Raw genomic sequence first — 57,671 nt, 5'->3', positions numbered from 1 at the left:
GCTTGTAAGTCCTTTCATGGAACAATCGTGTTCCGCAGTCGCCACAAAACAGGTTATTTACTTCACGTCCGCTATCATTTTTTCGAGTCCAAGTTTTCGGTTTTCCTTGAACAATTACAACAGCATCTCGTAATACTGTAAGAGACATACCAAAAGCACTAGAAGATTGTTTCTGACACTCCTTGCAATGGCATAGGTATAGAGTTAAAGGTTGAGCATGAATTTCATAACGAATATGTCCACATTGACAACCTCCAGTATATGGAAGATTCACAGCTTTTCTCTCCTGATAACTTGTAATACTTTCTTGTAACTAAAATTATTTCAATCTGAAAGCGAGTTTTGGTAAACACAAACAAAAAATACGGGGACATGAGAAAATTTTCATTATCTACACTTTTTTAATCTTCTTCATCCAATTCATCATCCTCACTCCAATACTGTTGAGGTGCATTTCCGTAAACTTCTAAAATCTTCGGTTTTTTGATTTTGTTATCAGGTGGATTAATTGCTTCTAATTGCACATCAAATTTCCAGTTGTCACCAAAATCATAAAGATAGGTCATTTTCCCACCTAGTTCTAGAGACAAATCACCAATCTGCACTTGGTCAGCAAATGGAGGTGTTTCCATGTAGGCATGACCGATTTTGATTATACGACCAAAATGGTCTTTATAACTAAACTCGTACAGGTGATCGTAATCAAAGTCAAAAGCATCGAGAATTATCTCTGCTAACCAGCTTAATGGTTTTTTTGCTGGTATAGCAATGCGTCGCCAAGCCTTAAAAAGGGAGACTTTGAAAATATAAATACCATCAGTGAAGCCTTGCTTGGGAACAAGTAAATTATGCTCCCATTCTGGAAAAAATGGTTGAAAATGTGACTGCAATTTTCCAAAACTTATATTTACATCATCCTGTAATTCTCCTCGTATACCTAATGGAAAAAGGAATTGCAACAGAGCATCTCCAAAGGGTAAGCGTTGTAAACTAGTAATGCGCCACCCCTTGCCTTCTTGTGGTTTACCATGTTTGATAGATAACAATCCAAATAACTCTAACAGGGCAACATTATGCAGACCGGGGTAGTAACTAATATTGTTTTGATCTTCATATTTAGGAAATTTTAAACCTTTATCTGGAACGCGAGGCCAAAGTTGAATACATCTAAATAAATTCCCTAATGAATCTTGATGTTCGCCCAAAACTTCGTTATTTCCCCAAATTAACCAGACTTCTAATAAGTTGAAATAGCGTTCTGTTGGATTGAGGCTTAACCATGATTGCAAAGTTGCGGCGTCTAAAACTAAAAACTGCTTCTTTCCTTCGGATTTAATTTGAGCTATCCCAGAACTGCGTAATAACAGATATAGTCCATTAATGTAAGGGTATGATTTTTGTACAGGGCGTTTGAGTTTAGTTTCAATTGGGTGACTTAACCGAGAATTAACTTCTGATAGTACTTTTAGTGGAAGAAGATTATTAACACTACTAACTTCTACTCCATTTGGTTGTAAGAAATCTATCAGAGTTTGAAAGTCATGCAAAATTGTACCGGGTTGATTTTGATCAATACTAAGTTCTTGTAGGAGTTTTTGTTGCGATTCTGTTAGGGAAGGTAGTTCAGGATTGAGTGTGCGTTCTAGTCGCGCAAATAAATCTTCCATAAATAAAAATTCTAAATTCTAAATTCATAATTTCACCTTCTGTGTAACCTGTTTTATTTATACTATTACTACAGAGTTTCTCCTGATAAACATTGAACTGCAAAGTGTCACAACAGGACTATCAACACCGTAAGTTTAATGAAATATAAATAATAATATTTTCACCTTCTACTTGACAATCCCAGGAATTTGATATGAATAGTAACATTCGCCTACAGATGATTTTAGCTGATACACGCATTAATACAGTATTAAGAGCGATCGCTCAACTAAATCTACCTAACTGGTGGTTAGCAGGGGGTGCAGTCCGAAACACTGTTTGGTCTTCAATTTTTGGCAATGACTGTGAGTTAGGTGTTAAAGATTTTGATATTGCATTCTTTGATATAGAGGGAAACCGTTCCCAAGAACTAGCAGCAAAGGCGACTCTCACAGAACAATTTCCTAATGATGAGTTTGATGTCAAAAATCAAGCCAGTTTTGCTCGTTGGCGGCTTGGTAGCAGACCTTACACTAGTACAGAGGATGGCATTACAGATTGGCTGCACACTGCTACCGCTGTGGGAGTTAGACTAGATGTCCAAGGACAATGGCAATTTTTTACACCTTACGGGTTGGATGACTTATTTAGTGGCATTATTCGACCTACGCCAACGCATACTCATAATTTAGATGCTCATAATAAGGCATCTGGATTTTTACAGAAGTGTCCTTATCTGCGCTTGGCATAAAAGTTACAATAAAATCGGTTTAGCCGTTAGTTTCCGCTACAAGGAAATAATCGCTTTTTAATTTACAAACCTTGCATACCGAAGCACAATGTTAATAATTTTCTACGTACTGATAATAAAACGAACAGACATAAACTGATATTCAGCAGGGAAGCTCTTTTATATATTTGGAGAGTATTTTAAAGCTGTAGAAAATGCTAGTTTGTACACAAGAACGCAAGAGAAATCTCAAGAATTAGAACAATCGATAAAAGATTTACAAAAAGCGCAACTACAACTTATCAATAGTGAAAAAATGTCTTATCTGGGTAATTTAGTTGCAGGTGTAGCAATCTATTAGTCGGCAAATTATAGTTAAAAATCATGGTGGAAATTTGATTTGTGAATCAGTATTGGGACAAGGGACACAATTTATAATTTCTATTCCAATTTTGGGAGAACAAGGAATTTTTGATAGTTTTAGCAGCAGATTCATGACTTCTCAAAGAAGCTTATACCAATTTAAAAAAAGAATGCGACAGATACATACACCCAAAACTTTGTGATGTCTGGCTTTCTTAATTTTGAATTTTGTTAGCGAGTCCGCGTTCGCGCAGCGTCTCGTAGAGAGCGTCATTTTGAATTTTGAATTGGTATTACTTACCCTTTACAGTATTCTTGTACTATATTTTCTCCTTGACTGTGCCAGCTGTGTAAGTCCTGATTGCCTAAATACAAGAAGAATATGAATAATATACAAAGCTTAGTACTTGTGTATACATTTCTCAGCCAATAATGTGAAGATTATGCAAAGATGAGTATTTAAGCATAGACATATAAGTAAAATATTGACTATGTAGTTATTTTGAGGATCTTGAGATATTCTGTTTTCAAGTTAGACACCCACAGATAACAGCCAACTATGAGGGCATCAAAATCTTTTTCTCCATCAAAAGTCAACTTTTGACTATTTTCTCTTCTAGTAGGATTTAGGCACTGGCAAAAAAATAAATATATGAAGGATGAATTTTAGTCATTGAAACCGAACTTTTCGATACTGCAAAGAGTGATTTCGACTGAATAAGGATGATTAAAAAAACCTGAAATGATCAATTTTAAAAAATTCACACGCTAATTAATTTGTACATTTCTTAAGACTTAGATAGTTTGAAACTCTTAAAAAGAGTATAGGTAAAACCTTGGAAGAGTGTGAATCTTTGAGAAATATTACTGTTGAGCAAGGATGACGTATAAAGGATGCCGAGAATATCAAATTTCGGTGATTTTTTTGTGCTTGAAAACGGCACAAATATCAACTTAAAAGTTGAAGTGAAGTTACTGAAAAAATCGATTTATGTAGGTAAAAATTATGGCAAATATCATTGGAACCAACGGTAATGATACTCTAATGGGCAGCGACAGCGCGGATACGATTAATGGTAAAACAGGTAACGACCTTTTGAAAAGTGGTGCAGGAAATGATACTCTCATTGGTGGTGCTGGTGACGATACCTTGAGTGCTGGCGATTCATCAGGCGATAAGCTACTGAATGGGGGCGATGGCAATGATTCTCTTTCCGTCTCTGACACCTTTGGTAATAATACCCTCAACGGTGGTAATGGCGATGATATCTTCATAGATGGCAGTGGCAAAAATGTCTTCACAGGTGGCGGTGGCAAGGATAAATTTGTTTACAACTCTTTCCTCTACAACAATAGTAAGATTGCTGATTTCGGTGCCGTAGGTAAAGGGACAAACCCGACAGCAGCAGCCATTGGGGAAGTGGACACCCTAACATTTCAAGGTGCAGGCTTGACGGCCAAAAATCTGCTGTTGACTCAGAATGGTAACAATCTGGAAATCACCTTTTCTGGAGTGTTCGGTGGTCGCAAACTCATCCTGGAAAACTTAGCCCTGGAAAATTTGGAAAACTTGAGCAAATCTACAGGAGCCACTGTAGACTTGGGCAATATTCTCTTTTATGGGCAAACTACCATCACAGACAGCTTCGATGTCTTCAATGCCAACTCCACCCAAAACACTATCTTTAACAAAAACACAGTCACCTTTCTTAATGACCTCTCCAATAATGTTAACGGCTTTGACAACTCAGATGATGTGATTAATGGTCAAGGGGGTGATGACATCATTGACGGCAAGAGTGGTAACGACCTTTTGAGGGGTGGTGCGGGCAATAATACTCTCAACGGCGGTGCTGGTAATGATACCTTGAATGTTGACTATTTACTAGGCGATAATTTGCTCTTTGGGGGCGATGGCAATGATTTTCTCTTTGCCTCTGGCTACCAATACAACTCTGGCCCCTTGTACACATACAACCTTCTCTTGTTAGGTAATAATACTCTCAACGGTGGTGCAGGTAACGATACCTTGAGTGCTAGGGGTTCAAAGGGCGATAACCTGCTTTTTGGGGGCAATGGTAATGATTTTCTTGACATCTCTGGCTATGAGTCTGGAGATGTTGGTGAGTACTACTACACCTCCACTAACTCTGTCGCGTCTGGCAATAACACCCTCAACGGTGGCGCTGGTGATGATACTTTAGGTGCTAGCGGTTCAAGAGGCGATAATCTGCTTTCTGGGGGCGATGGCAATGATTTTCTTAACATCTCTGGCAACCAGAATCGAGGTGGCGGCTACTACAACGACGATAGCTCGTCTGGCAATAACACCCTTAACGGTGGTGCTGGAGATGATACCTTAGATGCTAGCGGTTCGACAGGCGATAATCTGCTCTTTGGGGGCGATGGTGATGATTCCTTCTATCTAAGATTCGCATCCAAAGATTATATCCCCTCTAATTCTGATTTAGTGACACAAACGGTAGATGGGGGTAAGGGTGACGATGAGTTGTCAGTCAATTTTGGCGATCCTACCAGAGGAATCACAACAACATTCAATGCCACTACTAACATTATATCAATTACGGCAGGCAGGTATAGCGTTAGCTACAAGAATATCGAACGATTAAATATCTCAGGTACAGAGTTTGATGACAACATTGTGGGGAACGATAGCAACGATACGCTCTCTACAGGTTATGGTGGCAAAGATACGATAGATGGCGGTAAGGGTGACGATTTGTTGTCCGTCGATTACACCTATTATTCTGCTACAGGGGGGATTACAACGACATTTAATGCCAGTACTAACGTTGGCTCAATTACGACGGGCACGAATAGCGTTAGCTACAAAAATATCGAACGATTAAATATCTTAGGTTCACAGTACGATGATAACATTGTGGGGAACGATGGCGACGATACGCTCTCCACAGGTTCTGGTGGCAATGATACGATAGATGGGGGTAAGGGTGACGATGTGTTGTCCGGTTATTACAGGTTTGCTAGCAGAGGAATCACAACCACATTTAATGCCAGTACTAACACTGGCTTAATTACGGCGGGCACGGATGGGGTTAGCTACAAGAATATCGAACGATTAAATATCTCAGGTTCACAATACGATGATTTTATTATAGGGAACGATGGCAACGATACGCTCTCTGGGAGCAATGATGATTACAATGGTGGTCCCAGTGGCAATGATACGATAGATGGGGGTAAGGGTGACGATTTGTACTCCGTCAATCTTAACTTTGCTACCGGAGGAATCACAACGACATACAATGCTAATACTAACATTGGCTCAATTACGGCGGGCACGGATGGGGTTAGCTACAAGAATATTGAACGATTAAATATCTCAGGTACAGAGTACGATGACAACATTGTGGGGAGCAATGGCAACGATACCCTCTATGGCTACTATTATGGCAATGATACGATTATTGGCGGTGCAGGTAATGATAGCTTGAGTGCTGGTGTCTATTCAGCCAATAACCTACTCTCTGGGGATGATGGTAATGATATTCTCACAGGTGGCCCCGGTAATGATAGTCTCTATGGAGGAACTGGTACTGATACTTTTGTTTTCAATAGTTACAATAAAGGTGTTGATACTATTTATGACTTCAACGCTGCCGATGACTTAATTCAGGTATCCGCTGCTGGTTTTAATAACGATGACTCGTCATCATTTTATAGTAAGTTTATAATCGGAACATCTGCAAGGTTATCAACAGGTTCACTTTTCGCTAATCAGTTTACAATCGGAACATCTGCAACAACAAGTAATCAACGATTTATTTATGACAATATTACAGGTGCATTGTACTTTGATGCCGATGGCAGTGCGGGTGAATTTACTCAGGTAAAATTTGCACAACTTTTTGGTAGTGTGACACTAACCGAAAATAACTTTGTGGTCGTTTAATCGTGATTAGCACTCTGCTATCACTCTAAGTGTAGGTTGTGAGGTACTCTTTTGGGCACCTCATATTTGATTTATCAATGTAATTGGTGTTAACAGAGAATATGTGTTGGGTTTAGTTCCTCAACTTTCGGCATGAGTGCAGACGGTTTGCGGTATTCTTGGTTAAATTGGTTTATATCTGCATTGGCAATTTTGATAAAGTGAATTTTCGATAAATTTACTGTTCCTCAAGGGTGACAGTTGCGTAACTACTGTATATAAGTGGTGACTTGATTACTTAATCAAATCAACATAAACTTAGTCATAATTAGCACTTATAACTTATCAATTAACTGTTATAGGACTCCGATTTGATTTTTGAAAACATACTGAGACTGAAAAGCCTGTTTTATCAGGGCTTTATCTGAAATCTTGTTCAGAAATCAGATATGAGTCCTATATAACTAATTGTATACATCAACTCTTGTATGTATTAGCTTTATCATTTACTATAAAAGAGCTTTTCTAGCAAATATAAAACATAATTACTAGCAAAATCTGCAAACTTATTGCCAGTTTTCATAATCTTAAAATTATTAACCAAAACTTTAGTTTGTGGTAAAGTACAAGATGCAAAAATTCTAAACAATTAAGGGAGTCATCTTGTGGAAAAAAGAAGAAAAAATGGGAGAATGGTTCCAAAGGCTATTTCGTTCCTGTTAAATCGTATAACTTTGATTGTGCTTGCAGTCACTCTTGTGCTGTTTCTTGGAGGTAAGTTTGAACTAGCAAGCGCAACTCAACCTAACGCGGAACTAGAAATTCAAAAATTAACATCCTGTTACGCTCTGGGAACTGATGCTATTGGTAGAGGAAATCTACTAGAGGGAAAGAATATTTATCGAGATTGTTTTACTCAAGATTCAGTTCTCACTGCTATTTTTCCTAATGGGACAAGTGAAACACGTTATGGCACAGATTCTTGGGCAGATTTTGTCTATTCAGTATTCCAAGGAAATGGATATACAGCTACTCAACATTTGATGGGTACGATAAACATTTCAGTTCAAAATAATCAAGCAACGATGACTTCTTACCTCCATGCAACTCACAAACGCTCGGAAACCAGTATTGATGTCGCTAATGGCACTTATGAAGATAAAGTGGTTAACAGAAATGGACGCTGGAAAATTCGTAATCGTACCCTTAAACTCATCGATTTCTTGAATCTCAGTTCGCCAACTACTTCTTCAAGCACTAATGCCCGAAGCACTAATCCTTAGCTACTTTTGTCAGACAAAATATACCTCATTTAAAAGAATAATTCTTTAGATTGGAATAATACTAATACAGGTTTGATAAGTATTCTTTACCTCCTGATGACTGAAAAAAGGAGTGAATTAAAATATTCATTCCCTTTTTTATTTGCCACTTGAGCAAAACATAGCACAAAATAAAATACAGTTCTGAATTTTATAATTTTAAACTTTAGCAAACCTTTGCAGTCAGCCTTGATTTTGTTTGATGTATGAATAGAGAAGTTCGCGATCGCTTTGAGGATTTACAATTAAGCATGGACTATTACCGTGATTTCCATTACTGACAATAACAACAGTAATACCCATTCGTGGACAAACTCCTAAACAACTGGTGCTAACGACCCGAAATTCACCCCATAATCCCTCAAATTTTAAACGAGATTTCAACCAATTCTCTAAATCTTCGGAAGCGGTTGAGCCTGACTGCTCGTTTGCACATTGTGAACATACAAGCACCAAACCAGACTCCCATCGGGGAGAAACAGTTGGAATAGAAGTTTCTAATCGAGTATTTATTAGAGGCGATGGTTGCTGAGAATTAGATGTAAACCTCTTGAAGATACGTTTTAGCAATCTCTTAATACGCTGTAAGAATTTTTTCATAGACTACCCCACCTATTTATTAGACAGGATAGTGTAAATTTCCTGTTTAGTCTGTTCTAGTAGATCGCCCAAGAAATGCTAGCCTATGCCAAGTCGTTTGTAGACGATGTAGAATTTTCACCAATAGACGTTAAGGGGACATGATATTACTATCTTTAATTACAACTCAGTATTACAATCTAGGAGTTCCCACTCGCTGGGGAAACTATATGGAATTAAAACATGACTAAGCTGATCGAATACGAAGAAGCCAACGACGAAGTACGTGCAGTGTATGACGACATCCGCGTTACACGTCAGAATGACTACATCAATAATTTCTGGAAAGCCATAGCTAATCATCCCCCCACCCTGCAACGAACGTGGCAAGCGGTAAAGGAAGTGATGACCAGCCCTGGTGAGATCGATCCACTGATGCGCGAACTGATTTATATTGCCGTGAGTGTGACGAATGGCTGTGAGTATTGCATTGCTTCGCACACAGCGGCAGCGCGTGCCAAGGGTATGAATGATACTATGTTCGGGGAACTAATGGCGATCGCAGCCACTGCTAATATGACCAATCGCCTCGCCAACGGCTATCAAATTCCGGTGGATGAGAAATTCAAGACGTAGGAGTTTAGCCTTGTCTATTCCTACTTAAAAATCAGGTTTAGCAGAATTATTGACTATGCCTAAGGTTCAGATTAACGGAATTGATTTGTTCTACGACATTAAAGGAACAGGTGAGCCTTTGCTATTAATAGCTGGCTATCTTTGCGATCATGCCTATTGGTCGCTGATTATGCCATCACTGGTTTTGCAGTATCAAGTCATTCGCTTGGATAACCGAGGTATGGGAAGAAGTTCTGCTCCCGAAAACCCCTATAGTCTCAAACAGATGGCTAGTGATGTTGCAACATTGCTCGATCATATTGGAATTAAGCAGGTGCATGTAGCAGGTCATTCAATGGGTGGTCAGATAGCCCAAGAATTAGTGTTAGCACACCCTGAAAAGGTAAAAAGTCTGATGCTACTTTCATCTTTGGCAAAAGGTGATGCATTATTCAACAGCATCATCGAGACTTGGGGCGAACTTCCTAGTAATGTGGACCTGAAACTTTATGAAAAAGTCGTATTGCCCTGGATATTTACAGATGCATTCTACTCAATTCCTGAAATGATTGAAGGTCTGATTGAATTTGCCATCAGATATCCTTTCCCACCTGCACCTTATTCACTTTATCATCACAGCCAAGCCATTCTTAACAGTGACACAACAGACCGCCTCCAACAAATTCATTGTCCTACCTTAGTTCTGGTTGGTAAACAAGACATTCTCACTCCACTAAAGTTTTCCCAGCAACTTACTCAAGGTATTCCTAATGCTGAACTTGTAGTCATCGACCGTGGTGGTCACGGCTTCTTGATTGAATCGCCGGATGCTGTGGTTTCAGCTATACTTAATTTTCTGCGAAAGTTGAAGCCAGCTTATAGCAATTTTGGGTTTTAGATTTTGGTGAAGTAGCGTGGTGAATCTATTGTTGCAAAAATTTTGGTAAATGATATTAAGATTTCCCAAAACCACCGCCGCCAGGAGTTTCTATCACAAAAACATCCCCAGGTTTCATCTCTACTGTTGCTGTGCTATCTAAATTTTCTTCAATTCCATTCTGACGTTGTATCCAGTTGCGTCCTACTTTTCCTGCTTCCCCACCATTTAATCCAAAGGGAGGGATAACCCGATGACCAGAGAGAATATTAGCTGTCATAGATTCTAGAAATCGAATGCGGCGGACAACTCCATTACCACCCGAATATTTTCCTTTGCCACCGCTATCAGCACGAAGACTAAAGCTTTCTAAAAGTACAGGATAACGAGTTTCTAAAACTTCTGGATCGGTCAAGCGAGAGTTAGTCATGTGAGAATGAACACCATCAGTACCATCAAAATCAATTCCGGCCCCAGAGCCGCCGCAAATAGTTTCATAATATTGATATTGCTCATTACCAAAAGTAAAATTATTCATTGTTCCTTGAGAAGCGGCCATGATACCTAAAGCACCATATAAAGCATCGACAATAGTTTGAGAAGTTTCTACATTACCCGCAACTACTGCGGCTGGATAGGTTGGGTTAAGCATACAGCCAACCGGGATAATAATTTCTAGAGGATTAAGACATCCGGCATTGAGAGGAATATTATCATCAACTAAAGTACGGAAGACATATAAGACTGCTGCTTGAGTTACAGCTTTAGGAGCGTTGAAATTACTATTTAGTTGTAGAGAAGTCCCAGTAAAATCGATGGTAGCACTGCGGTTTTCTAGGTGAATTGTTACTTTAACTTGAATTTGTGCATTATTATCCATTTTATAAGTAAATGAGCCATCCTTGAGAACTGTGATCGCTCGTCTAACAGAATCCTCAGCATTAGCTTGTACAAATGTCATATAAGCTTGAACAGTATCAAGTCCGTATTGTAAAACCATTTTACGAAGTTCTTGTACTCCCCGTGCATTGGCGGCAATTTGTGCTTTAAAATCAGCTATATTTTGATTAGGGTTACGAGCAGGATAGGTATGATTTGAAAGATGCTTTCTGACTGCGGATTCTCGAAAATTGCCCTCTTCAACCAAGAGAAAATTATCAAATAGAATTCCTTCTTCTTCTACTGTGGTACTATGGGGAGGCATAGAACCGGGAGTAATTCCACCAATATCTGCCTGGTGTCCACGAGAAGCAACAAAAAATAGGGGGGTAGGGAATAGAGTATTTTCACTACTTTCCAAAAAAACAGGGGTAATTGCAGTGACATCAGGAAGGTGTGTGCCGCCGTTATAGGGGTTATTAGATAGATAGACATTTCCCGATTTTAGAGTGTTGCCTTTATCGTTAATTAAACTGCGGACACTTTCACTCATTGAGCCTAAATGCACAGGAATATGGGGAGCATTTGCTACTAATAATCCCGATGAGTCAAAAATAGCGCAGGAGAAATCCAGCCTTTCTTTGATATTCACTGATGTGGCTGTATTTTGTAATACAATTCCCATTTGTTCAGCGATAAATTGATAGAGATTTTTGAATATTTCTAAGCGGACGGGATCGGGTTGAGTTGTTGTATACATTTTTAATTCCTTAAAAAATTGTGTAGTAATCGCTTAAGCGCTCTTTTAAATACTTCAGTGTTTACTACTAGCTATCACTGTCTACTTCGGTGGAAGCGAAATGTGCAAAATTTCGCCTATTGTAGAGAAACCGGCGCGAGTGTAAATTCGCACTTCTTCTTGATGTGCCGCCATGAGAAACGCCACCGTAACACCTGCCTCGAAAGCTTCTCGCACCAACCGGGTTGTTAAGGCTCCTGCTATGCCGCGTCGGCGAAAAGCAACACGTACACCGATACCAGCGATTTCTGTCATCTGATTTCCCGGCACGGAACACACTCCAGCCCCCACGGGTTCGCCCGTTGCGGCAATACGAGCAAGTATAGCGATTCCGCCTGCTGCTAGACTATTACCAAGACGTTCACCATCTTCGGGGCTTGGTGCAGACTCTCCGTAAGCCTCGTTTTGCACTGTGACTGTAGCAAGTATCTGGGCGTGTGAAACTGGCACGATTAATTCAATATCTGGGGGAGCAGGAAGCAATTGCTCTGAACCAGGAGTACAAATCATAAGTGGCAAGCGTCCCTCAACGGTGAAACCAGCAGCTACTAGGGCCTTCTCGACAGCAGGCGCAAGAGAAGCTACATACTCTAAACGCGGTTTTCGTTTGCGACTTTCATAGGCAGCGATTAGTGCCTTGACGTCGGTGAGTGAAGGTGTGGCTGCGTCCTTGGGGATGGCATAGTTAAGAAAAGGATTGGCGCTATGGCGGTTAAAGCTAGCCAAGAAAGGCCCTATTTGCTCCGTATGACGTTGCTGGCTTGCCGCGAAGCGCAAATATGACTGAATGCGAGAGTCCATGAATGAATAGCCTTTTGATTGTAAAACCGTGTTGAGGTTAGTGAGGGTGAGTATTTTTCAGCAATAGCTAGTTTATGGACGTTCTAAAATTAGATGGTTCTGTTCAGTTAATTTCGCTTGCCAATTAGGTTCAACTACAATTGTGCTAATTTTTTCCACAACGATCGCAGGGCCATTAATACTATCTTCTGGTTGTAAATCTTCCTGTCGATAAACAGGAGTATCGTGCCATCTATCAGCAGTAAACATCCTTACTGTCTCAACAGACACGGGAACTTCATTTAAAGAACGAGTACGAATAATTAAAGGTTCTTCGGGAGTATCCATTTTCTGAATTACTTCCACTGAAGCAGATTCAACAATTAAGCTTTTCTCTAATTGAATAAAACCGTAGCGAGATTGATGTTCACTCTCAAACTCTTGTTGCATCAATACCAAATCATCAGCAAAATTAACGGTCAAGGTAGAGTTAGTACCCTGATATTTTAGGTGAGCTTTTCGGATTACTTCTACTTGACTCAGTGCCTCATCTATTTCACTTCTAGCTTGAGCTTCTAAATATTCTATTAACTGCTGTAGTTGAGGAATTAATGCTTGAGTTAAAGGTTGCTCAACTCCTCCTTCTCTAATCGCCCGGACATCAGCCAATCCCATCCCATAAGCAGATAAAACTCCAGCATAAGGATGTAGAAATATTTTTTTCATTCCCAAGGTATCGGCAATTAAACAAGCAACTTGCCCACCTGCACCGCCAAAACAACAAAGCACATATTGGGTAACATCATAACCGCGTTGCAGACTGATTTTTTTAATTGCGTTCGCCATATTTTCCACTGCGATCGCCATAAATCCTGCGGCTACTTCTTCGGGAGTAGAATGATTTAACGTAGTGGCTTGAATGTCTTGGATTAATTGGGTAAATTTTTCAAGAACAATATCTTTATCTAAAGGTAAATTGCCATCAATGCCAAAAACTGAGGGAAAATATTGTGGGTGAATTTTACCTAATATCACATTGGCATCAGTAACCGCTAATGGTCCCCCGCGTCGGTAACAAGCAGGCCCAGGATTTGATCCAGCAGATTTAGGGCCAACACGATAACTAGAACCATCAAAAAAGAGAACAGAACCACCTCCAGCAGCAATGGTATTAATTGCTAATACAGGAACTCGCATCCGCGCCCCAGCAATTTCCGAATCTAGTTGTCGTTCATACTCTCCTTTAAAGTGGGCAACATCTGTACTTGTCCCTCCCATGTCAAAAGTAATAACTAACTCGAAACCTGCCCTTTTACTAGTTTGAACTGCGCCAACGATACCACCAGCCGGGCCACTTAAAATACTATCTTTTCCTTGAAATTGTTCGGCTGCAACTAAACCGCCATCAGATTTCATAAACATTAATTTGACGCTGGGTAACTGACTTGTTACTTGATTAACGTAGCGGCGCAGAATAGGAGTTAAATAAGCATCGACTACTGTTGTATCTCCTCGGCTAACCAACTTCATTAACGGACTAACTTGATGGGATACGGATATTTGAGTAAAACCGATTTCTTGGGCAAGTTTAGCTATTTTTTGTTCGTGAGCAGGATAGCGATCGCTGTGCATAAAAACAATAGCACAACTCCGAATTCCTGTATGGTAGACTGCTTGTAAGTCACTTTTGACTTGTTCAATATTTATAGATATTAATTCATTTCCGCTAGCATCATAGCGTTCATCTATCTCAATCACCTGTTCAAAAAGCATCGTTGGTAAAATTATCTGGCGGGCAAAGATATTAGGACGGTTTTGGTAGCCAATTCGCAGTGCATCTTTAAACCCTTTGGTGATCAGAAGAACAACCCTGTCTCCCTTTCTTTCTAACAGAGCATTTGTTGCTACTGTTGTCCCCATTTTTACTACTTCTATCGCCTTAGTAGGAATGGGTTCGTTGCTAGCAATACCCATGATATCTCGAATACCTTGGATGGCTGCATCTTCATATTGTTCGGGATTTTCTGAAAGTAGTTTGTAGATTATAATCGATTGCTGATTAGGCAGAGTCACAATTAAAAAACGTTCAGGATGTTTTGAAACTCCATCGATAATTGCTTGATTATTAGTAACAGCAACAACATCTGTGAATGTACCACCACGGTCTGCAAAAACCTTCAACATTACTCTGCTTCCTCAACACTATAGAGGTAGCATAACAATAGAATTTAGAGTATTTATAGTTCCTCAATTTGAAGTTTTGATTTTTCAACTAGTGAGGCGGGTTAGCATAGGCGTAGCTCGTCGTATACATCGCTACATCCAATCCAGGCATTGCGTCTGAGAAATTGTAGCTATCGCAACCAGTAAGTTGAAGCATTCTTAAATTCATAATCATGCTATTAAGCTTGATTTGAAAAGTGTAAATTGACGGCGATCGTCAGAATGTGCAGAACTCGCGCTATGTGCTGAGTCAACATTCTGCTCATTCTGCATATACTCATACAGAAAATTCAGCAAGTACATTAAAGACGCATTGCCTTCTAAATAATTGTTCGGAGCAATGTAATACCCCGCACCTCCAGCTAGAAAGACATCTGCTAGTGGCTGAACCCCACACATACACGAAGCATTAACTACAATATTCCAATCCAACTTAAGAAATTGGGCAAAATCTTCTGGACAGATGACATCGTTATATGGATAATTACTCCTGATTTCTTCCACCAACTCAGGTAACAGTAAACCTCGTTCATCGCCATGTCCAGAAATAATAATGACATCGTGATCGGGTTTGCTAGATAGAAAATCAACAATCTGAGCAGAATTACCAACCCACGTCATTGTTACAGATGCTCCCTAGTATTCTGCTGCATAGCGGACAGCATGAGCTTCTAAGCCTGTTTCAATTTCTATGATATGAACTTTAATCACCAGGTCACTTCGATAAAGCTGTCCAATTCTGAACTGTAACAGATCAATTTTCAAATACGCTTCAATTCAAGAAGTAAGCGGTACAACTATTTATTATACGGAAAGTTTCCGTATAATCTTTTTCACAATCCTAATATATCAAGCATGAAAGTCAGGTGACTATGTTACCTGTTTTTTATACTTTAATTTTTAACAGTAATAGAAGCCAAAGAAAAACTTCGGCCGCCGCAAGTGACTTCTTGATCTTAACAGCCATCTTGATACGGTCGGTATGCAAGCGGATTGTTAGCTGACGGACGTAAAGGCGAGAACTTCCGGATATCTTATATCATGTCCTGTTAAAGATTTATCATTTAGAGGGCAGGAGAGCAGGGAGCAGGAAGCAGGGGGAAAGAGGCTTTTGGGATTTTTGCACAGATACAGTAATCATACGTGATTAGCCGGACATGATATTACTTGCGATCGCCTGATCGCACCATCTGCGAATGATTATTACCATGACAGCGCAGACTGATGTCCTTCGTGAGCATTACAGGGATTATCCTTTAGTCTGATTGGCACAGGTTGATTTCTAGTTTCAAAATTAGGTGGAATGCTCATCTCAAGCGGATTAATTTTGATGTTCACAAACTGGCTGGCGCGATCGCAACAGTATTTCTAGTCTTCACATTTTTCACAGGATTTTGCTGGAGCTTCGGTGAGTTCATCAACCCGATGATTTATGCGGCTACATTTCAGCAAATAGCAAACTACTCCAGTTTACCACAATCTACACACAAGTAGTTTTGCTTACCCCTTTGTTTGCGATTTTTACGGATATGATTGGAGTTACAACGCGGACATTCCATGAAGATTCATCCTAATTCATATTCTCATTGTGCAACGCCAAATTTTTCAAGGATTTATCTAGGCTGTAACATTTTCAAGCAAGAGTTAGCACAAAATTGCGGTAAAATTATTAATAAAAAATATTATTAATTAATACCAACTGTGACCATTACCCCTACACCAGAGTGGCAAGAATGGTGGGCAGAAGCTGCCAAAAATAGCCCACAAAATCCATCACAACCATTTGAATTCTATTGTCAAGTACCTCAGCAACTGGGCAAAGGATATACGCGAGATATTGAGGTGTATCCCCAACTGTGGCTGGGGATTAGTAACTGCGAATACTATGATGAAATACAGAGCAAAAGAGATGAAGGTGTTCACCCTTTGGATTTTGCTGTTCTCCTTTCAGGAAAAATTAGAGATGAATTTGGTGGGCAAATAGGAGAAGGATACACACTTATTTCGGGTGGTGGCATTAAACAAAAGATGACTTGTTTGGATTCGCAATCACAAGTAGGTATTAGCTTGTGTATGCCTCCTGAGTTGTTGGCAACCTTTTTTCCAACAGTCGATGGAGAAATTCCACCGCAACTACGTTTTTTGGCAAAAGCTAACGAGTGGCAGACATTGCTTTACCCAAAAACCACAACGGCAATACAGACAGTGGCACAGCAAATCTTCGACTGTCCTTACCACGGGATGACAAGGCGTCTGTATTTACAGGGTAAGGTACTAGAGTTGATGGCGTTGCAACTTGACCCCTTTTTAGCTGAAGAAGCTGGAGTGCAACCATCACCAAGATTAAAAAATACAACGATCGCTTGCATTTATCACGCTAGGGAAATTTTGCTCTCTCGTCTGGAAAATCCGCCATCGATACTAGAATTAGCCCAACTTGTGCAGGTTAGCGAGCGCACTTTGCATTATGGGTTTCGAGAATTATTTGGTACAACAGTGTTTGGTTATCTCACACAGCAACGGATGAAACAAGCAGAGCAACTTTTGCGCTCTGGGAAGGTGAGTATTGCCGAAGTTGCCAATTTGATTGGTTATTCCCAGCCAGCAAGCTTTGCTGCTGTTTTCAAAAGAAAATTTGGGATTACACCCAGTGAATGTTTGTCAGGGAAAAAGAATATTTTCGGAGATTAATGCAGTTTTGCGATTTCTAATTGCAGTTTTGCAATAGACACGCTTGCCAGTGCCACTCTACACTAAGCTTCATTGCAATTAATAAATATCTGGAATAAATTCTTTAATTAAAATTGTGTGGGGAGTGGCATGAAAAGTCGGCAGTTGAATATCTATTTGCTGGCAGCAACTTTGGTAGGTATGATCGTTACTCTAGTAACTCAAAGAGTTGCCGCACAGGTAAAATTTGATAATAATACTCAACAAGCTTCTATTTTGAAGCAAGGTAGTGGTCATCGAAAAATCCGACAACCCAGCGAGTTAAAAATCCCTCTCACTAAGGCTGAATATTTGTTAGTGCAGTCGCCCACGCCGACTAACCCCCCTTCTGTCCCTGCTTCACTAGGGCAGAAACAGAGTTCTGTTGTACCAATTACAGGGGTGAAAGCTAATCCCACAGATAAAGGTATAGAGGTAATTTTAGAAACCCCCTTTGGGACTCAACTGCAAGTTACAAATCGCAGTGCTGGCAGCAATTTTACTGCAGATGTATCTGGTGGACAATTGCGCTTACCGTCGAGCAATGCTTTTACATTTCGTTCAGATAAGCCACTTGCGGGAATTACAGAAATAATAGTGACAAATATAAATGCAAATACTGTGCGAGTAACGGTGGTGGGTGAAAAGGCTTTACCAAAAGTTGAGTTATTTGATGATAATGCAGGTCTGGTTTTTGGTATAACTTCTGCTGCAATTGCGACTTCTCCACCACAACAGCCTCAACAACAGCAACCAGCGAGTCAAACACCATCGGCACAGGATGAGCCGATTGAATTAGTCGTGACGGGTGAGCAAGACGGGTATCGTGTACCAGATGCTAGTGTGGGTACACGAACCGACACACCCTTGCGTGATATTCCCCAATCGATTCAAGTTATACCCCAGCAAGTGCTACGGGATCAAAACGTCACTAACCTGGCTGAAGCACTCAGAAACGTTCCGGGTGCAGGGTTTGGAAATCCTGCCAGATCTCTGTTCGATTCATCTATTATCCTCCGAGGCTTTGATTCTGGTAACAATGTCTTGAGGAATGGGTTAAATGAAAGTCCGAATAATAATAACATTGGCTTTGAGACGGCAGGGATCGAACGGATTGAAGTGCTGAAAGGACCTGCCTCCGTTCTGTATGGTCAAGCTGCACCAGGAGGAACGGTTAACTATGTCACCAAGCAGCCTTTGAATCAACCCTACTACTCGGTGGAAGCGTCTGTGGGTAGTTTCGACTTTTATCGCGGTGCGCTCGACCTTTCAGGATCGCTCAATACCAGCAAAACCGTGCTGTACAGACTCAACCTGGCGGCTCAAACGACGGAAAGTTTCTTTGATTTCTTCGAGGGACAGCGATACTTTGTTGCACCAACTCTCAGTTGGCTCCTTAGTGATCGCACAAAATTGACTATAGACTTTGAATATTTTGCTAAACCCCAATCTGCCGATTCAACCTATGCTCTGCCGCTTGTGGGAACTGTGTTGCCAAATCCGAATGGGAAAATACCCCGCAATCGGAATGTGGGTGAGCCAGATGACACAGAAAGTTTGTATACGACACGAGTTGGCTATGATCTTGAACATCGGTTTAGCTCTAATTGGCAGATCCGAAATGCCTTTAGATTCCTACAAGCTGAAGCACCCAGGACATTTATGGCTGGCTATGACCTAGCGGATGATAATCGGACTCTGAGCCGATTCTTTGGATCTCAGAGCAACAACGGCAAATCGTTTAACTCTGACACCTACGTTGTGGGTAAGTTTTCTACAGGTAGTATTCGTCATCAATTGGTCACAGGTATTAGTCTCACTAGACAGGAAACCAATTTTACTGGGTTTGGTCGCGAAGCTGCTCCCATTGACCTATTCAATCCTGTGTATGGTCAACCGCTTGGTGATGTTGATTTTACGTTTGATATTTCTGGTAGCATAGACACACTAGGCATTTATGTGCAAGACCAAATCACCCTGGCTGAAAATTTGAAGCTGCTGCTGGGCGGACGCTTTGATACGTTTCGGCAAACTGACGAAGATCGGCTGGCGAATACAGAAACCAAGCAGTCTGGCAATGCCTTTAGCCCTCGTGTGGGCATTGTCTATCAGCCGATTGTGCCCATCTCACTCTATGCCAGCTACAGTCGCTCCTTTACCCCAACCCTTGGCACTGGCTTTGGTGGCAATGTCTTTCAACCGGAACGCGGCACCCAATATGAAGTTGGGGTCAAAGCAGACTTGAATAGCCGACTAGCGGCGACACTTGCTCTTTATGATCTGACTCGTTCCAATGTTTTAACAGACGATCCAGACAATCCTGGCTTTTCTATCCAAACAGGTGAACAGCGCAGCCGAGGTGTTGAACTCACCTTTCAAGGCGAAATTCTGCCAGGATGGAACATCATTGCGGGCTATGCCTACACCGATGCCAAAGTGACTGAGGACAACACGCTTCCCGTGGGTCTTCGTTTTCGCGCCGTTCCTGAAAATACCTTTAACCTGTGGACAAGCTATGAATTTCAACGGGGTAGTTTACAAGGGTTCGGCGCTGGCGTAGGATTATTCTTTGTCGGAGAACGGCAAGGGGACACATTAAATACTTTTCAACTACCCAGCTATTTCCGCACGGATGCGGCGATTTTTTATAAACGCAACAGGTTTCGTGCTGCTCTTAATTTTCAGAATCTATTTGATGTCGATTACTTTGAAACTTCTTTCAATAGGTATCGAGTTTTTTATGGCGATCCGTTGACGGTGCAGGGGACGATTTCATGGGAGCTTTAACTCCTCCCCAGCCCAACCCTTGCAAAGGGAACAGAGCCATTTATCAGCCAAGATTTTCCACAAGCTTACAACTTTGGGTCGTATTCATCTGGTTTAAGTTAGTGAGAATTATACCTGACGACCCCCTGACAATCCAAGGCACAATTTCCTAGCAGTTTTGAGTAAACCCTATAGGTATCCTACGCTTTTATCTTTCAGATGAAGCGTAGAGATTCACTTTTTCTATTATGTGAAGTAGGTATTAATCATTTTAAAGATATTGGCACTGTGTGACATAAGTATCTGCGATCGCAGATTGTACAAAATCTCATGCCTCAATTTTTTACAGGCCAACAGGTTTCGCGCTGCCCTTAATTTTCGCAATCTATTTGATGTGGATTATTTTGAAAATTCTGTCAATAGGTATCGAGTTTCTTATGGCGATCCGTTGACGGTGCAGGGGACAATTTCATGGGAGTTTTGACCCTCCCCTTGCAAAGGCCGGGATTCGCTGCACGCTGTTATTCCTGGTTATCGGGAAAGAATACCTCCTCAATCGGCATCTCGAAAAGGCGGGCAATTTTGAACGCTAGCAACAGACTCGGATCATATTTGCCTGTCTCAATGGCATTGATAGTTTGCCGCGACACCTCCACGCGCTCGGCTAAATCCGCTTGCGACCATTTGCGCTCAGCCCGCAGCACGCGCAGCTTATTATTCATCGATATCGCCATGCTGACCACACCCAAATCCAGCTTATCTGAGGAAACCCGACCAGTTGTAACCAGCCGTAGGTGAAGGTTAGCACTGCCGTATCGGCAAATCCGAAGCCGAGCGCCTCAAGGTGAAACTTCCGAAGGAAATGTAATTACGGCTGACTGGACGCAAGAAACCCTTCCTTCTTAGTTAGATCCCATCTGGCAAGGGGTGGTTCGACCACAGGGATTGGTGCGTTTTGGTCTATCGGGACTTAAACATTTTTGAGGAATAAATAAACCTCAAACCCTTGCGGGGTAAGGGAAATACACCAAATGTTCGAAAACGCCTGAAACCCAGATATATTAACAAACCAAGCAAAACAATGTCAAAACCCTTTGAGATATACGTTTGAGGTCATTTTATCGGTGTTTTTTGCCTAAGTCCCACTATCTGGTTTCATTAAATCTCTGCGCGAGATGCTGACGTTTTTGCTGATGCGTTTGGAGTTTGGTGCAGGGCTGTGCTGATTTGGAATGTTCCGCGCTGTGTGGGCGAACGGGAGTACAGAATTGATAAACACCAACTTTGCTAAGGGAACTCCTTCAAGCTTGGTTAGGTAGCGATTGAAATGAAATTCAACAGGGTTATTTGCATCTGTATTCAAGAGTTAGTCTGTCACGGTAAAATTGATGCTATTAGCATTAATTTGCAGATATCTAGCAGTTGCCAGCTATGACCATCATCCTTACGCTCAAAGAGTCACAAGAACTTTGGGATGAATCTATCCAAAACAGTCGCCATAATTTTCCGTCACAAGAACTTGATTTTTACTCTCAATTACCCAGGCAACTTGGTAAGGGACAGATACAAGGTATCGAATTACATCCTAATTTCAGGCTAGCAATTATTGACTATGAGTACGACGACCATATAGTAACTAAATTCCCTACTTGGGATCACCCATTGCAATTCGCGGTTTACCTTTCAGGAAAAGCAGTAGATGAAAACGGTGGAAAGGTTGGAGAAGGATATACACTCATTTCTGGTAGCGGTGTTCAACGAAAAATGACTATCCAGGAATCTGAACGACTTATAGGTGTGAACATCGAGATGGCTCCTGAATTATTAAGAAATTTTTTCCCTACTGAGGATGGGAATATGCCTCTGGAGTTGGATTTTTTAGTCAAGGGTGATGACTGGCAAACATTACTTTACCCAAGAACCACACCAGCAATACAGGGAGTAGCACAACAAATTATCAACTGTCCTTACCAAGGAATAATAAAGCGGATTTATTTGCAGGGAAAGGTAATGGAATTGATAGGTTTACAGCTGGCTCCCATTTTAATAGAGCAGAGCGGATTGCAACCATCGCCGCGACTTCAGGCAAACACCATTTCTCGGATTCATCACGCTAGAGAAATTTTACTTTTCTGTCTAGAAAATCCACCATCATTATTGAAATTAGCACAGCAAGTAGGAGTAAGCGATCGCACTCTCCGACGCGGATTTAAAGAGTTATTTGGCACAACAGTATTTGGTTATTTAACTGATAAACGCATGGAGAAAGCAGAACAATGGTTACGAGGCAACACCTACAACGGACAATGCCAATACACTGTCGCAGAAGTGGCAAATTTAGTCGGCTACTCAAACCCTGCACACTTTGCCGCTACTTTCAAACGGAAATTTGGGATTACACCCAGTCAATGTTTGTTGGGTAAGAAGTCCGTTTTGCGATGATCATGCCGTTTTGGGGTAGACTCGACCATTAACACTTCTCTATACTTAGCCTTACCGAACGAAATTAATAATTATATTCAATAAGTCAGGGCAAACATGACCTAACAGTGTTTGGTTAATGTTTAGATCCCCCAAATCTCCTTTTTTCAACAAAGGGATCGTTTCACCATCACAGAAAGTTGAGAAAACCAAAGTGTCTATCGTTTATTAGTGTGAGAGGAGTGACATGAAAGGTCGGATTTGTTTGCCCAAAATGCGCTTGTTGTTAGTTGCAAGCTTAATCGGATATATTTTCAGCTTTGTGGTGAGTGAGCCTGTTTTGGCACAGGTGAAAACAAAGGGTAAAGAATCAACAACAGATATTCAATTCCCAGTTAATAATAGTGGGTTGCTTTGGCAATCGTCAACACCGCAACCAACCCCATCTGTTGAGGTTGTGCAAATCACAGGAGTCAAAGCAAATCCTACTACTATTGGTTTAGAGTTGATTTTACAAACAACTGTTGGGGAACAATTACAAGTTACTAATCGCAGTGCTAGTAATAATTTTATTGCTGATATTCCCAATGCCCAACTGCGTTTACCTAGTGGCGAGGGTTTTACGTTTCGCTTAGAAAAACCCTTAACGGGTATTACTCAGATAAGTGTTATCAACTTTGACAATCAGACTATCCGGGTAACGGTGGTAGGTGAAGCGAGTTTACCGACTATTGAGTTGTATGATAGCGATGAAGGTTTGATTTTTGCTGTGGCATCTGCTACACAGCAGGGAGAACAACCACAAGCATCACCAACGCCATCAGCACAGAAACCAGAGAGTGAAACTCAAAGTCAGCCACCATCAACACAGGGTGATCAGCCGATTGAGTTGGTGGTGACAGGTGAGCAAGATAGCTATAGTGTGACAAATGCGACAACGGCAACAAGAACAGACACCCCCTTGCGTGACATCCCTCAATCAATTCAGGTGGTTTCCCAGCAGGTGATTAAAGACCAGCAGGTCACGCGACTGGAAGAAGCACTACAAAATGTCAGTAGTGTAACTTTCCGGGGAAATACTCAAGGTCGTGGCGAAGTGTTCTCAATTCGCGGATTTGGTAGTCCTTTCAGTCCTACTCCCGTTCTGCGGGATGGCTTTAGAACCTACAGCTTTTACCAAGGATTTTCAGAAGTTGGTAGTTTAGAGCGTGTTGAAGTGCTTAAGGGTCCAGCTTCTATTTTGTACGGAGACATTCAACCAGGTGGATTAATTAACCTAGTTTCCAAACAACCCCTCAGCCAGCCTTTTTATGAAACAGAACTGCAAATCGGTAGCCAGGAGCTTGTTCGCCCCCGCTTCGATATCTCTGGTCCACTCACAACTGATGGTAGTCTGCTCTATCGGCTCAACGGGTTGTACCAACACTCGACAAGCTTCCGGGACTTCACCACAGATCGCGATCGCTTCTTCATTGCACCCGCACTGAGTTGGAAGATTGATCAAAACACCGATCTCAGTGTTTCTCTAGACTATATCCATGACAAAGGTCCAGCAGATCAAGGTCTCCCTGCCCTGGGAAATAGAGTAGCACCCATTCCTTACAACCGCGTTATCAACGATCCAGACGATAACATTACCAATGAATACCTCACTACAGGTTACAGCTTCGAGCACCGATTTAGCGATAGTTGGAAGATCCGCAATACCTTTCGCTACATCTATAGCAGCTACAACTACAACGTGGCTGCGGTGCCTTTAAGCATAGATGACACAACAGGTATCGAGAATCGAGTCTTTGCTACTCAAGACTCAACAGAGCGCTCTTATTCTTTGCAAACGAATGTGCAGGGCAAGTTTAATACCGGAGCGGTCAAGCATACATTCCTATTCGGGGTCGATTTCAACCACAGTGACCAATCTCTTAATGGTTATGGGGACTTTTTTACGCTCGTTCCTCTCGACATTTTTAACCCAGTGTATACCCCCAAACCTAACGTCGAAACGTTTCCACTTGTAAGTGGTACACAAGAAAACGACAATCGCCTGGGGATTTATCTACAAGATCAGTTTTATTTACTAAAGAACCTAATTGTGTTGGCGGGTCTGCGCTACGACACTATTACTCAAAAAAGCACAACCGCAGCGGCACTTTTTTCTAGTGCTGGGGAATCGACTCAAGATAATGATGCCGTAACCCCCCGCGTTGGCATTGTTTATCAACCGATCAAAGAACTCTCTCTCTACGCTAGCTATTCCCAATCCTTTACGCCAAACTCAGCAACAACAGTGAGTGGCACTCCGTTGGAACCAGAGCGGGGAGAAGGTTACGAAGTGGGGGTGAAAACCGATCTGCTCAACAGCAAACTGTTTGCCACCCTAGCCTATTTCGATATCACCAAGCGCAACGTGGCAGCGACCGACCCGAATAATCCCTTGTTCTCCATTGCGACAGGAAAGCAGCAGAGCAATGGGGTTGAGCTAGACATTACTGGCGAAATCCTGCCGGGATGGAAGGCGATCGCCAACTACGCCTATATCAATGCCAGGGTGACAGACGATACGGACTCAGCTCTGGTTGGTAGCCAATTACCGGGTATTCCTTTCCATAGTGCGGGTTTGTGGACAACTTATCAACTCCAAAGTGGGAATCTCAAGGGCTTGGGTTTTGGCATTGGTTTTAACTACGTCGGTGAGCGCCAAGGCGGCTTGCCTAATAGCTTTCGAGTGGATAGCTATTTCGTGCCCAATGCTGCCATTTTTTACCAGCGAGACAACCTGCGATTCGCTGTGAATTTCAAAAACTTGTTTGATGTTGACTACATCAGAACAGCAAGCACTGGTCGAGCCAATGGAATCGAACCTGGTGAACCTTTTACGGTGATTGGCTCTGTTTCCGTACAGTTTTAACGATTGAAAGACTTATTTGAGCGTGGTGTGAGATGATGTCCAAACAAAAGCGTAGGCGTAGCCCATCAGAGATATCGCTAATTTTAATTGCTGGTTTATTAGGGGCGTTTTTTACACAATCAGCAAGGGCTGGAGAAATTAGAGTAAATGAAGAGAAAATATTACCTGCGGTGGCTCAATCACCAGCTTTTAATACTCAGTCGCCTATTCAAGTAACAGGTGTTCGCCTCAACAAAACAAAGGCGGGGATTGAGGTGATTTTGCAAACTAAAGAGCGCGAAAAGTTAAAAATAACTAATCGCACTGAGGGTAATTCTGTGATTGCAGAAATTCTTAATACTGTGTTGGTGCTACCAAATAAAAGTAGTTTTCAACAAGAACAGCCTTTTGCGGGAATTACTGCAATTATAGTAAATCAGGTTAATCCTAATACCATTCGTCTGACAGTGACAGGTGAAGCGGGTGTACCAAAAGTTGAGTTGTTTGATAGTGACGAAGGCTTGATTTTTGGGTTGACACCTGTTGCATCTGCGACACCAACACCAGAAGCCCAAACCAAGCCAGAACCATCAGCGCAGAGTGATGAGCCGATTGAGTTGGTAGTGACGGGTGAGCAAGATAGCTATAGTGTTCCTAATGCGACAACGGCGACAAGGACAGATACACCGTTGCGTGATATTCCCCAATCAATTCAGGTGGTTCCCCGACAAGTAATTGAAGACCAGCAAGTTATACGACTAGGAGAAGCACTACAAAATGTTAGTGGTGTGACACTTAACAGTAGTGGGGAAGGCTATGAACAAGTCGGCGTTCGCGGCTTTAACAACACTCCAGTTCTCCAGGATGGTTTTCGGCAAAATAGTTTTTTGGGCATTCAGGCTTTTCCAGAACCAGCAAACCTGGAACGTATCGAAGTTCTAAAAGGTCCAGCTTCCATTCTGTATGGTCAGATTCAACCAGGTGGTGTGATTAATACGGTGGCGAAAAAGCCATTGTCTACACCGTTTTACGCCGCAGAACTGCAAATTGGCAGTCGGGATTTGTTTCGTCCTCGGATTGATTTTTCTGGCCCTTTGACTGCTGATGGCAAACTGCTCTACCGCTTGAATGCTTTAGTCTCAAATGATCATGGATTTCGGAATTTTGACACTAATTTACACAGGGCGTTTGTTGCTCCCACGTTGACTTGGAAAATTAGCGATCGCACCGATTTAACCATTCAACTAGACTATTTGAATGATAAAAAACCAGCCGATCTTGGTCGTGTTGCTTCTGGAAATCGGGTGCTGCGTACTCCCCGCGATTTAATTACGGGTGAGCCAGGAGATTTGAACAAGAATACAATCTTTAACATTGGATATAATTTCGAGCATCGTTTTACTGACAACTGGAAATTGCAGAATGCCTTTCGATTTACATCTAGAAATCTCTTTCAAGAGTTTGCTTTTGGTCTTTCATCATTGAATGAAGCAACGAACATATTTGACCGCTTTTATGGTGGAGGTGATTATAATTTTCAAGACTACTCGCTACAAACTAATATCATCGGCAAGTTTGCTACAGGTTCAGTGAAGCATACGCTGTTGTTTGGCGTTGATTTGAGCCGCACTGATGAAAGATATATCCAACCACTCGATCTAAGTACACCATTGCCTTTGGATCTCTTTAACCCAGTTTATGGACTGGTTCCCAGACCTAATTTCAACGATCTACCAGTAATTTATGATTCCAAAATCAATACAGATCGATTGGGAATCTATCTGCAAGATCAAATTGCTTTGGTGGATAATTTAAAATTACTGGCAGGAATTCGCTATGAAACTATAAAGGCGCGAACCCAAGCAGCGGCGGGTTTCTTCGGTCCAGCTAGTGATACAACTCAAAATGATGATGCTTTTACCCCACGTTTGGGACTTGTGTATCAACCGATCCCAGAACTTTCTCTCTACGCTAGCTATTCGCGCTCCTTCGTTCCCAACACAGCCACGACAGTGAGTGGTGATGCTTTAAAGCCTGAAAAGGGCGAAGGCTATGAAATTGGTGCCAAAGCCGAATTACTTAAAGGTTCTCTGTTTGCAACATTGGCATACTTTGATATCACTAAACAAAATGTTGCTACAGCCGATCCGAACTTTCCATTTGCCTCCGTTGCTACAGGTGAGCAAAACAGTCGCGGTGTTGAATTCGATTTGACTGGGAAAATTCTTCCCGGATGGAATGTTTTTGCTTCTTATTCTTACATTGATGCTAAAATCACCCAAGACAATACTACTCCTATAGGTAACCTCTTGCCTAATACTCCTGAACATAGCGCCAGTCTCTGGACAACCTATGAAATCCCCAATGGTAATTTACGAGGCTTAGGTTTAGGAGTTGGATTTAACTACGTTGGCAAACGCCAAGGCGATATAGCAAACAGCTTTGAGTTAGACAGTTACTTCCTCACAAATGCTGCTATTTTTTACCGACGCGACAATTGGCGCTTGGCTGTTAACTTGAAAAATATTTTCAATACTGACTATGAACCTGGCGCTGTCGGTAGAACTAGAATTCAGGTTGGTGAACCATTTACAGTAATCGGCTCAATTTCGGTGAGTTTTTGATGAGCGGAAATTTGGGATTACACCCAGTCAATATTTGTTGGGTAAGAAGTCCGTTTTGCGATGATCATGCCGTTTTGGGGTAGACTCGACCATTAACACTTCTCTATACTTAGCCTTACCGAACGAAATTAATAATTATATTCAATAAGTCAGGGCAAACATGACCTAACAGTGTTTGGTTAATGTTTAGATCCCCCAAATCTCCTTTTTTCAACAAAGGGATCGTTTCACCATCACAGAAAGTTGAGAAAACCAAAGTGTCTATCGTTTATTAGTGTGAGAGGAGTGACATGAAAGGTCGGATTTGTTTGCCCAAAATGCGCTTGTTGTTAGTTGCAAGCTTAATCGGATATATTTTCAGCTTTGTGGTGAGTGAGCCTGTTTTGGCACAGGTGAAAACAAAGGGTAAAGAATCAACAACAGATATTCAATTCCCAGTTAATAATAGTGGGTTGCTTTGGCAATCGTCAACACCGCAACCAACCCCATCTGTTGAGGTTGTGCAAATCACAGGAGTCAAAGCAAATCCTACTACTATTGGTTTAGAGTTGATTTTACAAACAACTGTTGGGGAACAATTACAAGTTACTAATCGCAGTGCTGGTAATAATTTTATTGCTGATATTCCCAATGCCCAACTGCGTTTACCTAGTGGCGAGGGTTTTACGTTTCGCTCGGAAAAACCCTTGACGGGTATTACCCAAATAAGTGTAATTAATTTTGATAGCAATACTATCCGGGTAACGGTGGTAGGTGAAACGAGTTTACCAACTATTGAGTTGTATGATAGTGATCAAGGTTTGATTTTTGCTATGGCATCTGCTACGCAGCAGGGAGAAAAACCACAAGCATTACCAACACCATCAGCACAGAAACCAGAGAGTTCTACTCAAAGTCAGCCACCATCGGCACAGGGTGATCAGCCGATTGAGTTAGTAGTGACGGGTGAGCAAGATGGGTATAGTGTACCTAATGCGACAACTGCGACAAGGACAGATACGCCGTTGCGTGATATTCCCCAATCGATTCAGGTGGTTCCCCAACAAGTACTCAAAGACCAGCAAGTTATCCGGTTGGATGAAGCGCTCCGCAACGTCAGTGGTGTCCAGGGTGGTGAGACGGCCTTTGCAGCCCCTAGCTTCACCATTCGAGGATTCGCGAATGCTCCCGTCCTGCGAGATGGCTTCAAACAGTATCAGCAGTTCGATTCAGATATTCCGGACGTGAGTAATCTTGAACACATTGAAGTGCTCAAAGGTCCAACTTCCATCCTGTATGGGCAAATTGAACCGGGCGGTTTAATTAATTTGGTCACCAAACAGCCGTTATCTCAACCCTTTTATGAAGTTGGACTGCAAGCTGGCAACTATAACTTGGTGCGACCAACGATTGACTTCTCCGGTCCGCTCAATGCCGACAAAACCCTGCTGTATCGACTCAATGCCACCTATCAGAGAATCGATAGTTTTCTCAATTACGATACGAACTTTGAGCGTGTCTTCGTCGCGCCTACCTTAACCTGGGAAATTGATAAACAAACCGATCTAACGGTGAATGTAGAGTACCTGCATAACCAGCGACCGAGCAATGCTGGGTTGGTGGCGGCAGGCGATCGCATCCTCGATATTCCATTTAATCGCACCCTGAGCGAACCCGACGATCGCGAAACATCAGAACAATATCGAGTCGGCTACAACCTGGAGCATCGCTTCAGCGACAACTGGACGTTACGTAACTCGTTTCGTTACATTAACTTCGACTACACCCAGACTTTCTTTCCAATCCTTACGTTCGATGAAGCCACAGGGATTGCTGACCGAGCTTATATCAATTCCAAACAACGAGCGCAAGACTACTTACTTCAAACCAACGTAGTGGGTAAATTTGCTACTGGTTCAATTCAACACACATTGCTATTTGGCATAGACTTAAGCCACAACTACACTGAGCTTGACACTCGGGTCGATTTCGGACCGTTTCCGCTCAACGTTTTCGCTCCAGTCTACGGACAAGCGATCAGACAAAATCGCAATGATTTACTTCGCTTTAATGACACAAGCTACTATACCAATCAACTGGGAATTTATCTGCAAGATCAAATTGCAATTGCCAACAATCTCAAGCTACTGGCAGGTTTGCGCTACGACCTATTCGATCAATTAGGAATCTACAGACAGTACGGTTTCGACTCTAACCTCCCTGACCTTTCGCAAACTCCGAATGCCTGGACCCCTCGATTTGGCGTTGTCTATCAACCCATCCCAGAGCTATCTGTTTACGCCAGTTACTCGCGCTCATTCAAGCCTAACAATGCAGCAGATGGCAATACTGGTACTCTGCTCAAACCAGAGCAAGGTGAAGGATGGGAAGTGGGGACGAAAGCCGAATTGCTTGGAGGTAAGTTATTTGCGACTTTGGCGTACTTCAACATCACTAAACAGAATGTAGCAACGAGCGATCCAAACAACCCCTTTGGGTTTTCTATCGCCACGGGTGAGCAACAAAGCCAGGGGGTGGAATTAGACGTATCAGGTGAAATTTTACCGGGGTGGAATATCATCGCGAACTACGCCTACACTGATGCAGAAATTACGAAAGACAACACGTTTGCAGTCGGCAATCGTTTATTTAACACTCCGAAAAACAGTGCTAGTCTCTGGACAACTTATACCTTGCCAAAGGGAAGTTTGCAAGGTCTGGGATTTGGCGTTGGCTTCAATTATGTGGGAGAACGAGAAGGCGATCTAGCTAACAGCTTTGTGTTAGACAGCTACTTTCTTACCAATGCCGCAGTCTTCTATCGACGCAACAACTGGCAAGTTGGTCTCAACTTCAAAAATATCTTTGATATCGATTACATCGAAAGCTCCGATAACAGCCGAACCAGAAACTACCCTGGCGATCCGTTTGCTGTAATTGGTTCATTCTCCATTCAATTTTGACAACCTAAATGTGCGAATCACAATCCCAGTTGGCGAACCTTTAACGGTGATTGATTCTGTTTGTGTCTAGTTTTAACTTTTACTATTGTCTCAAATTTACAAGGATGCTAACCATGCTCAAATTTCGTAAAAAACTGTATTTCTGTGTAGCGGCTTTTGCCACTTGCATTCTACCGAGCGATCAATTTTGATGTAAACCATTAAGGAAAGTTGCATGAAACCGTTGCTATTTTGGATTTTATTAGTTGTAAGTGGCGCGATCGCCACCGCCTGTCAGCCTGCTTCCACACCGACCGCGAATAAATCAGCTCCAACCACCGAGCCATCGAATGTTTCAACCAATCAGCAAACACCTCCAACAACAAGTTTCAATTCAGAAATCTATCTTTTAGCCAATCCTGATGTTGCCAAGCAAATCAAAGCCGGAAAGTACAAATCGGCACTGGAACATTACGAAAAAGTGGGAAAGTCTGGCATATTCACCATGAAATAATCGGGGCTATTATGCGTAAATATTCTAGAGCAAGTGTTCTTAACGACCTAACGATTGAAGCGATATTAGATCGGCTGCATCACCAAGCCGACCGCCAGTTCGGTCAACTGCTGTTGCACTACCTGCCAAAACTACCGAGATTATTCACAAGTAAAGGCATCCGATGGGAAACAACAAAACTCGATTTTTACAACGACAAATACCTTTCGATTGAACGAAATCAAGGAAACTTTCTGTATTTGTTAGCCCGATCAATCAATGCCAAAGCGATCGTAGAATATGGCACCTCATTTGGTATTTCCACGTTGTATCTGGCAACTGCCATTAGAGATAACGGAGGTGGCATTGTGATTGGCACCGAGATTGTACCTGAGAAAGTAGTGGAAGCCCGAAAGAACATCGCTGATGCTGGGTTGGAAACTTTTGTTGAAATTTGTGAGGGAGATGCTTTGCAAACTCTCAAATGTTTAAATCAAACCATCGATATGGTGCTGATCGATGGTTGGGCACATCTAGCGCTCGATGTGCTGAAGCTAGTCGATCCGTTCGTGAGACCGGGGGGAATTGTCGTGTCTGATAACATTGGGACGTTCAAAGATGATATGAAGTCTTACGTTGAGTTTTTGCAAGACCCAGTTAATGGTTATAGATCAACAACGTTGCCTCTAAAAGACGGCACCGAGTTTTCAGTGAAGGTGAGATAAATTGCATCTGAGGCAATTAGAGCAATCTCATCTATTTCAGAGGGGCTTGTTGAATATCTCTCAATGTTATTTAACTGATAAACGCATCGAGAAAGCAGAACAATGATTACGACAAGGCGATACCCACAGGGGGCAATGCCAACACACTGTAGCAGAAGTTGATTTCTTTAGTCGGCTACTCAAACCCTGCACACTTTGCCGCTACCTTCAAGCGTAAATCTGGGATTACACCCAGAGAATGTTTGTCGGGTAAGAAGTCCGTTTGGCGATGATCGTGCCTTTTTGGGATGGACACAATTACTAAAGCCTCCATATAATACGCTCCATCTTTTCAAGAACAATTCTCATTAAAGCTGAGTTTTTTCTTGAGTGTGATGTATTTGAGTGTGGTGTGAGATCATGTCCAAGCAAAAGCTTAGGCGTAGCCCATCAGAGCGATCGCTAATTTTAATTGCTGGTTTATTAGGAGTGTTCTTGACACAATCAGCATGGGCTGGGGAAATTAGGGGAAATGAAGAGAAAATATTACCTGCTCTAGCTCAATCACCAGCCTCTAATACCCAGTCGCCTATTCAAGTAACGGGCGTGCGCCTCAACAAAACAGAGACGGAAATTGAAGTAATTCTGGAAACAAAAGAGGGCAAAAAGTTACAAGTCACTAATCGCACTCAAGGGAATTCTGTAATTGCAGTAATTCCCAATGCTGTGTTAGTGCTACCAAATAATACTTTCCCTCTTTTGTTACTCTGGGGAAATAAAAATCGAGGCGAAATGATGAAACTCAGATTTGGTCAGAAGATTAGCGATCGCAAACTAATAGAAACCTCCAAACAAGGCTCTATAGGTAAAATTTTCTCTGGGCAAGGGTTACAGATTATTTTCTGCCGAAAGTGACAAAAGAGAGATAAGATGATGTTCAAGCAACAGTAAAGGTGTAGCCTTTGGTCGATATCGCTAGTTTTAATTACTGATTTAATAGGGGCGTTCTTGACACAATCAGCATGGCTATAATACTGAATAAACTTTTGTCAAGAATGAAACTTGCACTCAAGAAAAAATGACGAATTCTGTATAGATTAACCATTTATTTTTAGGCAAATAAATCACAGTTGTGTTAATATGCAAAAGAATCTCGGTTCTAATGGGGAACAGCCATTAGAGGAAACGGGGAAAGTTCGGTGTGAATCCGGCGCTGTCCCGCAGCTGTAATCAAGGCTTGCCTTGTGAGTCAGAATGCCCGCCGAAGTTGACTTGTAACTTTTGTATATCTGCGAGACACAGATAAGTATTTTTATGAACATTTCTACAACTACTAAGCTTTACATTCTCATAGCTACACATATCAAGACGCTACAGATTATGGCTTTCTATGAGATGGTAGGTGATTCATTTTGAGTAAAAATTGCGTAGGCGTAGCCCGTCGTAGACATCGCTTATGCTAATTTTCTTTAGCGTGAGCGATCGCAAAAAAGATGGATACGCTTATTTGTTTGGTTAATGTTCACGCCCAATAAATTAAACGTTTCGTGTTTCATTACCTTTATTAATAGATGCGGTTGCCACACTCAAGGAAGTTTTTAAATGAACATTATCTGGCTGTTGTTGACGGTGGCGTTAGGGCTGGGGTCACGTCGCTTCTCTACGAGACGCTGCGCGTAGCTTGCTTCCCCAAAGGGGTACGCTCCGAATTCAAAATTCAAAATTCAAAATTAATGATCCCCATAAATAAATTTAGTGCAAAGTCTGAGCGGAGGTTTCCTCCGATCAGAACTTTGTAAGAGAGGGGCTTATATCATGAGTGTTCTTCGGTCAATCTATATCTTTAATGAAAAATTCCCTTCCACACCACCTGCAAATTAGTAGAGAGACGAAATTTTATAGCCGTAGCTACATAGATTAGGACAGTGATGATTGCTCAAAGCTTTGAAGCAACTGGGTTTTTACTCAGATCGGAGTTCGGAGTCTCCGGCTTTGCTCAGCACGGGCTAAACGCCCCGCTACCGCTAACAGCACTTTGCGATATGTCTCTACTGCATGATATCTGCGGTTAAAACTTCTTTCTTGTGATTGCAAAATTAATCAACAAACAACACACTTTATATGCAAAAAATTCCCGTCACAGTAATTACAGGATTTCTAGGTGCAGGCAAAACGACATTAATTCGCCATTTACTGCAAAACAATGAGGGACGACGCATTGCTGTTTTGGTGAATGAATTTGGAGAAATCGGAATTGATGGCGAACTTTTGCGTGACTGTCGAGTTTGTGACGATGAAGAAGACTCCAACAGTAATATTGTTGAACTCACCAATGGTTGTCTGTGCTGTACAGTGCAAGAAGAATTCCTCCCAGCGATGCAAGAATTACTGAAGCGACGCGCGAGCCTCGATTGTATGTTGATTGAAACCTCTGGACTAGCACTCCCAAAACCATTGGTACAAGCATTTCGCTGGCCGGAAATTCGCACAGGCGCTACAGTTGACAGCGTAATTACTGTGGTGGACTGTGAAGCGTTGGCAACCAATCAATATGTAGGCGATTTAGCAGCCCTCTTAGCACAGCGACAAGCCGACTCTAGCCTAGAACACGAAACACCCATTGAGGAACTGTTTGAAGATCAACTTGCTTGTGCTGACCTAGTATTGCTAACTAAAACCGATCGCGTTGACGAATCAACGCAAGTTAGAGTGCAGGATTGGCTGAAACAGAACTTATCGCCAGGCGTAAAAGTTATTCCTTGTCAGGACGGTAAAATCGGTTGCGATTTGTTACTCGGTTTCAACGCTGCTGTAGAAGACAACTTGGATAGTCGCCCCAGTCACCACGACACCGAAGCTGAACACGAACATGATGAAGGGATTAATGCAGTGCAACTACTGCTAAACCAAGCATTTGAACCGTCTATCCTAGTTAAACGCTTGCAAACATTGTTGCAACAGCAAGAAATTTATCGAATTAAGGGATTTGTAGCAGTTCCAAACAAAGCCATGCGTCTGGTATTACAGGGAGTTGGTAATCGATTTGACTACTTTTACGATCGTCTTTGGCAACCCCACGAACCCCGTCAAACGCGATTAGTATTGATTGGACGAGAGCTTGAGCAGGTACGGATTGAATCACTGCTGCGGGAGGAAATGAATGCGACCATCCAATAGTGTAAAGACAACATCCATTAGCAATGCGATCACCTCAGCATCGACTCAAATAATTTACGTAGTAAGTAATAGTGATGTTAAGCGGTCGCTCTGTTAACGTAGTGCGATCAAGATTACGAGATAGGCGATCGCAAAGCTTGTGAGAAATGCGGGTTAAACACTTAAACGCTCAGAACGTAAATAAAGTGTTAGGCAAATCTGCTGCCCGCTCTCCCACATAAAAAAGCCCTAGACCAAATCCTAAACCCTTGAGATTGCCTTTTTGGATTTCATAATTTGTCCACAGGCTTGCTTGATTTTCTGGCACATCTGTACAGATGATAGTGATTAATGCTCATAATTAGCAATAATTGTACAGGAAGTAGAGCGATATCTCATGACAATAGGCTGTTCTAACTGACATAATGTGGCCAGCCTGCTGTTTACTGAAGTTATGGGATTTTCTTTATGCTTATTAACGGTAGCGCAAGTCTATATTCCACATTGCGTCAGTGATGTCCAGAATTGGAATATCCGATCAAAGTGGAGGAAATGTAGCGATCGCCTTAAAAGTCAATTGTGCATAGGCGAGCTTTTCTTAGACATCGGACTTTCATAAAAAGTAAGTTTTCTAACAAATCTTCCTGTATGAGGCTATAGAGAAAGTGTTCGTTTTTCTCGATCTTGTTTCAGTAGCACCTCAATAAAACTAAAGTTGAATTTTATTTGTTGTCCACAAATTAAAACTGTGTTGGAAGAAGTTGTTCAGCTAATGACCAACAGCAGGGCAAGTTAAAACTCCCACGAAATCGTACCCTGCACCGTGAATGGCTCACCATAAAAAACACGGTCACTAGAAAAACCTTCAAAATAGGTGATATCGAACAAATTCCTAAAATTGAGGGCAGCTCGGAATCGATCGCGATTGTAAAAAATTGCCGCGTCAGTGCGGAGATAACTTGGTAACTGTAAGAAGGTGTTAGGTAGGTCTACCTGACATTCTCCAATGAAAAATAATCCCAACCCAACTCCTAGCCCCCACAAAGTACCCTGCTGAATTTCATAGGTAGTCCATAGGTTAAAAGCATTTTCAGGGACACGAGTCAACCGATCACCTACGGGGAGCCTATTGTCTTGAGTAATTTGAGCATCCGTGTAGGCATAGCCTGCAATGATGTTCCACCCAGCCAGAATCTCACCTTGAACACCAAGTTCAACACCTCGGCTACGTTGTTCTCCAGTCTGAATCGAAAATAGTCCAGGAGGTACACCCGGTCTAGTATCAGCCGTCAAAACATTCGTTCGGGTTAAGTCATACAGGGCAAGGGTTGCTGAAAGACGGTCATTCAAATCTGCCTTAAGTCCAACTTCATATTGAGTGCCGCGTCCTGGTTGGAATAGGCGATTCTCAAAGCTTGTGCCAGATGTTGGGTTAAACGAGCGACTATAGCTGGCATACAGTGAAATGGGTGGAATTGGTTGATAGACAATGCCCACACGTGGACTAAATGCATCACCTGATTGATTAGTTCTAGTATTTGCCAGGAAATCCCGACTGATCTGCTCAAACAGATCAAACCGTCCGCTCAGAAGGAGTTTTAGATTTTCAGCTAACGTCACCTGGTCTTGAATATAAATTCCTAAAGCATCTGTCAAACCGCTAGAGTCTGCAACAAGGATTCGAGATCCAGTCGGTTGTCCATATACAGGATTAAATACATCAATAGGTGAAGCAGTTGCTGCGAAGTCTTGACCTCTGTTGTCGTCCCTTCTGCTTAAATCAACTCCAAAGAGTAGCTGATGGGCAACTGCTCCTGTTGAAAAACGACCAGTCACATATGCTGTTAAATCATAGGCTTGAGAGCTGAAAACAGAATCGTACCTTTCACGGTCCACAGTTCGATTATCTGAATTTAAGTTGCCACTAGGAGTAATTGTTGGGTCACCATGATATTCAAAAAATGATGCCCGAAACGCACTCTGTAATGACCAGTTGTCGCTGAACTGATGCTCTAATCGATATCCAACTCTACCGAGCGTGCGATTAAGCTCAGCTTCCGAGGTATTACGATTACGCGGAATGCGACCATTCGGATTAGGAAGCACTGTGCCGACCGCTGGCAGACCAGAGACAAAGGAACCTTGTGAGTCCAGGTAATCGCCTTCTAGAGTTAAGCGGGTTCGGTTCCCAATTGCCAAACTCACGACGGGGGCAATAAAAAATTGACTTTCTTCAAACCGATCAACAAAAGTATTTCTGTCCTGATAGGCGACATTAAGACGATACAACACCGTCTTTGAGTCGTTCAATGGTCCAGATAAATCAATGGCACCTCGGTAGAAGTCAAAACTGCCAATGGTGGCATCAATCGCATAAAAGGGATCGCGAAGTGGTTGTTTCGTTACAATGTTGACAACTCCACCTGGAGTACCTCGACCGTAAAGAACTGAAGCTGGACCTCTGAGAGCTTCAACTCGCTCAATGTTGGAGAAATCGAGTATTTGCCCTCCAAATATATCTCTCAACCCGTCTCTGAGATAACTGCCGTTAAAATCACTCAGTTGAAATCCTCGACTGAAGAAAGATTGATCTCGATCGGTTATTGCAGATCCAGATTGATTTGCCCCAGGAATATTTCTAATTGCATCTCCTAAACGGGTAACGTTTTGATCTCGCAGCACCTGTTGTGGTACGACTTGAATCGATTGAGGAATATCGCGCAGAGGTGTGTCAGTTTTGGTAGCAGTTGACGAATCTCTTACACGATAACCATCTTGCTCACCCGTCACTACCAACTCAATCGGCTCATCACCTTGTGCTGATGGTGTCTCCTGTGGTGTAGGGAGTGCTGGCTTTTCTTCAGTTTGTGGTGTTTGAGGCTGTTGCGGTGGAGAAGTCGCAATTTCAGCAGAAGTTATACCAAAAACCAGCCCGGCATTATCATCAAATAACTCCACTTTGGGCAAAGCTTTCTCACCCACCACTGTCACTCGCACAGTAGTTGCGTCAACATTCGTAACTGTAATTTCAGTAATTCCCGCAAGTGGTTTGTCGTCACGAAATGTAAAAGCTTCACCGTTAGGTAGTCGTAATTGCCCACCTGACACATCTACAATAAAATTATTACCTGTACTGCGATTTGTAACTTGCAGTTGAGTTCCAAGCGGTGTCTCTAAGATTACTTCTACACCTTTATCAGTGGGATTTGCTTTCACTCCTGTGATTGGTACAACTGAACTTCCTTGAGAAGGTGTTTGTACTAGTATTTTATAGCTTTCTAGTGGGGATTTCTCTCTTGCCCACGCAGAGGGTGCAATCAATAACGAAACCACACTTGCAACCAATCCCAACATCAGTCGATACTTCATGACTCCCCACACCGCTATCAAAAATAATTCTCAGAAAACAAGATTACCGAATAAACGGTGTGCGGTGGAATAGACAAAAAAGGGCGAGACGGAATATTTTGGGGGCTAGACGGAATATTTTCGTTTTTTGCGGTAATCCTTGGGGTTCAAGCCAAACTGCTTGCGAAAGGCGATCGCAAACGACTTCGGATCGGCATATCCCACCAAATGAGCAATTTCTTTAATATTCATATCCCCGATTTGCAAGAGTTGTCGTGCTTGTTCCAAGCGATGACTGCGGACATAGCTGAATACTGTAGTGCCAAACACCTCCCGAAAGCCGCGCTTCAACGTACAGTCGTTCAACCCAACCAGTCGTGCCAGTTCTATCAAAGTTGGCGGATTGTCTAGCCGTTGCAATAATAGCTCTCTGGCATGGTGTAATCGCTCCTTTACATCAGGCTTGAGCGAGTGTAGCGGGTGATTCCCATTTCGCATTTCTACCTCCTGCACCACCAGCATTCCCAGCAATTCCAAAACTTTACTCTCCCAATGCAACCGTTTAGAAATCCCCCAATAGGGACAATCTAGGATTTGATGCAGTACAACCTGCATTGTAGGGGTGGTTGTTCCGATGTGATGGTAGTAAGTTTGAGTATAAGGTCTAATCAGATGCTGCAACTGTGGGGGCAATTCACAGTCGAGATTGCCAGCGAACGAGCGAAATAATTCTGGTGAGATATGAACGCTAACATCTAGATGTTCTTGTCCTAGAAGTTGATACGTACCGCAGCCGGGAGCCATGCCGCTACCATAGAAGCCATACTGCCCAGCTAAGGTAAGAGTGCCGCTTGATACCACTCCTCCTGCGAGATGAAAACAATACTCTAGGGAATGGGCGCGATCGCAGTTTGGTGTAATAATCTCGTCGTAAAAATGGTTATGGGCGATCGTTAGCCACAAACCATCTCGTAGCTGAATCCCTCGAACATATCCCTCTCCTATCTCAGGAGACTGCCTCCAAGTAAAATCCAACAAGTCCGATGGATCGGAGTACTGCGGCGTTTCACTCATTGCTTTCCAAAGATCCGAGAAATCTTGCGATGAAATGGTGATGGTCATGCTGGTGTTGAAGTTAGTCAGGGAATTTTCAATCAAATCTAAGAACAACTAGCTTAGATGAGAAGGAGTTGCATCTTGATCGAATCACTAATTGGGTATGAAAGGCAAGGGCGATCGCACCTGATGCTCGCCCTGCATTCCTCTCACTTACCTTAGTACAACTTACTAAAGGAAAATAATTCATTACTGGTATGATTTGTGTGATCAAATTGAAGTTTGTCAATAATCAAAAAGATAGATTCTATTTTGACAACTTGAAAGCTCTTGAAAATTACTTGATAAATCTGGAATCAGACGAATCGAGACTGAATTTATGAAAATTTTTGACATCAGCAACATCAATGCATATAAATTACTTCAACAGGGGATATGGTGAAATTGCTTTGTTTATAATCTAATTTTTTGCTCTAAACTCAGCCATTTCTCTTGTTTGCGGGGAGCGATTTTTTCCTTTATAGCGATACCACCACATCACAAAACCTGTAATGAATAAAATTAGGGGTGATAGCCCAACGAAGACATAGAGAATACGTGTTGGTAATCCACCAAAACTACCAAAATGCAGTGTTGGAAATGAGTCTATAATTTTGTCGCCCAGAGATTTCTTGAGTGAATCTTTGAGTTGAACAACTTCACCTGTATCACAACTAAGCCGATATAGCGGTGGAGGATGAACACAATATTACGGAGAGTTTTGCGTTTCATCGCGGATGCTTCTAGAATTTTCGGAAATTTAATGCGCTACATTGGATAGTAAACAGACAAGGGAGCAAGGGGGCAACGGTCAGCTCTCAAAGTCCCCCTGTTGTCGCCCCGCAAGCCAAAAGACAGAGGGAGATTTTGGGGGATCAAAACTGCCACGAAATCGTGCCCTGCACGGCGAATGGATCGGCATAAAAAACACCCAAGCTGCCATTGGCAGAATCAATATAGTCAACATTAAATAAATTCTTGAAATTAATCGCTGCCCGGAATCTGTCTTGTTTATAGAAAATGGCAGCATTGGTGCGGAGATAACTGGGCACAGTGTAAGTATTCTCATCATCTCCTGGTCTAACGCCAATGAAGAACACTCCGGCACCCATGCCAAATCCTTTTAGAGCACCCGATTGAATTTCATAGCTTGTCCAGATGTTGAAGCTATGTTTGGGAACATTAGTCGGCGACTTACCTACCACATCAGGATTAGCGTCTTTGGTAACTTCTACATCCGTGTAAGCGTAACCCGCAATCACGTTCCATCCAGGTAAAATTTCACCCGCAAGGCTAAGTTCAACCCCTTTGCTGCGCTGCTCTCCGTTTTGGACGACGTAGCCTATATGAATTGGATCGTCCGTCAAAACATTGGAGAGTGTCAGGTCGTAGTAAGAAAGGGTCGCAGAAAGTCGATTGTTGATATCTCCTTTGATGCCAACTTCATAGGAATTGCCGTACTGTGGGTCAAATAAATTGCCATCATAGTCGGTTCCACCGTTTGGAGTAAAGGAACGACTGTAGCTAGCATATAGCGAAATGGGCTGTAGGGGTTGATAGACAAGACCAACACGGGGACTAAATGCATGACTAGATTGCGTTTGTTGTGTATTGGTAACTAAATCCTTTCCGTTCTGGCTGAGGGTGTCAAACCGCACACCCAATAGCAACTTGAGATTCTCGGCAAGTGTTACCTGATCTTGCACATAAATAGCCAATGTATTTGACGAGGATTCATCACCCGAAAAGTCAACATCACCGAATGGCTGACTACCGTACACAGGGTTGAACAGGTCAAGGGCAGCAATTTGGCGGTTATTATTGGTGGTAGAACTGGTTTCCCTGATGAAATTAAAACCTGCGACCAGTTGATGCCCAATGCTGCCAGTGGCAAACTTACCTACCACATACGTGTCAAGATTATAGGCTCTGTCGTCATTAACACCTCCACTGTAGCCTCTATTTAGAATACGCTTATTGTCCTCTAAGCTGTCAGCATAGACAAAAACTTTATACCGTTGAGCTGATGAAAATGCAAAACCGTTACGTAGCTGCCAGTTATCACTAAAGCGATGTTCAAGATCGTAGCCAAGGCGAAGGGCACTTTGATCGCTTTTACTAAATGGCTCCGATATGTTGAGATCGCGCGGTATTTTGCCATTTGGATTCGGTAGGAGAGTACCCTCTGCGGGAAGACCCTGCTGACCAAACTTTGAGGGTCGAACCTGATATTGGCCGGAGAATGTAATCTTGGTGCGATCGCTAATTTGCCAGGAGAGCACAGGGGATACAAAGTATTTTTGTTCATCATAGAAGTCAAGAAAACTTTCGGTCATCTGAGCTGCAACGTTCAGCCGATACAACACCGTCTTGTTGGGAGTAAGCGGACCACTCAGGTCGATAGCACCGCGATAGAAATTAAAGCTACCAGCAGAGACTTCTGCCGCATAGTATGGTTCACTCAGGGGTTGTTTGGTGACATAATTAACTACCCCTCCTAACGATCCCTGACCGTAGAGAACCGAAGCTGGTCCTTGGAGTACTTCAATCCGTTCGACATCAGCCGTATCAGTCTGATCTATTAACGTAGAGTCTCTCAACCCATTTCTCTGGATATCACCACCAGCATCAAAGCCTCGGATCGTAAATATATTAGCACTTCCACGGGTTGATGAATTGCGTCCTTGAGCTACACCAGGCACATTTCTGAGGGCTTCAGCCAGGTTCCTCACCTGCTGGTCTTGGAGCACTTGCCGGGGCACCACCTGAATCGATTGGGGAATGTCATGCAGGGGCGTATCGATTTTGGTGGCAGTTGAGCCATCTGTGACGCGATACCCATCTTGCTCACCTGTCACCACCAATTCAATTGGCTCATCACCTGATGCTGATGGTTGACTTGGCTGTGTCTGGTTTTCTGGCTGACTAGTTTGAGGTGTTTGAGGTGGCTGTTGTGGAGAATTCGCCGTTGCTGTAGTTGCTACCGCAAAAACCAGCCCGGCGTTATCATCATATAACTCAACTGTGGGCAAAGCCTTTTCACCCACCACTGTTACTCGCACAGTATTTGCATTAATATTTGTCACTGTTACTTCAATAATTCCCGCAAACGGTTTTTCGGAACGAAATGTGAAAGCCTTGCCATTAGGCAGTTGCAATTGACCCCCAGATACATCCACAATAAAGTTATTACCTGTGCTGCGATTTGTAACTTGTAGTAGAGTTCCTTGAGTTGTCTTTAAAATTACTTCTACACCTTTATCGGTGGGATTAGCTTTCACGGACGTTATTGGTATAACTGAACTTCCCTGTTTCTCCCCTTGGGAGAGTGTTTGTACTAGTAATGGTATTGCGTTGGTAATGGGGATTCTAAAGTCGCTCAATTGCCGGACTTTCTGTTCTCCCCCATCTGTTTGCAATAGCTGAACTTTTTTGCCCGGCTTCACCCTCGTTGTCAAAGGAGCAGCTTGAGCTTTGAGTTGTTGATTTAAACTCTCAACATCTTTTTGGGAAAATTGATCTCGATTCTCCAGTTTTGTTTGTGCCCAAGCTGCTTGAGTTACTAGGGTGCTGATAATTCTGACTACACTTGCTGCAAGCAATACAGAGATATTAGACTGCCAACTTTTCATTCCACTTCTCACACAGTTTTGATTTCAAGCCTTATTGCAGATATTTATTAATTGCAATCAAGCATACTGACTGTAAAGTGGGACTCGTGGTTTTGTCTATCCCGAAAAGGTCATCATAGTCCCGTCAAGAACTTTTTACCCGACAAACATTCACTCGGTAAAATGCCAAACTTGTGCTTAAAGGCAGCAGCAAAGTGTCCCAGGTGGACATAACCTACCAAATTAGCAACTTCGGCAACAGTTAGATGGCTGTCACGTAACATTTGTTCTGCTTGTTCCATGCGTTTATCAGTCAAATAACCAAATACCGTTGTATTAAACAATTCTCGAAATCCACGTTTGAGAGTGCGATGGCTCACACCTACCAGCTGCGCTAATATCCAGTATCGACGGCGGATTTTCTAGACGGGAGTGCAAAATATCCCTAGCGTGATAAATTCGGGTGATAGTTTCGGGCTTCAGTCGTGGCGACCTTTGTACTCCACCTCGATCTACTAGAATAGAAGTTAAATGCAAACCAATCAGTTCTGGCACTTTTGTCTGCAAAAAAACCCGCTTGGTGATTCCTTGATAGGGACAATTGATGATTTGTTGTGCCACAGAGTTGATAGCAGCTGTCTTTTTAGGCTGTAGCATTGTCTGCCAATCATCACCCTTTGCCAGAAGGCTGAACTGGGAAGGAATTTCTCCATTTGCTGTCGGGAAAAAGGTTGCCAATAGCTCAGGTGGCATATGAATATTAACAAACACACTCCGTTGAAATTTCGGATTCTCCTCAGTCCATGAGCGTTGAATGCCAGCACCAGAAATAAGTGTATTGTCTGCGTTAACTCCTAAAATATCGACACTAAATTGCAGAGGATGATTCGATTCAGGAAATTTCACCAATAAATCATCATGATATTCTAAGTCGTGAATTGTAAGCAGAAGATTAGGGTAGACTTCAATGTTTCGCTCATAGCCCTTGCCGAGAAGTCTTGGCATTTGACGAATAAATTCATCAGGTTGGGGATTTTGCAGGCTGTTCATTTCAGCTTCTGCCAAAAGTTCATCCCACTCTCTGTATGTCAAAGTGATGGTCATAGCTGGCGATTAACTATATGCTTAATCATATTTATTCTCAATAATTTTATAATGATTTCGAGAATTGAAATATTTATCAAAATTATTAGCAACTAAATTTACACGCAGACACCAACTATGGTAATCTGACACATAATTGTCGGTTCTGATGGGGAACAGCCATCAGGCGCAAGGGGGAAAGTTCGGTGCAAATCCGGCGCTGTCCCGCAGCTGTAAAGAGACAAAGATAACGTAGTCTCAAAGTCAGAATGCCCGCCGACTCACTCTAGATACAAAACATTTATCTGCGAGGTACAGATGATATATATGATTAATAAATTTCATGGGTACAGATATCGATTTAAGAAAGTACCTTCTGCAAGTGTTACTGTTACTACTTCGCTTCGCTGTTAATAACGACACTTAATTTTGGATTGTTCTATAGGAATTTGGGTATTCATCAGGAATACCACAGAGTCTTTTTTGCTATCCAAATAGTATCCACCATGTAAGTATGGCAATGCATTGTAGCAAGCTCGTTCAAGCCTAAATCTTAAAACTCAATAGCACAAATCAATATCTGCATTTATTAAAAACGAGGAATTTCATGTCTACTTCTCGTGTCGTTACTTATTGTGAATTTTTCTCAAACATCTTCATTTTTCTGACAATTTATGGGATCGTATGTGGGGGATATGTAGCGATGCCTAAGTTGGGTTACGCCTACGCTAATCAAGTTCCACAAATATCTGAGTTTCCTAAGTATGAAGGTATTGCAAGAGATTTAGAACCAGTTGCACAAGTAACACCTGAAAATACCCCAACATCCGTAGAAGAAAAAGAATCAGATATTGAACTAACAGTCATCGACAAACTACTTAATGAACCTGTTTATTCACCCTTTCGCCGGGAAGGGACAGTGAAAGATTCCACCCGTCCGGTTTACGTAATTACAGGTTCAGAAATAGAAGCGCAAGGTGCTAGAACAGTCAGAGAAGCACTAAAATTCCTACCTGGTATCTTACCTGATGGTACAGTTGGTACGGAAGTGAACGCTTTAAGCGGTCAATTTATCCGAGGTTCTAACTCTGCACAAGTCTTGATTTTGCTTGATGGTAGGCCAATTAACGAACTTGGTTCTGGTGGTTTTGACCTTTCAGAATTTACTACCAATATCGTTGAAAGAATCGAAGTCTTACCAGGTGGTGGTTCTACCCTTTATGGTTCCGATGCTATCGGTGGGGTGATTAATATTATCACTCGTCGTCCTACAGAAAAAGTAACAACGCAAGCAGGTATTAATTTTGGCGCGTATGGGTTAAATCAGCAGACTATCAATAGTAGCGGAAAAATAGGAGATATTGGTTGGGTTGTAGGTTATAAGCGTACCCAAGCTCAAAATAATTATCCTTTTTCGATTCCAGAAGCTAATTTCGAGGGAACTAGGGAAAATAATGATGTTCTCTACAACAACTTCAACGTGAAGTTAGAGGCGGATTTAAGTTCTCGTAATACCCTGACTCTCTCAACCTTATACTTAGGCAAAGACCAAGGAGTACCAGGAGGAGTTACCATTCCCGAACCATTGTACGGTCAAGGCTATTTTAACTCGTTGCCAGAAGCTAGGCAATTTTGGTTTGTTGCGCTTGACCTATTTCAACAACACAATATCAGATTTAATTGCCTATAACTTTGCTGTTCCGGTAGCTACTTACGAAAATATTGGTAAGGTTCGCACTACAGGAATTGAAGCAGTTTTGAATTTGCAGCTAGCGAAGAATGTCTACGCCTTTGTTGGTTATACAGCAAACGATCCGCAGATTTTAAAAAGTACAAACTCTACCGAAGTTGATAAAGAATTGCGATTTGCAGGTGCAGACAGTTTAAATGTAGGACTTTCTTATGAAACTTCTCAAGGTTTATATACTGGAATACTGATGCATTCTTTGGGTGCGTATCCAATAAACAACACCAATACAGAATTTTTGTCTGGTTACACTACTTTTGATTTCAAAATGCACTTACCTCTGAGTAATAACTTAATACTTACAGGTAGTGTAGATAATCTCTTTGACCAGCGTTATCAGTTATTTCCAGGTTATCCTGATGGGGGGAGGGTTTTTTAGGTTGGGTTGAGTTCTACATTTTGATAGAAGTAATTTTTTATCACGCATAGGATAGTTTTGAATGGCTGAATTTAATTGTTGGGCAACACCAGTAAATCAAATAGTCACTGAACCTTTATCTACAGGTGGGTCTATTGAATATGAATATTTTGATTCTAGTACCGATGTTTTATCGTCACTACTCTACACCTTATTTCAGCAGAATTGGCAGCAAGTAGGGGTAGGGCATATTGTTCAAGGTGGTGTATTAGAATTAGAATTTAATGCTCCACCTAAAATTTGTATTCTCTATGATGGATATCTTACAGTAGTCGCAGAAGGCTGGCATTTGCATTTATGTATAGAGGCTAATTTAGGTGGTCCTCATTGTAAGACTCCTTTGGAATTAAGACAACAACGTCAAGTAAGTCGCGCTGCATTTTATCAACGGTTTAATGCAGAAAGTGTCCCTAGAAGTTGGGGAATCGATTTTTGGAATGGTGCAGATGAAAACCTCATGACTATTTTCTTGCCAAATCCGTATGTAGAAGGTGAAAATTTATTACCAGAAGGCAAGCCTAATTTATCAAAGTTAGCTCTTTATGAGGAACTACGAGATATTTATGTATTGGGAAACAAACCTATACCGTTCACTAAAAATCCTCTTAAGCATTCTTATATTTCCGTTTGTACTTCTACTCGTTGTCTTCCGTCACGCAAATGGCAACCCACATTTGATGCTTTGAAATCAGCAGTTGAAAAAGCAGGTGTAGATGTGGAAGTGAGAACATCTGGTTGTTTAGAAGTATGTCAACTAGGGCCAGTTGTATTTTATTCAGATGATAAAACTTGGTACACTCGCGTTAATTCAAATATAGCTAAAACTATTGTCAATGAACATTTGATGAAAGGGAATAAAGTGTCTTAAAATATATATCCACCAGAGTCTGTTTAATTTATTCTTGGTAAAATCTATCGCCAAGATACAAACGGTTTTTTTTATTAACCTAGCTGTCTTAACGTTAATATTTTTATCTGGTTCGTCTCTATGTAAGATAAATTTTCTGTATTTAAAATCTATGAACTTAAGAAAATCATCTTATTCAAAACTTATTATTTTTTTCTGCCAATTCTTCTTAATAGCAACTTTAATCATTGCCTGCCATAGTACAAAAATTAACACATCCACTCAGACTACAAATAACGGCTGCGTTCAAAACTATGACCTCAATATTGATTACTTTCCCAAAAAAATTAAGATTACTCATGCAACAGGCTTGGTAGTAGAATATCACAAACACTATAAAGTTGTCACTATCAAAAATCCTTGGCAAAATGCAAAAACAATGTTTCAATATGTTTTAGTCCAATGTGGAACTCCTACGCCACAAGGATTTAATCAAACACAAGTAATTACAGTACCGATAAATTCCATAGTCTCTCTATCTACTACTCATTTACCGCACTTAGCCAAGTTAGGAGTAGTTGATAAAATAATTGGCATTAGTAATAGTAAGCAAGTAAATACTCCTGATGTAATAAAGAGAATCAAAGCCGGAAAGGTGGCAGAAATAGGTAATAATTCCAATGTAGATATAGAGAAGTTATTAGAATTAAATCCTGATCTAGTAACCACTTTTGGTACAGGCAATTCCCAAACTGATAGCTATGCCAAACTTACAGAGGCAGGTTTGAAAGTAGGGATAAATGCTGAATACATGGAAGACACACCCTTGGGACAAAGTGAATGGCTGAAATTTACTGCTTTATTTTTTAATAAAGAAGAACAAGCAGAAAAGATATTTCAAGAAATTACTTATAAATATGAACAAGTAGCTCAAAAAGCTAAATCTGTAAAAAACCGTCCTACAGTATTTTTTGGTTTCAACTTTAAAGGTACTTGGTATATGCCAGGTGGTAAAAGTTATGTATCTAAATATTTAGCTGATGCCGGAGCAAACTATCTCTGGAATGATGATAAATCTTCTGGTAGTTTACCTTTATCTTTTGAAGCCGTTTTGGAACGTGCAACCAATGCTGATTACTGGTTAAATTTTAGTCAATCTTGTCAGAATTTAAAAGATTTAGTTGCAGAAGATAATCGCTATGCTGATTTTAAAGCTGTGAAAACAGGTAATATTTATAATAACAATGCTCGTGTAAATGCAAATGGTGGTAATGATTACTGGGAAAGTGGTATTAGTAATCCAGATATAGTTCTATCTGACTTGATTAAAATACTGCATTCAGAGATATTACCTAATCATCAACTATTTTTTTACCGCAAACTTAGTTAATAATGTTAAGCGATCAAGATAAAAATAAAACTTTTTCTTTATACCCAAAGACTACAGTTAAAAAAACCTTAGTTTTTGTAATTTTAGTCATAAGTTTAATCTTTTCATTTTTATTAAACTTAGCTTTAGGTTCAGTTGATATCCCTATTAATGAAGTAATAAAAATTTTACTTGGACAAGAATCAGAAAAAGTGACATGGACTCATATTATTCTTAAATTTCGCCTACCTAAAGCTTTAACTGCAACTTTAGCGGGTGCAGCTTTAGGTGTGAGTGGCTTGCAAATGCAAACTTTATTTAAAAATCCCTTAGCGGGGCCTTTTGTATTAGGAATTAGTTCCGGTGCAAGTTTAGGTGTGGCGTTAGTTGTATTAACAACAAATGTGACAACACCAACGTTATTAGCAGATTTGGGAATCATTAGTGATTTTGGTTTAGTTATCGCTGCAAGCCTCGGCGCAGCATCGGTTTTAGGAATGATGTTAGTTGTTTCTCGCCGAGTGCAAGACACAATGACACTGCTAATTTTAGGTTTATTGTTTGGCTATGCTATTAGTGCAATTGTTAGTATTTTATTGCAGTTTAGCTCAAAGGAACGTATTCAAAGTTACATCATGTGGACTTTTGGTAGTTTTGCTGGCGTGACTTGGAGACAGTTAGTTGTCTTAATTCCAGTGATACTTTCAAGTTTATTGGGAGCATTATTGCAATCAAAATCTTTGAATGCACTTTTACTAGGTGAATCTTATGCTCGTAGTTTAGGTTTAACAGTGGAGAAAGCTAGATTTTCTATTATTACTATTGCGTCTATATTAGCAGGCGCAATTACCGCTTTTTGTGGACCTATAGCGTTTCTAGGTGTGGCTATTCCCCATTTGTGTCGCAATCTTTTTAATACTTCCGACCATCGGATATTAATTCCTAGTGTCACAATTATGGGTGCAATCTTAGCATTGTTTGCAGATTTTTTTTCTCAACTTTGGGTAAGTCAAATGGTTTTACCTTTGAATGCAATTACTGCTTTAATTGGAACTCCTGTTGTGACTTGGGTGATTCTGCGGCGTAATTCCCAAAAATCTTTTCCCTCATGAATGATACGATTTTAACAACTTATAGTTTGAGTATCGGCTATAAAACATCCCGAAAAAATGTTCGGTGTGTTGCATCGGATATTTCTGTATCTTTGCAAGCGGGGGAACTGGTTTGTTTACTTGGTCCCAATGGTGCGGGTAAATCTACATTACTGCGATCGCTCGCCGGAATGCAACCCCCAATCGCAGGTGAAGTGAGGCTTTTGGGAGATGATGTCTACAAGTTAGCACCACAAGAATTAGCCAAACGTCTGAGTTTGGTACTCACTGAGAAAGTTGATGTGGGAATGTTATCAGCCTATACTCTGGTAAGTTTGGGACGACATCCTTACACTGACTGGTGGGGAAATTTAACACCCCAAGATGAAGCAATAGTACATTGGGCGATAAAATCTGTAGGCGCAGTACACTTAGCACCACGCCAAGTTAGCGAATTAAGCGACGGTGAACGCCAAAAAATTATGATTGCGCGTGCTTTAGCTCAATTGCCTATTGTTATGTTACTTGATGAGCCAACAGCATTTCTCGATTTACCGCGACGGGTAGAAATTATGCAATTGTTACGTCAGTTAGCACGGGAAACCAATCAAGCAATTCTCCTTTCTACCCATGATTTAGATTTAGCTTTGCGCTTGGCTGATAAAGTTTGGCTATTAACAACTAATGGAATTTTACACGTTGGCGCACCAGAAGATTTAGTGTTGAGTGGTGCATTTGCTGATACTTTTAAGAGTGAAGGTGTAGAGTTTGATGCTACTTCTGGGGAATTTCATCTCCATACATCTCATAAAGGAGAAATTAATTTAATAGGTGGTGAAGGAATTGCAGTAATGTGGACTCTTCGCGCTTTACAAAGAGTTGGATTTAGGGTTAAACAAGGTGAAAATTCTTCTGTTATGGGCGACGTTACGCCAACACAAATCTCAATAGAGATTATATCAAATTCAGAACAAGTTTTATGGCGAATCACAAATAGCAAGACTGTATATACTCATCATTCATTGTATAAACTGATTAAATTTTTGAATTATTTATAGAAGCATTGCCCCTAATTTATTGATATTCTCTAACTGTAAAATTATGAAAAATTGCGAAATAACTCTAATACTGTACGTTCGCTCATTTTTGAAGTGTGACAGGACTTACGCAACTGGCACAGGGCAATCGCATTTTTATGGGTCTATAAGTTGGGAGTTTTAACTAGCTGGCTTTGTTGCTCATAACTTATGGCGATCGCACTCTCACACCAAGCCTATTGTGAATTGTTTGAAGAAGTGGATCAGACGCAGCAGTACTGCGACCCAATTGATGATTTGGATATTACCTGGAAGTGTCCAAAACAGTTGGGAGAGGGATGGGTACGGGAAATTCAGCTTCGAGAAGGGCTGTCTTTGTGGGTTGAAAACTCTCGACAGAATAACGATGTCATTGTGGAGTTTCCTGAAGACGAACGTCCTTTGCAATACCTTTTTCTACTTTCAGGCGTTGATTGCTAGCAAAATTTCTCATTTAGTGCTGGACAATATACTTTCTACGGGAGTGGCTTAGCTCCCAAAGACTCCTGTAAAGCCGTCGCTGTGCAGCTGTTTCTCTCAGTTGAAGTATTTATTCAGCCAGACATCCTGCGCTCATTTGTTGGGAAACCTACAGAGGAACTGCCCGCCGCACTGCAACACTTACTCCGACCTTGCGATCAACAATGTTATAGTCGCTCTGGCAATACAACCCCATTCATGCAAAGCGTGTTGCAGCAAATTTTACGCTGTCCCTACCAGGGTGTTACCAAGCGGGTGTATTTGGAAAGTAAAGCACTGGAACTGCTGGCGTTGTTGTTAGACCAGGAAGTGAAAGTTCAAACAAGTAATCGACCTGCCTCTGTCCTCAAGCCAGGAACATTAGAACGGATTCACTATGCCAGAGAAGTGCTGTTGCAGCGTTTGAACGATCCACCGTCGATCGCAGAACTTTCCAAACAAGTCAAACTGAATGAATACACACTGAAGCAAGGCTTCCGAAAGGTTTTTGGCACAACGATATTCAGCTATCTGCACGACTACCGACTGGAACAGGCACGTCTATTTTTTGATCTCGGAGAACAAAACGTCATAGAGATAGCATTCTTATTTGGTGTGTGGTGTGATGGTTAGATTATTGCAGCGTTTGGTTTTCTCTGCTCGTGGAGCTTGGGTATGGATGGCGATCGCTATTTGAGCAAGCGATTGCTAGTTTTCTAGTTGTGGGGTGCAATCAGCGCAGCTGCAACAAGCCGAAGAGAAGCCAGCAAGTGAAACTGCGGTAAGGATGAATAGTATCGTCAATTTTTCTCAATGACTTCCGGCGATCGCTCTAAATGTGAGCCAGCGATCGCTCAAACTTGCTACCTGCTAGAAGTTTTGTATTTTACTGAACCGCAATGTTTTTTGAACTTGGAAAAGCTTTTGATAAAGCAAAATTCAATCCTTGGGTGAGACTAGTTGCGGTAAAGATGAATAGCATCAATTATTGTCAATAACGACCGTAACTTTCTCACCAAGAAATCGGTGTCGAACAATATCGTTATTGCAAATATTTCTTGAAAAGTTTATGATTTGACTTAATTGATTTTCCTTTGCCCAGTAAAATTGGCACCATGTCATTAGACATAGCACGAACGATCGCTCAGACTGAATATGATGCACTCTGGGAAGAAGCCGATGAGTGCGGTGAGGTCTGTTGGCAGTTTCATCAACTGTTTGGCAAGCAAAAATTATCCTCTTCAAACCTGAGCTTTCGTCCAAGGGATGCTGAAAAACTGCATCTGGCAAAAGCGATTCTTGAGCGATCGCTTGAACATCCTCCCTCATTGCTTGAGTTGGCAAAACTTGTAGGGCTGAATGATTTCAAGCTCAAGCAAGGTTTTCGACACCTGTTTGGCACCACCGTGTTTGGCTATTTACGAACCTGTCGGATGCAGCAAGCCCAGCAATTGTTACGCGATCGCGTCTCATCTGGTCAACAACTGCTAATTCTGTGCAATCCACAGGAACAAACTAGCGTTGCTCAACAACAATTGTTGATTCGTCAACAAAAAATCACTCTCATACGTAATCGTCAGAAAGTTGACGAAGCAAAAGTAAAGCTTGCTATTGCTCAAAAGGAAGTTAAAGAGCTTGCCAAACTGCAACAATTAGAGATGCAAAAACAGCAACTGACTTTAGCACGTAACCGTCAGAAAAATGCTTACAAAGTCCTCTATCTGGGGTATGATGGCATTTTTATCTAAATGCAGATAGCAAAGAGTCCATGAAAGATTCCTGCAATCCCAAACGCATTGCGATTGAGAAAATGGAGAAATTCACCTTTTACAAAGATGCAGCCGGAAAAACATTTTTTAAACGCACAGTTACACGCACTAAGCACATACAAAAGTATGAGTGGCAGCTTTTGCCTATTATAACTTCGGTGGTAACTTAGAGTATTTCTAAGGTTAATCCGCTATGAATTGATGAAGTGTATTATTCCGGTAGTGAGTAACTCAATTCTGACAACTCGCAATTTGACTATTGGTTATAAAACATCTCGGAAAACTGTTCGGTGTGTTGCATCGGATATTTCTGTATCTCTCTTAGCGGGGGAACTGGTTTGTTTACTTGGCCCCAATGGTGCGGGTAAATCTACATTACTGCGATCGCTCGCCGGAATGCAACCCCCAATCGCGGGTGAAGTCCGACTCGTAGGAAAAATATTTATAAGTTAGCACTGCAAGAATTAGCCAAACGTCTGAGTTTAGTACTTACCGAGAATAAACATTTTTGAAGGGAAAATAAGCCTCAAACCCATGCAGGGTAAGGGAAATACACCAAATGCTCAAAAATAGCCCAAACCCAGATATATCAAGAAACTAAGCAAAACGATGTTAAAGTCTTTCTGTATATAGATTTGATGCTCTTTTTTCGGTATTTTTGTCTAAGTCCCACTAAAACCCTGCTTTTGCCTACTGTCCAAGTTCTTTGATGTTATCCATTACTTGTTGGTATAAGTTGTTGTTACCCTGACTTTGAAAAATGCTTGCTGCTTGTTGTAAGTCCTTAAGTGCCCCCTGTTTGTCTCCATTGGTGGCGCGGGCATTTCCCCGATTATTGTAGGCAGGGCCAAAGTTAGGATTGAGGCGAATGGCTTGATTGTAATCTGCGATCGCACCTTGGGGATCTCCATTGGCAGCACGGGCATTGCCTCGGTTATTATAAGCGATCACATATTTGGGGTTGAGGAGAATCGCTTGGTCAAAATCGTCTATTGCCCCTTTTTTGTCTCCATTGGTGGCGCGGGCATTCCCTCGGTTATTGTAGGCTTCGGCATAATTGGGATTCAAGCGAATCGCTTCACTGTAATCTTTCACTGCTTCTCTATTGTTTCCTAATGAGGCGCGGGTATTCCCCAGGTTATTGTAAGCTTCGGCGTCGTTGGGATTGATGCGGAGGGCTTGATTGTAATCTGCGATCGCTTTTTCCTTGTCTCCCAAATCAAAGTAGGCTAATCCCCGCGCGTTGTAGGCAGCGCCATACTGAGAATTTTGACTAATTGCCTTACTATAAGAAGCGATCGCAGCTTGCAAATCGCCGTTTAAATGCTGATTTTTTCCCTGAAGATAAAATTCCCCACCAATGGAAGTTGTAGCTGAACGACGGCTAGGTTGACTAACTCCTATTTCTGTTACTAATACATTGTCATTCTTACTACAAGAAACACTGCTAATTGCAGTCAATGTAGTAAAAATAGCTATGGTAAATAAAGTATTTACCCTTGTTCGTTTTTGTCCAAATAAACGCCGTCTCATAAGTTAATATAAACTGCCATAACACCGAACGTAACTAGTACTAAAATCTAGATTTTAATTCTTTAACTCAATAAATATTCTAACTTTTGATATACATTTAAAGTTAATTGACAAATTTCACTAATATTTTATAGATTTACAGCAGTTTGCAACTAAGTGAGGTACAAAACCGAGGACTCAAAAATTAAATTATTCTTCTGCCTCCTGCCTCCTGCCTCAAAACCAGTGACTATGTACTTCATTCAAACGAAAACTGCTGTATAAGATGAGGTAGGAGTCAGCACTTCTCTACGAAACGCTGCACGTAGCTTGCTTCTACGAAGTGGTACGACTGACTCAGTGACTGGGCAAAAAATAAGAGGAGAGAATCATTAAATTTCAATATTTATTCTTTACAATAACTCTATAAATTCTGACATTTGTAGCATCATGAACAATTTAATCAATCCTCAGCTTCACTTTCTTGAGTTTTAGAAATTAGCCGCCAAGAGGTAGTTTTGTCAATATCTACAGATAGTTGTTCTAGATTTTCTCCTAAATCTTTTTGGAGTTTCTGAGTTATTGCGATTGGGAAATCTAAATTAATATCTTGAGTTTGTACTAGCTTTGCCAATTCTGTAAACGCAGCTTTGATTGTAGTCCGTTCATAGCTAGTTAGCTTATAATTAGAAGTTTCAGATATATTCTGAGCTTGCATGGCTTTTTTTATACGTTCTTGCAAATGCTCAAATTCTGAATTCAACAACTTCCATTCCTGCTCAACTTGCGAGTATTTAGTACTTAGTGATATTAAGTCTTCCGTTGCAGGTTCGGGGTTGGCTTGGGCTTGTAAGTCTAACAAGTTTAGGTGAATTTGAGCAAGATAAATACAGTCTAGGTAAGCATACTCTATCTGTTCTTCAGTTAAAGGGCGTTTTCCCCAGTCACTTTTTTGTTCTTGTTTATCGATATTGTTAAAGCTACAAAGTGCTGTAGCTATTGTCTTGAGTTGGTAGTTGGGTAATGGCAAAAGATAGTAGGGAATTTTTTTGGCCATTTCCAAAGTGCAAGTAATATTTTTGGCTTTCTTGCTACCGAGAAATTTTAGATCGTAACTCGCGTTGTGAAAAACTTTTTCAATCGCAGAATTTATCATAATTTTATCAATAAACTCAGCTATAATAGTAGGTTGTTCTAATACATCTAAAAGATAGACGCGATCGCCACTCATATCTTGAGGATTATCTAATACCTGAATCACCGATAACCGGGAATTACGACTTTTATAGTCAGCGACTTCTGTATCTATCCACAGTGTTTTAGCGTTTGTATATTCAGCGACAATAGCACGAATTTCGCTAGCCGAAGTAAGGTAGGGCATTAGGTAATATTTCCTGATATTTAAGGTATTGTAAGTAAGCCATAGTTTTATAAAGTAACATTTTGTTGGTAAGTTTGCTGGCACAGGATTGCAAAAAGGCTGAAGTTTGGAATTCGTCATAGACATCGCCAAATTGACTCAAATCTGATAACATCGAGTCACTACTGTGGAGTGGCATAGTCTACCATCGAAAGAGCTACTCAGCATCTACATTAAATTCATAGAGAGCCACAGACTATGTGTAAAGCCATCCTGGTTAGCAGCAGTCAGAAAAATTGAATTGGAATTTCTCAAAACCGAGCGCAAAATCTTAGCTTCAAGAAACCGTCCAAATTTCAATTTTCAGTAACCTGAGCTATTGCTTAAGCACTTTTGCTACTTCACTTTTAATTGTTTTTTTTTATTTGCTCCTCACCATGACACATACTTTAATTAACCGCTTCAAGTACTCAATTCGGAGATAAATAATGAAAAAACTAATTCTATTAGTAGTTAGTAGTATTTTGGTAGTTGGTACTTTTGGCTGCCAAGAAGCTCCTAAAACTGGTTCGGAAACTCCTAGCACAACTAATGAAGCTGCTCAAGCACCAGCAAAACCAGCTTCGCAGACAAATCAAACTGCCAAAGTTCCAGAAACACAAACGACTCCTTTAGCAGCTAGTACAGGTACTAAAGTTAAAACCGATGCTGAAAAAACAGCAGCAACAAAAGCTAAGAGCGACTTAAAAACTGAAGTTAGCGTAAAGTTGAATAAAGGTCTACCAGGCAACAAGTTACAAGTTGAAAACAAACAGGGTGAAATTATCCTTAAAGGTACAGCCGCTTCTGTTGAAGAACTTAAGAAAGCTGAAACCTTGACTAAAGAAGTTCAAGGTGTAAAAACGGTGAAGGTCGAAGCAAAAGTTGATGCTGTGAAAAAGCCATAAAAGAATAACTAAAGCTTTCAGTTAACATCGGCATGAAAGCCAAATAGAGACTTACATCTGTATAAGTCTCTATTTTTGACTTACTTAAATAAAGAGCATAGCGATAGTAATCTTCATTCCCCATGCCTCTATCCAGAAAGGTAGTTCTCAGATATTGTTTGATGGTATCGGTTAACGATTGGTTCTATTTGTTGGGGCTCGCCAGCCACTACTGCCCTTTGCGAACGCACTAGTAAGGGAAATAATTGATGTACCGAGGACTGCGTTAACCAGGATGAGTGACGCCGGACACATTCAGGAGATATCGGCGCATCGGACTTCGACAGCTTTGCAGCGCTATCTGAGCGTAACCGAAAAGCAGAAGCAGAACGCTATATCTGCTTTGGATTTTTGAATATTTCTATACGACAGCAATCAGCACGGAATTAGTGATAACCAGGACTTACGCAACTGGCACAGGGTGATCGCAATATTATAGTACCTAAGTACTATATAAAAGTTGTATACTTAGAGAGCATAGCTGAAATTAGT

The 57,671-nt window shown here is 41.5% G+C and carries 43 protein-coding genes, 5 pseudogenes and 2 riboswitches (1 of these 50 running past the window's edge); of the genes and pseudogenes, 29 read left to right on the top strand and 19 right to left on the bottom strand.

Going from position 1 to position 57,671, the window contains the following annotated elements; translation table 11 throughout:
* On the bottom strand, window positions 1-274 hold the 5' portion of the coding sequence (locus V7K56_RS14260) for a GFA family protein (RefSeq protein WP_334911471.1). Its footprint begins 182 nt before the window's first position; the window shows 274 of its 456 coding nt (coding positions 1-274); its start codon is at window positions 272-274; its stop codon lies off the left edge, out of view.
* Window positions 275-401: 127 nt separating this feature from the next.
* On the bottom strand, window positions 402-1,667 hold the full coding sequence (locus V7K56_RS14255) for a plasmid pRiA4b ORF-3 family protein (protein ID WP_334911469.1): 1,266 nt from the start codon (window positions 1,665-1,667) through the stop codon (window positions 402-404).
* 194 nt (window positions 1,668-1,861) lie between these two features.
* Here V7K56_RS14255 and V7K56_RS14250 point away from each other — a divergent pair, with 194 nt between their 5' ends.
* From V7K56_RS14250 to V7K56_RS14235, 4 genes are all read left to right on the top strand, one after another.
* A complete protein-coding gene (locus V7K56_RS14250; RefSeq protein WP_334911467.1) occupies window positions 1,862-2,398 on the top strand; it encodes a nucleotidyltransferase family protein in 537 nt (178 codons plus the stop codon).
* A gap of 202 nt (window positions 2,399-2,600) precedes the next feature.
* On the top strand, window positions 2,601-2,738 hold the full coding sequence (locus V7K56_RS14245; protein WP_334911465.1) for a hypothetical protein: 138 nt from the start codon (window positions 2,601-2,603) through the stop codon (window positions 2,736-2,738).
* A gap of 1,008 nt (window positions 2,739-3,746) precedes the next feature.
* Window positions 3,747-6,674: a beta strand repeat-containing protein gene (locus V7K56_RS14240; protein WP_334911463.1), complete on the top strand. Its 2,928-nt coding sequence runs from the start codon at window positions 3,747-3,749 to the stop codon at window positions 6,672-6,674.
* Window positions 6,675-7,345: 671 nt separating this feature from the next.
* Entirely contained in the window at window positions 7,346-7,936 is a 591-nt protein-coding gene (locus V7K56_RS14235; RefSeq protein WP_334911461.1) for a nuclear transport factor 2 family protein, read from the top strand.
* Between the two features lie 222 nt (window positions 7,937-8,158).
* On the opposite strand, the gene V7K56_RS14230 is transcribed toward V7K56_RS14235, so the two are convergent.
* Window positions 8,159-8,575 carry a (2Fe-2S) ferredoxin domain-containing protein gene (locus V7K56_RS14230; RefSeq protein WP_334911459.1) on the bottom strand — a complete coding sequence of 139 codons (417 nt, stop codon included), beginning with the start codon at window positions 8,573-8,575 and terminating at the stop codon, window positions 8,159-8,161.
* A gap of 222 nt (window positions 8,576-8,797) precedes the next feature.
* On the opposite strand from V7K56_RS14230, the gene V7K56_RS14225 reads away from it, so the two are divergent.
* On the top strand, window positions 8,798-9,190 hold the full coding sequence (locus tag V7K56_RS14225) for a carboxymuconolactone decarboxylase family protein (protein ID WP_334911457.1): 393 nt from the start codon (window positions 8,798-8,800) through the stop codon (window positions 9,188-9,190).
* A 55-nt stretch (window positions 9,191-9,245) separates the two neighbouring features.
* Window positions 9,246-10,067 carry an alpha/beta fold hydrolase gene (locus V7K56_RS14220; protein ID WP_334911455.1) on the top strand — a complete coding sequence of 274 codons (822 nt, stop codon included), beginning with the start codon at window positions 9,246-9,248 and terminating at the stop codon, window positions 10,065-10,067.
* A 55-nt stretch (window positions 10,068-10,122) separates the two neighbouring features.
* Here the strand turns inward: V7K56_RS14220 and V7K56_RS14215 are convergent, their stop codons facing one another.
* The 4 genes from V7K56_RS14215 to V7K56_RS14200 form a co-directional block, all read right to left on the bottom strand.
* Window positions 10,123-11,685, bottom strand: a complete 1,563-nt coding sequence (locus tag V7K56_RS14215; protein WP_334911453.1) for a hydantoinase B/oxoprolinase family protein — start codon at window positions 11,683-11,685, stop codon at window positions 10,123-10,125.
* Between the two features lie 81 nt (window positions 11,686-11,766).
* Window positions 11,767-12,525, bottom strand: coding sequence for a GNAT family N-acetyltransferase (locus tag V7K56_RS14210; protein ID WP_334911451.1), 759 nt, complete (start codon window positions 12,523-12,525; stop codon window positions 11,767-11,769).
* A gap of 72 nt (window positions 12,526-12,597) precedes the next feature.
* Window positions 12,598-14,688, bottom strand: coding sequence for a hydantoinase/oxoprolinase family protein (locus tag V7K56_RS14205; RefSeq protein ID WP_334911449.1), 2,091 nt, complete (start codon window positions 14,686-14,688; stop codon window positions 12,598-12,600).
* Window positions 14,689-14,898: 210 nt separating this feature from the next.
* Window positions 14,899-15,348, bottom strand: coding sequence for a hypothetical protein (locus V7K56_RS14200; RefSeq protein ID WP_334911447.1), 450 nt, complete (start codon window positions 15,346-15,348; stop codon window positions 14,899-14,901).
* A gap of 654 nt (window positions 15,349-16,002) precedes the next feature.
* On the opposite strand from V7K56_RS14200, the gene V7K56_RS14195 reads away from it, so the two are divergent.
* Window positions 16,003-16,221, top strand: a complete 219-nt coding sequence (locus V7K56_RS14195; protein WP_334911445.1) for a PepSY-associated TM helix domain-containing protein — start codon at window positions 16,003-16,005, stop codon at window positions 16,219-16,221.
* Here the strand turns inward: V7K56_RS14195 and V7K56_RS14190 are convergent.
* A pseudogene (locus V7K56_RS14190) lies at window positions 16,197-16,286 on the bottom strand (transposase-like zinc-binding domain-containing protein); the annotation flags it as partial. The gene V7K56_RS14195 and the pseudogene V7K56_RS14190 sit on opposite strands and share 25 nt — an antisense overlap.
* A 142-nt stretch (window positions 16,287-16,428) precedes the next feature.
* Between V7K56_RS14190 and V7K56_RS14185 the strand changes: the two are divergent.
* Together V7K56_RS14185 and V7K56_RS14180 are read left to right on the top strand one after the other, a co-directional pair.
* On the top strand, window positions 16,429-17,418 hold the full coding sequence (locus tag V7K56_RS14185) for an AraC family transcriptional regulator (RefSeq protein WP_334911443.1): 990 nt from the start codon (window positions 16,429-16,431) through the stop codon (window positions 17,416-17,418).
* A 129-nt stretch (window positions 17,419-17,547) separates the two neighbouring features.
* Complete coding sequence (locus V7K56_RS14180; RefSeq protein ID WP_334911441.1) at window positions 17,548-20,223, top strand: TonB-dependent siderophore receptor; 2,676 nt, start codon at window positions 17,548-17,550, stop codon at window positions 20,221-20,223.
* A gap of 500 nt (window positions 20,224-20,723) precedes the next feature.
* Here the strand turns inward: V7K56_RS14180 and V7K56_RS14175 are convergent, their stop codons facing one another.
* Window positions 20,724-20,924 (bottom strand): helix-turn-helix transcriptional regulator, encoded by a 201-nt coding sequence (locus V7K56_RS14175; RefSeq protein WP_334911439.1) that lies wholly within the window; start codon window positions 20,922-20,924, stop codon window positions 20,724-20,726.
* A 133-nt stretch (window positions 20,925-21,057) separates the two neighbouring features.
* Between V7K56_RS14175 and V7K56_RS14170 the strand changes: the two are divergent.
* Window positions 21,058-21,171: pseudogene (locus V7K56_RS14170) on the top strand (SAM-dependent methyltransferase); the annotation flags it as partial.
* A 166-nt stretch (window positions 21,172-21,337) separates the two neighbouring features.
* Here the strand turns inward: V7K56_RS14170 and V7K56_RS37095 are convergent.
* Window positions 21,338-21,565: a hypothetical protein gene (locus tag V7K56_RS37095; protein WP_442940041.1), complete on the bottom strand. Its 228-nt coding sequence runs from the start codon at window positions 21,563-21,565 to the stop codon at window positions 21,338-21,340.
* Window positions 21,566-21,633: 68 nt separating this feature from the next.
* Between V7K56_RS37095 and V7K56_RS14160 the strand changes: the two genes are divergently transcribed.
* The 8 genes from V7K56_RS14160 (at window position 21,634) to cobW (ending at window position 35,429) form a co-directional block, all read left to right on the top strand.
* Entirely contained in the window at window positions 21,634-22,644 is a 1,011-nt protein-coding gene (locus V7K56_RS14160; RefSeq protein WP_334911437.1) for an AraC family transcriptional regulator, read from the top strand.
* Between the two features lie 226 nt (window positions 22,645-22,870).
* Window positions 22,871-25,531, top strand: a complete 2,661-nt coding sequence (locus tag V7K56_RS14155) for a TonB-dependent siderophore receptor (protein WP_334911435.1) — start codon at window positions 22,871-22,873, stop codon at window positions 25,529-25,531.
* Between the two features lie 32 nt (window positions 25,532-25,563).
* Window positions 25,564-28,134, top strand: a complete 2,571-nt coding sequence (locus V7K56_RS14150) for a TonB-dependent siderophore receptor (RefSeq protein WP_334911433.1) — start codon at window positions 25,564-25,566, stop codon at window positions 28,132-28,134.
* A gap of 290 nt (window positions 28,135-28,424) precedes the next feature.
* Entirely contained in the window at window positions 28,425-31,076 is a 2,652-nt protein-coding gene (locus V7K56_RS14145) for a TonB-dependent siderophore receptor (RefSeq protein WP_334911431.1), read from the top strand.
* 214 nt (window positions 31,077-31,290) lie between these two features.
* A complete protein-coding gene (locus V7K56_RS14140; protein ID WP_334911429.1) occupies window positions 31,291-31,569 on the top strand; it encodes a hypothetical protein in 279 nt (92 codons plus the stop codon).
* 11 nt (window positions 31,570-31,580) lie between these two features.
* Complete coding sequence (locus V7K56_RS14135; RefSeq protein WP_334911427.1) at window positions 31,581-32,273, top strand: O-methyltransferase; 693 nt, start codon at window positions 31,581-31,583, stop codon at window positions 32,271-32,273.
* A 399-nt stretch (window positions 32,274-32,672) separates the two neighbouring features.
* Window positions 32,673-33,167, top strand: coding sequence for an AMIN domain-containing protein (locus V7K56_RS14130; protein WP_334911425.1), 495 nt, complete (start codon window positions 32,673-32,675; stop codon window positions 33,165-33,167).
* A gap of 222 nt (window positions 33,168-33,389) precedes the next feature.
* A riboswitch (cobalamin riboswitch) is annotated at window positions 33,390-33,532 on the top strand.
* A gap of 841 nt (window positions 33,533-34,373) precedes the next feature.
* The gene (gene cobW, locus V7K56_RS14125; protein ID WP_334911422.1) at window positions 34,374-35,429 is read left to right on the top strand and encodes a cobalamin biosynthesis protein CobW; all 1,056 of its coding nucleotides are present in this window, start codon (window positions 34,374-34,376) and stop codon (window positions 35,427-35,429) included.
* 184 nt (window positions 35,430-35,613) lie between these two features.
* Here the strand turns inward: cobW and V7K56_RS37090 are convergent.
* From V7K56_RS37090 to V7K56_RS14095, 7 genes and pseudogenes are all read right to left on the bottom strand, one after another.
* Window positions 35,614-35,739, bottom strand: a pseudogene (locus V7K56_RS37090) (TonB-dependent siderophore receptor); the annotation flags it as partial.
* 461 nt (window positions 35,740-36,200) lie between these two features.
* A complete protein-coding gene (locus V7K56_RS14120) occupies window positions 36,201-38,777 on the bottom strand; it encodes a TonB-dependent siderophore receptor (RefSeq protein WP_334911420.1) in 2,577 nt (858 codons plus the stop codon).
* Between the two features lie 105 nt (window positions 38,778-38,882).
* Window positions 38,883-39,914, bottom strand: coding sequence for an AraC family transcriptional regulator (locus tag V7K56_RS14115; protein WP_334911418.1), 1,032 nt, complete (start codon window positions 39,912-39,914; stop codon window positions 38,883-38,885).
* A 358-nt stretch (window positions 39,915-40,272) separates the two neighbouring features.
* Entirely contained in the window at window positions 40,273-40,476 is a 204-nt protein-coding gene (locus V7K56_RS14110) for a PepSY-associated TM helix domain-containing protein (protein ID WP_334911479.1), read from the bottom strand.
* A gap of 250 nt (window positions 40,477-40,726) precedes the next feature.
* Window positions 40,727-43,483: a TonB-dependent siderophore receptor gene (locus V7K56_RS14105; RefSeq protein WP_334911416.1), complete on the bottom strand. Its 2,757-nt coding sequence runs from the start codon at window positions 43,481-43,483 to the stop codon at window positions 40,727-40,729.
* A gap of 113 nt (window positions 43,484-43,596) precedes the next feature.
* On the bottom strand, window positions 43,597-43,842 hold the full coding sequence (locus V7K56_RS14100; protein WP_334911414.1) for a helix-turn-helix transcriptional regulator: 246 nt from the start codon (window positions 43,840-43,842) through the stop codon (window positions 43,597-43,599).
* A complete protein-coding gene (locus V7K56_RS14095) occupies window positions 43,799-44,566 on the bottom strand; it encodes an AraC family transcriptional regulator (protein WP_334911412.1) in 768 nt (255 codons plus the stop codon). Before V7K56_RS14095 ends, V7K56_RS14100 begins: the two co-directional genes overlap by 44 nt.
* A gap of 123 nt (window positions 44,567-44,689) precedes the next feature.
* A riboswitch (cobalamin riboswitch) is annotated at window positions 44,690-44,841 on the top strand.
* Window positions 44,842-45,248: 407 nt separating this feature from the next.
* On the opposite strand from V7K56_RS14095, the pseudogene V7K56_RS14090 reads away from it, so the two are divergent.
* From V7K56_RS14090 to V7K56_RS14045, 10 genes and pseudogenes are all read left to right on the top strand, one after another.
* Window positions 45,249-46,671, top strand: a pseudogene (locus V7K56_RS14090) (TonB-dependent receptor domain-containing protein).
* 61 nt (window positions 46,672-46,732) lie between these two features.
* Complete coding sequence (locus V7K56_RS14085) at window positions 46,733-47,578, top strand: (2Fe-2S) ferredoxin domain-containing protein (RefSeq protein ID WP_334911410.1); 846 nt, start codon at window positions 46,733-46,735, stop codon at window positions 47,576-47,578.
* Window positions 47,579-47,729: 151 nt separating this feature from the next.
* Window positions 47,730-48,947 carry an ABC transporter substrate-binding protein gene (locus tag V7K56_RS14080; protein WP_334911408.1) on the top strand — a complete coding sequence of 406 codons (1,218 nt, stop codon included), beginning with the start codon at window positions 47,730-47,732 and terminating at the stop codon, window positions 48,945-48,947.
* Window positions 48,948-48,949: 2 nt separating this feature from the next.
* The gene (locus V7K56_RS14075; RefSeq protein WP_334911406.1) at window positions 48,950-50,038 is read left to right on the top strand and encodes an iron ABC transporter permease; all 1,089 of its coding nucleotides are present in this window, start codon (window positions 48,950-48,952) and stop codon (window positions 50,036-50,038) included.
* Window positions 50,035-51,075 (top strand): ABC transporter ATP-binding protein, encoded by a 1,041-nt coding sequence (locus V7K56_RS14070; RefSeq protein ID WP_334911404.1) that lies wholly within the window; start codon window positions 50,035-50,037, stop codon window positions 51,073-51,075. The genes V7K56_RS14075 and V7K56_RS14070 overlap by 4 nt, the downstream gene beginning before the upstream one ends.
* Window positions 51,076-51,264: 189 nt before the next feature.
* Entirely contained in the window at window positions 51,265-51,534 is a 270-nt protein-coding gene (locus tag V7K56_RS14065; RefSeq protein WP_334911402.1) for a hypothetical protein, read from the top strand.
* A gap of 81 nt (window positions 51,535-51,615) precedes the next feature.
* The gene (locus V7K56_RS14060) at window positions 51,616-52,185 is read left to right on the top strand and encodes an AraC family transcriptional regulator (protein WP_334911400.1); all 570 of its coding nucleotides are present in this window, start codon (window positions 51,616-51,618) and stop codon (window positions 52,183-52,185) included.
* A gap of 482 nt (window positions 52,186-52,667) precedes the next feature.
* Window positions 52,668-53,300: an AraC family transcriptional regulator gene (locus tag V7K56_RS14055; protein ID WP_334911398.1), complete on the top strand. Its 633-nt coding sequence runs from the start codon at window positions 52,668-52,670 to the stop codon at window positions 53,298-53,300.
* Between the two features lie 20 nt (window positions 53,301-53,320).
* Window positions 53,321-53,491, top strand: a complete 171-nt coding sequence (locus V7K56_RS14050; protein ID WP_334911396.1) for a hypothetical protein — start codon at window positions 53,321-53,323, stop codon at window positions 53,489-53,491.
* 52 nt (window positions 53,492-53,543) lie between these two features.
* Window positions 53,544-53,818 (top strand): annotated as a pseudogene (locus tag V7K56_RS14045) (ATP-binding cassette domain-containing protein); the annotation flags it as partial.
* 193 nt (window positions 53,819-54,011) lie between these two features.
* On the opposite strand, the gene V7K56_RS14040 reads toward V7K56_RS14045, so the two are convergent.
* The gene (locus tag V7K56_RS14040) at window positions 54,012-54,854 is read right to left on the bottom strand and encodes a tetratricopeptide repeat protein (protein WP_334911394.1); all 843 of its coding nucleotides are present in this window, start codon (window positions 54,852-54,854) and stop codon (window positions 54,012-54,014) included.
* 442 nt (window positions 54,855-55,296) lie between these two features.
* Entirely contained in the window at window positions 55,297-56,214 is a 918-nt protein-coding gene (locus tag V7K56_RS14035) for a ribonuclease D (protein WP_334911392.1), read from the bottom strand.
* Between the two features lie 467 nt (window positions 56,215-56,681).
* On the opposite strand from V7K56_RS14035, the gene V7K56_RS14030 reads away from it, so the two are divergent.
* Window positions 56,682-57,140 carry a BON domain-containing protein gene (locus V7K56_RS14030; protein WP_334911390.1) on the top strand — a complete coding sequence of 153 codons (459 nt, stop codon included), beginning with the start codon at window positions 56,682-56,684 and terminating at the stop codon, window positions 57,138-57,140.
* The last annotated feature ends 531 nt before the right edge of the window (window positions 57,141-57,671 follow it).

Source organism: Nostoc sp., assembly GCF_036917535.1.
GTDB lineage: Bacteria > Cyanobacteriota > Cyanobacteriia > Cyanobacteriales > Nostocaceae > Nostoc.
Note: the sequence above shows the minus strand (reverse complement) of the source record. Positions and strands in the feature narration are given on the sequence as shown.

Coding starts and splice junctions, on each gene's coding strand:
- V7K56_RS14255 (WP_334911469.1), bottom strand. CDS start 1,667: ATGGAAGATTTATTTGCGCGACTAGAACGCACACTCAATCCTGAACTA.
- V7K56_RS14250 (WP_334911467.1), top strand. CDS start 1,862: ATGAATAGTAACATTCGCCTACAGATGATTTTAGCTGATACACGCATT.
- V7K56_RS14240 (WP_334911463.1), top strand. CDS start 3,747: ATGGCAAATATCATTGGAACCAACGGTAATGATACTCTAATGGGCAGC.
- V7K56_RS14235 (WP_334911461.1), top strand. CDS start 7,346: ATGGTTCCAAAGGCTATTTCGTTCCTGTTAAATCGTATAACTTTGATT.
- V7K56_RS14230 (WP_334911459.1), bottom strand. CDS start 8,575: ATGAAAAAATTCTTACAGCGTATTAAGAGATTGCTAAAACGTATCTTC.
- V7K56_RS14225 (WP_334911457.1), top strand. CDS start 8,798: ATGACTAAGCTGATCGAATACGAAGAAGCCAACGACGAAGTACGTGCA.
- V7K56_RS14220 (WP_334911455.1), top strand. CDS start 9,246: ATGCCTAAGGTTCAGATTAACGGAATTGATTTGTTCTACGACATTAAA.
- V7K56_RS14215 (WP_334911453.1), bottom strand. CDS start 11,685: ATGTATACAACAACTCAACCCGATCCCGTCCGCTTAGAAATATTCAAA.
- V7K56_RS14210 (WP_334911451.1), bottom strand. CDS start 12,525: ATGGACTCTCGCATTCAGTCATATTTGCGCTTCGCGGCAAGCCAGCAA.
- V7K56_RS14205 (WP_334911449.1), bottom strand. CDS start 14,688: ATGTTGAAGGTTTTTGCAGACCGTGGTGGTACATTCACAGATGTTGTT.
- V7K56_RS14200 (WP_334911447.1), bottom strand. CDS start 15,348: ATGACGTGGGTTGGTAATTCTGCTCAGATTGTTGATTTTCTATCTAGC.
- V7K56_RS14180 (WP_334911441.1), top strand. CDS start 17,548: ATGAAAAGTCGGCAGTTGAATATCTATTTGCTGGCAGCAACTTTGGTA.
- V7K56_RS14175 (WP_334911439.1), bottom strand. CDS start 20,924: ATGAATAATAAGCTGCGCGTGCTGCGGGCTGAGCGCAAATGGTCGCAA.
- V7K56_RS14160 (WP_334911437.1), top strand. CDS start 21,634: ATGACCATCATCCTTACGCTCAAAGAGTCACAAGAACTTTGGGATGAA.
- V7K56_RS14155 (WP_334911435.1), top strand. CDS start 22,871: ATGAAAGGTCGGATTTGTTTGCCCAAAATGCGCTTGTTGTTAGTTGCA.
- V7K56_RS14150 (WP_334911433.1), top strand. CDS start 25,564: ATGATGTCCAAACAAAAGCGTAGGCGTAGCCCATCAGAGATATCGCTA.
- V7K56_RS14145 (WP_334911431.1), top strand. CDS start 28,425: ATGAAAGGTCGGATTTGTTTGCCCAAAATGCGCTTGTTGTTAGTTGCA.
- V7K56_RS14140 (WP_334911429.1), top strand. CDS start 31,291: ATGAAACCGTTGCTATTTTGGATTTTATTAGTTGTAAGTGGCGCGATC.
- V7K56_RS14135 (WP_334911427.1), top strand. CDS start 31,581: ATGCGTAAATATTCTAGAGCAAGTGTTCTTAACGACCTAACGATTGAA.
- V7K56_RS14130 (WP_334911425.1), top strand. CDS start 32,673: ATGTCCAAGCAAAAGCTTAGGCGTAGCCCATCAGAGCGATCGCTAATT.
- cobW (WP_334911422.1), top strand. CDS start 34,374: ATGCAAAAAATTCCCGTCACAGTAATTACAGGATTTCTAGGTGCAGGC.
- V7K56_RS14120 (WP_334911420.1), bottom strand. CDS start 38,777: ATGAAGTATCGACTGATGTTGGGATTGGTTGCAAGTGTGGTTTCGTTA.
- V7K56_RS14105 (WP_334911416.1), bottom strand. CDS start 43,483: ATGAAAAGTTGGCAGTCTAATATCTCTGTATTGCTTGCAGCAAGTGTA.
- V7K56_RS14095 (WP_334911412.1), bottom strand. CDS start 44,566: ATGACCATCACTTTGACATACAGAGAGTGGGATGAACTTTTGGCAGAA.
- V7K56_RS14085 (WP_334911410.1), top strand. CDS start 46,733: ATGGCTGAATTTAATTGTTGGGCAACACCAGTAAATCAAATAGTCACT.
- V7K56_RS14080 (WP_334911408.1), top strand. CDS start 47,730: ATGAACTTAAGAAAATCATCTTATTCAAAACTTATTATTTTTTTCTGC.
- V7K56_RS14075 (WP_334911406.1), top strand. CDS start 48,950: ATGTTAAGCGATCAAGATAAAAATAAAACTTTTTCTTTATACCCAAAG.
- V7K56_RS14070 (WP_334911404.1), top strand. CDS start 50,035: ATGAATGATACGATTTTAACAACTTATAGTTTGAGTATCGGCTATAAA.
- V7K56_RS14065 (WP_334911402.1), top strand. CDS start 51,265: ATGGCGATCGCACTCTCACACCAAGCCTATTGTGAATTGTTTGAAGAA.
- V7K56_RS14055 (WP_334911398.1), top strand. CDS start 52,668: ATGTCATTAGACATAGCACGAACGATCGCTCAGACTGAATATGATGCA.
- V7K56_RS14050 (WP_334911396.1), top strand. CDS start 53,321: ATGAAAGATTCCTGCAATCCCAAACGCATTGCGATTGAGAAAATGGAG.
- V7K56_RS14040 (WP_334911394.1), bottom strand. CDS start 54,854: ATGAGACGGCGTTTATTTGGACAAAAACGAACAAGGGTAAATACTTTA.
- V7K56_RS14035 (WP_334911392.1), bottom strand. CDS start 56,214: ATGCCCTACCTTACTTCGGCTAGCGAAATTCGTGCTATTGTCGCTGAA.
- V7K56_RS14030 (WP_334911390.1), top strand. CDS start 56,682: ATGAAAAAACTAATTCTATTAGTAGTTAGTAGTATTTTGGTAGTTGGT.